This window comes from Sphingomonas sp. LR55 (assembly GCF_036856015.1).
Taxonomy (GTDB): Bacteria; Pseudomonadota; Alphaproteobacteria; order Sphingomonadales; family Sphingomonadaceae; genus Sphingomonas.
Genome location: NZ_JASPFO010000001.1, coordinates 3,816,836 through 3,874,099, shown reverse-complemented (window position 1 = coordinate 3,874,099; position 57,264 = coordinate 3,816,836). Strand labels below are relative to the sequence as shown.

Here is a 57,264-nt window from a genome sequence, read left to right as displayed (position 1 = left end):
GCAACGTCGACGGTATCGGGCGTGGCGCCCTGCACCGGCTTCAGATCGACCGAAGACACCAGGCTGGTCTGGATCAGCGCGCGGCGGAGATCGTCCAGCTTGGTCGCGTCGTACAGGTCGCCCGGCGAAAACCGCGCGATCTCCGCGACGTGGTCGGCGCCGAACACGCGGTTGCCGGGCAGCGCAACGATCTGCCCGAATTTGCGCGCGCCGCCGGGTTGCACGGACAGATCGAGCGTCGCGGTACGGGTTGCGTGATCGACGACGATCGCGGGGTCGCCGACCTTGGCGAACGGAAAGCCCTCGCGGCCGATCTGCGTCGTCAGCTTGGCCTGCCCCGCGACGATCGCGTCGGAATTGACCGGATCCTCGGGCTTCACGCCGAACGCGGTCACGAGCCCCGGCGCCTTGTCGCCCGCCGCGGCTATGCCGTCGATCGTCACGCCCTTGAACGTATAGAGCGTGCCGGGGGTGGCCGACAGCACGACCATCGGCTTCGCGCCTGGCTCGACCCGCGTGACGACGTTGGTATCGTAATAGCCTTGCGCACGGAGCAGGCTGTTGAGCAGATCGGCATCTTCGCGCGCCCGCCGATCGAGTTGCGCGGCGTTCGCGGCCTGATGATCATTGGCGTCGAGCGTCGAGAGTGCTGCGAATCGTTGGCGCAGCAGCGTGTCGTTGATGCCGTCGATACCGTCGATCCGCCACGCATAGCGACTCTCCGCATTGGCATCGACCGCGGCGATCGTCGCCGCCGGGTCCATCGGCGACGTCGCGAGGTCAGGCCAGGCGACACCGATATCGGGGAGCGCGGCGAGCGGTGAATTGGGGTCGAGCGACATCGGCGTATCGGCAGCCGGGCCGGCTGATGGCGTTGCCAAAGTCTGCGCGGGAGCAGGCGTGATCTGTGCGCCCGCGGCGGATACGGCCCCGGCGGTCGTCAGAACGAAAAAGGCGGCGGCCGGCCCGGCTCGCCCGACGCGGGACACCATGTCCGGCTCCTAGCCGGGCTTGTCGTGGCGGAACAGTATGTAACGCCGTATTTCCGCCACGTTTCATCCGGGCATAGGCGTGACATGATGCGTGAGCGCTCGCCGGCAGCGTAAGTAGCCCGGCGCGACGTGAGGCCGGCATCGCATAAACCGGATAGGGAGCATCGAGCAGCGCCGGGTAGCTGGCATACGCGCGCGGCGCGTGGCAGGACAGGCCGATGGCCGATCCGACTTCCCGCGACACCCTCCCCCCACAAGGACCCCAACGCCGCGGGCGGGTTCCTCGTCGCGCTCGGCATGCTGGGCGGCGCAGGAGTCGGCTTTGCGATCGGGCAGGCCACGCCGGGGTTTCTGGTCGGGACGGGACTGGGCGTGATTGCGGCGGTTCTGGTGTGGGTGAAGGACCGGCGATAGAGGCCGCTCCGGGCTACCCACTCCCTCCTCCGTTCGTCCTGACTAGCCGTCGAGTAGCTGCAACAGAGCGTATCGAGACGGCGTATCGAAGGACAGGTTGGCGGGGTAACCGTGCTTCGATACGCGCCCTCGATACGCCCCTGACGGAACTACTCGGCCGCTACTCAGCACAAAGGGGGCGGCACGGACAGGTGTCAGCACGGCCGGGCGGCCCCGGATGGATCGAACTCTCGATCCTCCCCCGCCAGGGGGAGGTGTCGCCGAAGGTGACGGAGGGGGAGGACACGAAACGGCGGTTAGGCCTTCCTCCCCCTCCGTCAGGCTAACGCCTGCCACCTCCCCCTGGCGGGGGAGGATCGTGCTTCACCGCCTTAACGCGGCTCGCGCATCTGCCACACGACGCGGCCGATCACGGTGATCCGCCCCTGCGGGATCGGTCCCGCCGCCGGGTTGTCACTGGTTGCCACCAGACGTCCACCTGCCAGCGCAACCCGCTTCACCATCACCGCATCGTCGATCCGGATGACATAAACCCCGCCTTTCGCGCGCGGCGTCCGGTCTGCGGTGTCGACGACGATGTGATCGCCGTCGAACAGCCCCGGCTCCATCGAACTGCCACGGACCCGAATGATCGCCGCCTGCCGGTCCTTCAGCCCAAGCTTCCGCGCCAGCGTCGGGTCTAGCGTATCGGTCCCCAGCACGATCTCGCCATCGACCTGCGCACCCGGCCCCGCGGACGCGGCGACATCGAGCTTGGGGATCCGGAAACCCGTTACGCGATCGGGTGGCGCGCCGAGCACGGCTTCGCTCACGCCGAGATATGCCGACAATAACCGCCGATCGCGTTCGCCCAGGATTCGCGGCGATCCGCGGCGGACATATTGCTGGAGATACGCCGCGTTGCGGCCGAGCATCGCCGACAGCGCCGCCAAGCTGTCACCGCGCGCCGCCGCCAGCGTAGCGAGCGCGGTCCTCGGGTCGGGATCGGATGCGGTTTTCGACACCGCCCGACCCTAGCGTAGGAAATTTCCTAGACAAGTAGGATTTGCCGGAACAGATCAAGAACGAGACAAGGGACTCGGGAGGAACGACGGTGACGATTCTCATGAAGATCGATCGATATTTGCGGCAGACCGGCATGCCGATGACCAAGTTCGGGCGGCTGGCGGTCGGCGATCCGCGGCTCGTGCATGACCTGCGACGCGGTCGTCAGGCGCGCGAACCGATGGTGGCGCGGATCGAGGCATTTATTGCGAGCAACGGATCATGAGAATGGACGCGATCCGCGGCCCCGATGTGGGTACGCTGCTGATCCGCGCGCTTCGGGGTCACGCGAGTGCGGCGGGCCTGACGATGCACGTCGAGTCGATCGCGTGCACCCCGTGGGCGAGCGCGACGTTTGTCGGGACGCTCCACCGGCTGACGATCGCGGCGGTCCCCGTACCCGGTCTTCGAGACTGGATCGATGGCCTGCCCGACGCGGAGTTCGCGCTGCGCGGGCATATCGTCGCCGATCTATCGGTCGACTGCGTTGAGACGATCGGCGACCGGGAGCACGTGACGATCGCGGTACTGACGCTGATCGATGCTTAAACGGCTCGTCAGGGCTGGACTTTCGCCTGCCGAACCACGAAGTCGGCGGTCAACGAAGGAGATGCAGATGGCCGGAATGGGCAAGTTCGATTGGGCGGATCCGTTCCTGCTCGACGATCAGTTGAGCGAGGACGAGCGGATGATCCGCGACAGCGCGAAGGCGTATGCCGACGACAAGCTGGCGCCCAGGATCATCGACGCGTTCCAGCACGAGCATACCGATCCCGCGATTTTCCGCGAGATGGGCGAACTGGGCCTGCTCGGGCCGACGATCCCCGAGGAATATGGCGGCGTCGGCGCGTCGTACGTCGCGTACGGGCTGGTCGCGCGCGAGGTGGAGCGGATCGACTCAGGCTATCGATCGATGATGTCGGTGCAGTCGAGCCTGGTGATGTACCCGATCAACGCGTTCGGCTCCGAGGAGCAGAAGCGCAAATACCTGCCCAAGCTCGCGACCGGCGAATGGATCGGCTGCTTCGGGCTGACCGAGCCGGATGCGGGCTCGGATCCCGGCGGGATGACGACGCGCGCGAAGAAGACGGCGAACGGCTATGTGATCTCGGGCGCGAAGACGTGGATCTCGAACTCGCCGATCGCCGACGTGTTCGTGATCTGGGCGAAGTCCGACGAGCATGGCGGCGGCATCCGCGGTTTCATCCTCGAGCGCGGGATGAAGGGGCTGGAGACGCCCAAGATCGAGGGCAAGTTGTCGTTGCGCGCGTCGATCACGGGCATGGTGATGATGGACGAGGTCGAGGTTGGCGAGGACGCGCTGCTGCCCGACGTACAGGGGTTGAAGGGCCCGTTCGGCTGCCTCAATCGCGCGCGGTACGGGATTTCCTGGGGTGTGCTGGGCGCGGCGGAGTTTTGTTTCCATGCGGCGCGGCAGTACGGGCTAGACCGGAACCAGTTCGGGACGCCGCTGGCGGGGCGGCAGCTGTTCCAGAAGAAGCTGGCGGATATGGAGACCGAGATCGCGCTCGGGTTGCAGGCGTCGTTGCGCGTCGGGCGGCTGATGGACGAAGGCCGGTTCGCGCCGGAAATGGTCTCGATCGTGAAGCGCAACAATGTCGGCAAGGCGCTCGATATCGCGCGGATGAGCCGGGACATGCATGGCGGCAACGGGATTTCGGGGGAGTATCAGGTGATGCGTCACCTGATGAACCTGGAAACGGTGAACACGTATGAGGGTGCGCATGACGTGCATGCGCTGATCCTTGGGCGGGCGATCACCGGTATCGCTGCGTTTTGACATCCCCGTCACCCCAGCGAAAGCTGGGGTCTCCCTCCGCAAGGGCACGCTCCATTACCGGGAGATCCCAGCTTTCGCTGGGATGACGAACTTAGGTGACGCGTCGATGATGATGGGTGATGGGATGAGACCGTGGTGAAAGACACCCCCCTCACCGGCCTCAAAGTCGTCGAACTCGCGCGGATCCTTGCGGGGCCTTGGGCGGGGCAAGTCCTCGCCGATCTCGGTGCCGACGTGGTCAAGATCGAGAGCCCCGCCGGGGACGACACGCGAACCTGGGGTCCGCCGTTCATCGACAATCCCGACGGCACGCGCGACGCCGCGTATTTCCACGCCGCCAACCGCGGCAAGCGGTCGGTCGTCGCCGACTTTACCACCTCCGAAGGACAAGCTGTCGTCCGCGACCTGATCGCCGACGCCGATGTCGTGATCGAGAACTTCAAGGTCGGTGGGCTCGTCAAGTACGGGCTCGACTACGCTGCGCTGGCTGCGATCAATCCGCGGTTGGTGTATTGCTCGATCACCGGGTTCGGACAGGACGGCCCTTACGCCCCCCGCGCCGGCTACGACTTCATCGTCCAGGGGATGAGCGGGATCATGGACCTGACCGGCGAGCCTGATGGCGCGCCGCAGAAGATCGGCGTGGCGTTCGCCGACATCATGACCGGGCTGTATTCCGTGATCGCGATCCAGGCGGCGCTGGCTATGCGCGAGCGGACCGGCAGGGGTCAGCAGATCGACATGGCACTGCTCGATACGATGACCGGGGTGCTGGCGAACCAGGCGATGAACTGGTTCGCGAGCGGCGTCTCCCCGACGCGGGTCGGCAACGCGCATATGAACGTCTGCCCGTATGCCGTCTTCCCGACCAGCGATGGCTGGTTCATCCTCGCGGTCGGCAATGATGGCCAGTTCCGGCGGTTCTGCGACGCGATGGTCTTGCCCGAGATGCGCGACGATCCACGGTTCGCGACCAATGCCGGCCGGTTGGCGTTCAAGGATTTGCTGTTCGCGGGGATCGAGGCAGCGACGTCTCGGGTGCCCAAGCTCGAGTTGCTGGCGCGGCTCGAGGCGGTCGGGGTGCCGGCCGGGCCGATTAACACCGTCGCGCAGGCTTTCGACGATCCGCAGATTGTCGCGCGGGGGATGGCGATCGAAGTCGCGCGGTCGGATGGATCTCTGGTCCCCGGGCTTCGCACACCAATCCGGTTTTCGGATGCCGATCTCGCGACCGGGCGGGCGGCGCCGATGTTGGGGTCGTCGGAGTAGGCGGACGCCCCAGGGCATCGTCCCTTACACCGCCACCCGAAAACGTCGTCACCCCAGCGCACGCTGGGGTCTCTCACGGCAGAAGCGCGCGGCTAAAACCGGGAGACCCCAGCTTTCGCTGGGGTGACGGCTGGATCGTTCAGGCTACCACCGGCTTCCGAGCGTAAAGCCCGTACGCCAAGATCAGCGCGTAGCAGATCGCCGGGAGCAGCAGCGCGAAGTGCAGGCTGCCCGACTTGTCCGCCAGCATACCCGTCAGATACGGCACGATCGCGCCGCCGACGATCGCGGTGGCGATCACGCCCGAGCCCTCCGCCGCACGCTTGCCGAGACCTTCGGAGGCGAGGCTGAAGATCGTCGGGAACATCACCGCGTTCATCAGGCCGATCGCCAGCAGCGCCCAGCCCGACAAAGCGCCCTCGGTGTTCGCCGAGATCAGGATCAGCGCCAGCGTGCCCGTCGCGACGCCCGCGAGGACCTTGCCCGGCGACACCTTGTTCAGCACGTACGCGCCGATGAACCGGCCGACCAGCGCGCCGCCCCAGTAGAACGGCACGTGCTTGCCCGCGGCGACGTCGCTCAGGCCCATCACGCTCGGCTGCATCAGGTAATTGACGATCAGCGAACCTACCGCGACTTCGGCGCCGACGTACAGGAAGATGCACGCCGTCCCCATCGCGAAGCGCGGACGCTTCAGCAGCGTGAATGCGTGGAAAATGCTGCCGGTCTGGTCCTGCTCTTCGTTGAGCCGGTTGCGGCGAGTCCACACGACCGCAGCGACGATCAGCAGCGCGATCGCGAGGCCGATATAGGTGTGCACGACGGTCCGCGACGATTCCGTGCGGTACGCGTCGAGCGCGGCGCCGGTGAGCGTCGAGGAGTCGACCGTCGCCAGCCCGCCGAGGATCAGCGCGGAGCCGACATACGGGAAGATCGTGGTGCCGAGCGAGTTGAACGCCTGCGCGAACGTCAGCCGGCTCGACGCCGACTTGGGGTGGCCGAGCGCGGAGATCAGCGGGTTGGCGACGACCTGCACCACGGTGATGCCCGCGCCGAGCACGAACAGCGCGAACAGGAACATGCCGAAGCTCGCCTGCCCTGCGGCGGGGATGAACAACAGGCAGCCCGCGGTCATCGTCACAAGGCCGATCGACGCGGTCCGCATATAGCCAGCCTTGCGCACGATCGCGGCGGCGGGGATCGAGAATAGCGCATAGGCGAGGAAGAACGCCGACTGGACCAGCATCGCGGTCGCATGGTCGAGCGTGAAGAGCTCCTTCATCTTCGGGATGATGATGTCGTTCAGCGAAGTAATGCCGCCGAAAATAAAGAATAGCGCGAACACGAACACGCGCAGGTCGGGCGCATCGTAGCCGTGGCTGGCATCGCCCCCGGCTGCGGCGGTGGATTTGGTATCGACGTGCATCTGTATTGCGCCCTCTCGCGGTATTATTCGTGCGACATAAGCCGGGGGCCGCCGCGTGGCAATGCCGGTTGGTGCGATCCCGTGCGGCGCGCTAGGACGGCGGGCATGAGCCGCTTCACCGTCAACAACGAGCCGATCGAATACCGGCTCGATAACGATACGCCGCTGCTGTGGGCGCTGCGCGATGCGTCGAACCTGACGGGGACGAAATATGGCTGCGGCACCGGCCATTGCGGTGCATGCACGGTCGATATCGATGGGCGCGCGATGCGGAGTTGTCGCGTACCGATTGGCTCGATCGAGGGCGCGTACGTGACGACGATCGAGGGCCTGTCGCGTGAACGCAATCATCCGGTGCAATTGGCGTTTATCGCGGAGGCGGTGCCGCAATGCGGGTTCTGCATTCCGGGGATGATCATGGCGGCGGCGGCGTTGCTGAAGCGCAATGCAGATCCGAGCGAGGATCTGATCCGCGAGCAGATCACCAATGTGTGTCGGTGCGGGGTGTATCCTCGGGTGGTCGAGGCGGTGCAGCGTGCCGGGCGGGCGATGCGCGGGGAAGAGGTGATCCCCGCGGGACCGAGGCCGGGAATCGATCCGGCGGACTCCGCTCGGCTGGTGCCTGCGCTGGTGCCCCCGCCGGCGCGGTAGTGGGCGCGCTCAGAATTAAGCCTGTTCTCCCGCGAAGGCGGGAGTCCAGTCTGGGCTCCCGCCTTCGCGGGAGAACAAGGAGGAGCGACACCCGCACGGTAGTTCGGCACCCCACCCAATCGCAGCCGGTGTAACGGTCGTCGCCCCACAATACCACCCCGGCGAAGGCCGGGGCCCAATTGGAACGTCCGAGGTAATGAACCGCGCGCTTCGTTACTCGCCATCCCCAATTGGGCCCCGGCCTTCGCCGGGGTGGATACTTTTAGACGAGGTGACAACTATTCCCCCCAACCTGTCTAATCGCTGACGAACCCATTCAGCCTCCCCACACACCGATACCTCTAGACCGTACCCATCATAGGAGCCGGCTCGTGCGCCGGCAGTCGAGGACCACCGCGATGACGGGCAAGTTACTCAAACTCTTGATGGCAGCGTCGGCGCTGGTGCCGGCCACCACGATCGCGACCGCCGCCACCGCGCAGCAGGTGGACCAGGACCGCGGCGACCGCGGTAACGATGGTCCGCGCCAGGATCGTGGCCAGCGCCCCGATCGCGGTGCCCGCCCCGACCGCGGATCGCGCCCGGATGGCCAGGCCTTCCAGCAGCAGCGTCCCGACCGTCCCGCCGCGCCGGACCAGGGCCAGCGCCCGCAGCGCGCCGACCTCGGCGTACAGGCTCAGGTCCGCGGCGAGGGCCCGGATGGTCGCGGCCGGCCCGACTGGAACGGTCAGCGTGGCAACAGCCAGGGGTGGAACGGCCAAAACCGTCCCGGCCCGCAAGCCGGTCAGGATCGCGGCGGCTGGAACCGCGACCGAGGTCGCCCCGGGTTCGATCGCGGCAACCAGCAGGCGGATCGCGGCCAGTTCGACCGCAACGGACGTTATGACGGGCGCGCCGACAACCGCGGCGACTGGCGCAACCGCGGCCGCGACGGCTACCAGAACCGCCAGCCCAACCGCGCGTACGGCAACGTCCAGGGCTATGGCCGCGGCGGCTACAACCAAGGCTACAACCAGGGCGGCGCTTGGAACCGCGGCTGGCGCAACGACAACCGCTACGCCTGGAGCAACTACCGCGCGTCGAACCGCGGCGCCTATCGCCTCCCGCGTTACTATGCGCCGAGCGGCTGGGGTTCGGGCTATCGTCGCTTCGGCGTTGGCTTCTCGCTGAACAGCATTCTGTACAACCAGAATTACTGGATCCAAGACCCGTACACCTACCGCCTGCCAGAGGCGTACGGCCCGTATCGCTGGGTGCGCTATTACAACGACGCGTTGCTGGTCGATCTCGACAGCGGCCGCGTGGTCGACACGGTGTACGACATCTTCTGGTAGGCGCCCCCTGTAAGAATTGCGCCTACCCGTCACGCAGTAACAGGGGAGAGCCCCGTGGTGACAGACGTCGCCGCGGGGCTCTTGCGTTTCCCCTCTTGCCTTTCGGGGCGAGTTCGCCAAATCCTGCGGCGTGGGTATCTTTTCAAAAGCCAAGAAGGTCGATCCGGCCATGGCCCTCCGCCAGGCCGCCGGATCGCAGGTCGCCGCCCGACTGAACGCCAATCCCGCGGTGCAGCGCATCGCGATGGACACGGTGCAATTCTATTACCAGTCCGACTTCCTCGATCTCGAAGACCTGCAAGCAGCTGATCGCGATGATCGATTCCAAACGGCGACCATCGACCTTGCTGTCCGATCGCCCGAACAGCAGCTTCCGCACCTCGGAAAGCTGCGACATGGATCGCTGGTCGCCCGACGTGCAGCCGACCGACGAGGCGATCGCGACGCTGCTCGGGATCGACCTGCTCCACGGCGAGACGATGCAGGGCCAGCGCTACGCCCCCGGCCAGCAATTCCGCGCGCACCACGATTATTTCCACGAGTCCGAAAGCTATTGGGCGAAGATGCAGGAGCAGGGCGGCCAGCGCACCTGGACCGCGATGGTATTCCTCAACGACGTCCCCGAGGGCGGCGCGACGTGGTTTCCGCAGGCCGGCATCAAGATCGCCCCAAAACGCGGCATGCTGCTCGCGTGGAACAACATGAACCCGGACGGGACACCGAACGGGCTGACGCTGCACGAGGGCATGCCGGTGATGGAGGGCGTGAAGTATATCGTGACCAAGTGGTTCCGCGAGCGGCCCTGGATCAAGTGACGAGCCTTGGGGTGGCGCTATTCTATTCCCCTTCCGTTCGTCCTGAGTAGCCGTCGAGTAGCTGCGTAAGCAGCGTATCGAGACGGCGTATCGAAGGACAGGTGGGCGCGCAAAACACCTGCTTCGATACGCACCCTCGATACGCTTCTGCGAAGCTACTCGGTCGCTACTCAGCACGAACGGGTGGGATTAAAGGTCGTAACCCATAAACTTGTTTCCCCGCGAAGGCGGGGACCCAGACTGGACTCCCGCCTTCGCGGGAGAACAAGATGCGGGCGAGTCAGGCCGTGGAGCGAAGATCGCAACCACGTATCCCTCCCCGCTCGACAATCCCCCCGCAGCCACTACGTCCGAGGCATGACAGTTCTCGGCGTAACCTCTTCGATCCTCGGCCAACCCTGGCGCTGGCGCGCGCTCGCCGCCGATGCCCGTAATGACTCTGGCGGAGACGGCTTTGGCGTCGGCGGTTCGGGCGACGACCTCGTTACCCAGCTCCTGCTCGCCCGAGGCTGCCCCCGCAACGCGCTCGACGCGCACCGCACCCCCTCGATCCGCGCGTTCATGCCCGATCCGTCGATCTTCCGCGACATGGACCGCGCCGCCGAGCGCCTCGCCGACGCGGTCCAGACCGGCGAACAGGTCGCAATCTTCGGCGATTACGATGTCGACGGCGCCACCTCCGCCGCGCTGATGGTGCTGGTCCTGCGCGATCTCGGCATCGAGGCCCGCCCGTACATCCCCGACCGTCTACTTGAAGGCTATGGCCCCTCGGGCGAGGCGCTGGTCCGCCTCGCCGGCGAAGGCGCCACGCTGATCGTCACGGTCGACTGCGGCGCACAAGCCTTCGACGCGCTCGACGCCGCGCGCGACGCGAAGGTCGACGTGATCGTCATCGACCACCACAAATGCTCGACCGCGCTCCCGCACGCGCTGGCGCTGGTCAACCCCAACCGTCTCGACGAGACCGAGGGTGCGGCGCACGGCCACCTCGCCGCGGTCGGCATGTGCTTCCTCGCCGCCGCCGCGCTCGTCCGCACGCTCCGCGCCCGTGGCTTCTTCAAGGACCGCGCGGAGCCCAAACTGATCGACCTGCTCGACATCGTCGCACTCGGCACCGTCGCCGACGTCGCGCAACTACGCGGCCTCAACCGCGCGTTCGTCTCGCAGGGCCTGAAAGTCATGGGCGCGCGCAAGAACATCGGCGTCGCCGCGCTGATCGAAGCCTCGCGCCTGACGCGCAACCCGACCTGCACCGACCTCGGCTTTGCACTCGCCCCCCGCATCAACGCCGGCGGCCGCGTCGGTCGCGCCGATCTCGGTGTCCGTCTGCTCACCACACAGGACCCCGACGAAGCGCGCGCGATCGCCACCGAACTCGACCGTCTCAACGAAGAGCGCCGCGCAATCGAAACGGCCGTCCAAGAGGCTGCCGACCTCCTTTCCTGCCGGGACCGCGCCGTCGCCGTCGTCGCGGGTCACGGCTGGCACCCCGGCGTGATCGGCATCGTCGCCGGTCGCCTGAAAGAAAAACTCGGACGCCCGTCGATCGTCATCGCGATCGACGAGAACGGCATCGGCAAGGGCTCCGGCCGCTCGATCCCCGGCGTCGACCTCGGCGCAGCGGTCATGGCCGCACGCGAACACGGCCTGCTCGTCGCTGGCGGAGGCCATGCGATGGCCGCCGGCCTGACGATCAGCGAGGCCGCGATCCCCGCCTTCACCGACTTCCTCGAAGAGCGCCTCGCCGCCGCGGTCGAGCGCTGGAACGGCGACCGCGCGCTGCTGCTCGACGCGGTCTTGGCGGCGGGCGGCGTCAACCCCGGCCTCGTCGAATCGATGGAAGCCGGCGGCCCCTACGGCATGGGCTGGCCAGCCCCCGCGTCGCGATGGGCCCGGTCCGTGTCATCAAGGCGGATATCGTCGGCAACGGCCACGTCCGCACGATCGTCGCGGGCGACGACGGCCGCAGCATCAAGGCGATGGCCTTCCGCTCAGCCGAATCCGCACTCGGCCAGGCCCTGCTCGGTGCCGCCCCCCACCGCAAACTCTGGCTGGCGGGCCGCGCGAAGATCGACGACTGGTCCTCGCGCCCCTCGGCCGAGCTTCATGTCGAGGACGCAGCGTGGGCAGACTAAATTCTTGTATCGAAACGCTTGACGCCTCGCCCCCTTCCCCTTAGTCGGCCTCCACCACGCAGGCCCCTTCGTCTAGCGGTTAGGACGCGGCCCTTTCACGGCTGAAGCACGGGTTCGATTCCCGTAGGGGTCACCATCGGCTGAAAACAGGCGGTTTTGGTGAGTGAATTTAGAGCGGTTGCCCTCGACATCGGAATGATTTTGCTCCCGGTCTTCTGGCGGGCGGTTTCCGCGAATTACTGTCAAGGACATGCTGCGACCACACGGGAATCGTGCCGTCTACGTTGCGCGGTCGAGTATCCGCCGTGCCTGCTTTAGATGTGGTGCGTCCACCATCCGACCATCGATCTGCAATGCGCCCGCCTCCGGCTGTGCAGCGAACGCAGCGACGATCTCTCGCGCGTGTGCGATCTGCGCCGCATCGGGCGTGAAGGCAGCGTTGATCGTCGCCACCTGCGCCGGGTGGATCGCCATCATGCCCGTAAAACCATCGCGCGCCGCGCGCTTCGCATATGCCGCCAGCCCCTCGACATCGCGAAACGCGGGGTAGACCGTCTCGATCGCCGATACCTCAGCCGCATGCGCGCCGAACAGCGCGAGCGACCGCACCATCTCATACGGCGCGGTATAGCGGCCGTCGTCCTCGCGCGAGGTCGCCGCACCGATCGCGGCGGGCAGGTCCTCCGCCCCCCAGGTCAACCCGGCGAGCGCCACGCCACACCCAGCATAGCTGCCGAGTTGGAAGATCGCGGCCGGGGTCTCGGTCGCGATCGGCAGGATCGGCGTGTCGATCCCTGCCTCGGTTAGCCGCTCTGCCAGCAAGCGAACGCTGGCCGCCCCTTCCGCCTTGGGCAGCACGATTGCGTCCGGCGACAGGCCGCGCAGCGCCACAAGGTCTTCGCTGCTCAGATCGGTATCGAGCGGGTTGATCCGAACGAATACCGCGACCCCGCCACGCTCCGCGCGCAACCGCGCCGCGACCGCCGCCCGCGCGACGTCCTTGGCCGATGCCGCCACCGAATCCTCGAGATCGAGGATCAGCGCGTCGGCACCACTGGCCGCGGCCTTGTCGAACCGTTCGGGCCGATCGCCCGGCACGAACAGCAGCGATCGCAGCCTCATGCCGGCGACCGCTTGATCAGCGCGCTGCGCAGGCACTGGCACACGATCTCGTCGCGCTGGTTGAGCAGGCGGTGCGCGAAGGTGACGATCCCCGCATCGGGTCGCGACCGGCTTTCCTTGAGCGCATGCACCTCGGTCTCGGCGCGCAGCGTGTCGCCGATGAACACCGGCTTCGGCATCACGAGTTTGTCGTAGCCAAGGTTGGCGACCAGCGTGCCGAGCGTGGTGTCGCCGACCGACAGCCCGACCATCAGTGCGAAGGTGAAGGTACCGTTGACCAGGATTTGGCCGAACTCGCTAGCGCGCGCGGCCTCCGCGTCGAGGTGCAAGGGCTGCGGGTTGTGAGTCATCACCGTGAACAGCAGATTGTCGGTCTCGGTCACGGTGCGGCGGATCTCGTGGACGATCGTGTCGCCGACCGTCCAGTCGTCGTAAAAACGCCCGGCCATCATTCGCTCCCCTTATCGATGCGCGCGAGCATCGTGCCTTCGGATACCTGCGCGCCTTCGGTTACCTTCAGTTCGGCGACGACGCCATCGAACGGCGCGAGCAACGCCTGCTCCATTTTCATCGCCTCCAGCACCAGCATCCGCTGGCCCTTGGTCACCGCCTGCCCGTCCTCGACCAGTACAGCGATGACGCGGCCCGGCATGGGCGCCAGGATCGCACCATCGCCCTCGCCCGCCCCGGCGATATGGTCGGCACGGCGCGGACCGAACGGCCATGCCTCGCCGTCGAGGAACAGCACGCCGTCCGCAACGACCGCCGCCGACGCCTGGTCGCCGGTGACGAGATACGGCTTTCCCGCAACCTCGACCGTAATCTGCGAGGACGGCGCCGCATTGGTGCGGAACCCACGCAGGCTGGTCCAGGGATCGCCGTTCACGGCAGGCAGGATAGCCGCCGCTGCCGCCGCCAGTACGGCCGGCGAAGGCTCTGTCGCCGAGATCAGCGCATCGGCATGACGCTCGATGAACCCGGTATCAACCCGCCCCGCGACGAAATCGGGATGCGCCGCCGCACGCGCCAGGAACGCGGCGTTGGTCCTGACCGGCCAGACCTGCGTACCGCGCGCCGCCGCCGCCAGCTTGCCAGCCGCTTCGCGCCGCGTCGCCCCGTGGACGATCAGCTTGGCGATCATCGGATCGTAATAGGGCGTAACCTCACCGCCTTCCTCGACACCGCTATCGATGCGGACGTCGGCGGGAAAGCGCAGCCGGTCGAGCGGCCCGGTCGACGGCAGGAACCCGGTGCTCGGGTTCTCGGCATAGAGCCGTGCTTCCATCGCCCAGCCGGTGATCGACAGCTCGTCCTGCCGCTTCGGCAGAGGTTCGCCGCTCGCGACGCGCAACTGCCACTCGACCAGGTCCTGCCCGGTGATCGCCTCGGTCACCGGATGCTCGACCTGGAGCCGCGTGTTCATCTCCATGAACCAGATGCGGTCGGCGCGCAGGCCGTCCGATCCGTCGGCGATGAACTCGATCGTTCCCGCGCCGACATAGTCGACCGCACGCGCCGCCTTCACCGCCGCCTCGCAGACCGCGGCGCGCGTCGCGTCATCCATGCTGGGTGCGGGGGCTTCCTCGATCACCTTCTGGTGGCGGCGTTGCAGCGAACAGTCGCGCTCGAACAGATGGACCGCCTGCCCGTGCGTGTCGCCGAACACCTGCACCTCGATATGCCGCGGCGAGAGGATGTATTTCTCGATCAGCACCTGCGTGTTGCCGAACGACGCCGCGGCCTCGCGCTTGCAGCTCTCCAACATCTCGGCGAAGTCGCCCGCGGCATCGACCTTGCGCATGCCCTTGCCACCGCCGCCCGCCACCGCCTTGATGAGCACCGGATAGCCGATCGCGTCGGCCTCCGCTTGCAAGCGCTCAGGTGACTGGTCCGCCCCGAGATAACCCGGCGTGACCGGCACACCCGCGGCGATCATCCGTTCCTTGGCGGCGTCCTTCAGCCCCATCGCGCGGATCGCCGCGGGCGGCGCACCGACCCAGACGAGACCGGCGGCGATCACGCTCTCGGCGAACTCGGCATTCTCCGACAGGAAGCCGTAGCCGGGGTGGATCGCCTCCGCACCGGTGGTGCGCGCCGCCTCCAGCAGGCGGTCCTGCCGCAGATAGCTGTCGGTCGCCGCCGCGGTGCCGATGCACACCGCCTCGTCGGCCTCGCGCACGAACGGCATGCCTGCATCGACGTCGGAATGCACCGCGATCGTGCGGATGCCGAGCCGTCGTGCGGTGCGGATGATGCGGCGGGCGATCTCGCCGCGATTGGCGATAAGGAGACTCTGGATCATGCTTAACTCTCCAGTCGCAGGGCGACGGCGTCGGTGCCACGTTCGGCGACCGCGTCCAGGATGACGGTGACGATACGGTCGAACCGCGCGCCGATCGTCGCGCGCGCCGCTGCGGCGTTGACGATGTGCAGGCGGATCGGCGGCGCGACGACTGCTACGAGCAGATCGAACAACGCGTCGAGACTGCCGCCATACCACTCCACGCCCGACGCCTCGCGGATCAGCGTATGGAAGGCCGCTTCGTCGGCGACCGTCGCGCCGTCGATGGTCAGGTCCATGCCCATCACATCCGGAACAGGCCGAACTGCGCGCGCTCGGGGATCGGCGCGTTCAGCGTGGCGGAAAGGGCGAGACCGAGCACATCGCGGGTCTGCGCGGGGTCGATGATACCGTCGTCCCACAGCCGCGCGGTGGCGTAATAGGGATTGCCCTCGTCCTCGTATTTCTGGCGGACCGGCGCCTTGAAGGCCTCGGCCTGCTCAGGCGTCCAGCTGTCCGCGTCGCGGTGGACGGTCGCCAGCACGCTCGCCGCCTGCTCGCCGCCCATTACCGAGATCCGCGCATTGGGCCAGGTGAACAGGAAACGCGGGGCAAACGCACGCCCGCACATCCCGTAATTGCCCGCGCCGAAGCTGCCGCCGATCAGCACGGTGATCTTTGGCACCGACGCGGTCGCCACCGCCGTCACCAGCTTGGCGCCGTTCTTGGCGATCCCCTCCGCCTCGTATTTGCCGCCGACCATGAAGCCGGAGATGTTCTGGAGGAACAGCAACGGCACGCGGCGCTGGCAGGCGAGCTCGATGAAATGCGCCCCCTTCAGAGCGGATTCGGAAAACAGCACGCCGTTATTGGCAAGGATCGCGACCGGCATCCCCCAGATCTTTGCGAACCCGCACACCAACGTGGTGCCGTACAACGCCTTGAACTCGTGGAACTCGGAGCCGTCGACGATCCGCGCGATCACTTCGCGCACGTCATACGGCGCGCGAACGTCCTGCGGCACGATCCCGTACAGCTCCGCCGGATCGTATTTGGGTGCGCGCGGGGTGGCGATCTCGACATCGACAGACTTCGGACGGTTCAGCGTCGCGACGATATCGCGGACGATCAGCAGCGCGTGTTCGTCATTCTCCGCGACATGATCGACCACGCCCGACTTGCGGCCATGCGTTTCCGCGCCGCCCAGTTCCTCGGCGGAGATCACCTCGCCCGTCGCCGCCTTCACCAGCGGCGGGCCGGCGAGGAAGATCGTCCCCTGGTTGCGGACGATCACGCTCTCGTCCGACATCGCCGGCACATAGGCGCCGCCCGCGGTGCAGCTTCCCATCACGCAGGCGATCTGCGCGATCCCCTCCGCGGACATCTGCGCCTGGTTGAAGAAGATCCGGCCGAAGTGATCGCGGTCGGGAAACACCTCCGCCTGATGCGGCAGATTGGCGCCGCCGCTATCGACCAGATAGATGCACGGCAGGCGGTTTTCGCGCGCGATCTCCTGCGCGCGCAGATGCTTCTTCACGGTCATCGGGTAATAGGCGCCGCCCTTCACGGTGGCGTCGTTCGCGACGATCATGCACTCGCGCCCCGACACGCGACCGATCCCGGCGATCATCCCCGCACCGGGCGCGCCGTCGTCGTACATGCCGTTCGACGCCAGCGCGCCGACCTCCAGGAACGGCGAACCCGGATCGAGCAACCGCTCGACGCGGTCGCGCGGCAACAGCTTCCCGCGTGACACATGCCGCGCACGATGCTGTTCCGACCCACCCAAGGCGGTCTTCGCGATGGTCGCGCGCAGCGTCTCCGCCAGCGCCCGGTTATGCGCGGCGTTCGCCTGGAACGCCTCGGACGTCGCATCGACCTGTGTCGTGAGCGTCGGCATTACTGGGCCTTAGGCGCGTCGTGGCCGATCAGCTCGCGCCCGACCAGCATCCGGCGGACCTCGTTCGTCCCCGCACCGATATCGAGCAGCTTCGCGTCCCGCCAATAGCGCTCGACCGGCCAGTCCTTGGTATAGCCCGCCCCGCCCAGCGCCTGGATCGCCTCGTTCGCGACCTTCACGGCGTTCTCGGACGCCAGCAGGATACAGCCCGCGGCATCGAACCGCGTCGTCTGACCCGCGTCGCACGCCTTGGCGACCGCATAGACGTACGCGCGAGACGAATTGAGCGCGACGTACATGTCCGCGATCTTCGCTTGCATCAGCTGGAACTCGCCGATCGGCCGTCCGAACTGCTTCCGCTCGCGAACGTAAGGAAGCACCACGTCGAGACAGGCCTGCATGATCCCGAGCTGGATGCCCGACAACACGACGCGCTCGTAATCCAGCCCCGACATCAGCACGCCGACGCCGCCGTTGAGCGGGCCCATCACTTGGCTCTCCGCCACGAAGCAATCGTCGAACACGAGTTCGGCGGTCGGCGACCCACGCATCCCGACCTTGTCGATTTTCTGCCCGATCGAAAAACCCACGAAATCCTTCTCGATCAGGAACGCGGTGATGCCCTTCGATCCCGCATCGGGGATCGTCTTGGCGTACACGACCAAAGTGTCGGCATACGTCGCGTTGGTGATCCAGAACTTGGTGCCGTTCAGCCGCCAGCCGCCCTCGACCTTGTCCGCGCGCAGCTTCATCGACACGACGTCCGAGCCTGCGCCCGCTTCCGACATGGCAAGGCTGCCGACATGCTCGCCGGAGATCAGCTTGGGCAGGTATTTCGCCTTCTGCTCGGGCGACCCCCAGCGGCGGATCTGGTTGACGCACAGGTTCGAATGCGCGCCATAGCTGAGCCCGACCGATGCGGACGACCGGCTGATCTCCTCGCACGCGATCAGATGCTCGAGATAGCCAAGCCCGAGCCCGCCATCCTTTTCCTCGACGGTGATGCCATGCAGCCCGAGCGCGCCCATTTCGGGCCATAGCTCGCGGGGAAAACGGTCCTCGGCATCGATGCGCGCCGCGATCGGCTCGATCCGGTCGAGCGCGAACCGCCGCGTGGTGTCGCGGATCGTGTCGGCCATCTCGCCGAGCCCGAAATTCAGGTCTGCCATCATCATCTCCTGTCGATCTTTTGACGACTATCTACGGGATTGCCCGATCGCTGGAAAATTGAAAGATCGCGATCAACGCTATAGATAATGCCTATGATCGATCGTTATCATCTGCGGTATTTCCTATCCGTCATCGATACCGGCAACTTCTCGCGCGCGGCGGCGGCCTGCAACGTGTCGCAGCCTACTTTGTCGGTCGGGATCGCCAAGCTCGAAACCGCGCTGGGCCACCCGCTGTTCAACCGCACCAACCGACGCGTCGCGCTGACCGATGCCGGCGCGCGGCTAGTCTCCCATGCCCGCACGATCGAGGCGACCTTCGCCGCTGCCGAGCGCGAGGTGGTCGGCACGCCAACCCAGCAGACGCTGCGGCTCGGCGTGCTGGCGACGACGCCACGTCGCTGGATCGAGGATTTCCTCCGCGAGCATCGGTCGCGTGGCGCGGGCAGCCAGATCGAGATCGTCGAGGGCAAGGAGCGCGACCTGCGCGAGCGGCTCGCGCGCGGCCGGATCGACGTCGCCTTGATGCTCCTGCGCGATGGCGACGATTACGCCAGCCAACGGCTCTTTACCGAGGGCTACAGCCTCGCTCTCGGCACCGCGCACCCGCTCGCGGGTCGCGACGTGATCCGTGCGGAGGAGCTCGGCAACGACCCGATGATCGTACGTCGCCACTGCGAACTGCTGCCCGAGACCAGCCGCTTCTTTACGACGCGGGGCGTGCGCCCGGTGTTCGCGTCGCGCACGACCAGCGACGACAAGGCGCTGAGCTATGTCCGCGCGGGCCTCGGCATCACGGTGATGCCCGATTGTTTCGGCGAGCCCGGCATCGTCCGAGCACATCTTGAGGGCTTCGACTTCACCCGCGACATCGGCCTCGTCTTCGCCCCGCACGCCGACCCGAACGAGCTCGCGCAATCTCCCACGATCACGGCGCTGGTCGCAGCGGTTCATCCCGACGAAACGCGCTGACTATCGGCAGGTCGAGCACCCTGCCCCGATCCGTGCGACCATGCATTGGCGTTCAGGGCTGCAAGCCGGCGGTGTGACCAAATCGCTTTCGATAGTCCCGCGGGCTCAACCCCATCAGTTTGGAAAATGTCAGGCGGAACGACCCCGGATCGCCATACCCGACATCATACGCGACCTGGTTGATCGGCGTCGTCGTCGTCTCCAGCATCTCCCGGGCCTTTTCGATCCGCAGGCGCTGGTGATATTCGTTCGGCCGCAACCCCGTGGCCCCGTGGAACCGCCGCGCGAACGTACGCAATTCGAGCCCCGACCAACCAGCCATGTCGGTGACGCTCGCCTTGAGCGGGCCGCGCGCATGCAAATGCCGCTGCGTCTTCAGGATCGCGGCATCGCCGTGTCCCATCTCGGGCGAGAAGGTGCTGTAGAAGCGCTGCTCCCGCCCCGGCGGATCGATCATCATGAAGCGCGCGGTCTCCATCATCGCGACAGCACCCAGCAAGCGCCGGACGACGACGAGCCCGAGGTCGGTCCATGCCATCACCCCGCCGACCGTGATCAGGTCGTCCTCCTCGGTCAGCAACGCGTCGAAATCGACCTGCACGGTGGGGAACATCGTCGCCAGATCGGGTGCGCAGATCAGGTGCGTGGTGGCGCGACGTCCGTCGAGCAGCCCCGTCTGCGCCAACAGGAACGTCCCGCCACAGATCGATCCTAGCACCGCCCCCGCCGCATGACGCGCCGTGAGCCAGTCCGACCATTTGCGGTCGGTCTCGATACCCAGCGCAGCGGTCTCGCACGGAGGAATGATGATGACGCTAGGCATGTCCGGTTGGATAGCTGCGCCTGTAACTGTGATCGCGTCGGGGACCGTATCGAAGGTCCGCATGATCCCGCCGGCGCCGGTATCGGCGAAGTGGCTGAGCCGAACGACCGGCGCATCCACGCCCAGACGCACCCGGCTCAGATCGTCGGTGATCCGGAACAGGTCGGTCAGCCCGTGGACGATGCCGAGCATGACCTTGTCCCGCACGACGATGGCGATCTCCACGGGTCGGGGCGCGCGGATGGTTCGGGTCGTCATTTGTCAGTTTTCCCCCGCGTTTTGTCAGTTCGGCCCGTCACGCCCGTAATAGACGCAAGTTAATACACCCATGGCGGCAACACGCCGACACTATTCGGGGATCACACCATGCCGACGCCCAAGCATTCAGGAATACAGCCGCTTCTCAGTGGGTCGCGTCGCGATATTCTTTTGGGAACCGCGATCATATCCGCGCTCGCGCTTGGTAGCGAAAGCATGGCCGGTCCGCTGAAACACGGTCAACACGCTGCAGGAGACAAGACCATGAGCACGATCACCGTCAAGGATGGCACCGAAATCTTCTACAAGGAATGGGGCGCGGGGCAGCCGATCGTGTTTCATCATGGCTGGCCGCTCAGTGGCGACGACTGGGACACGCAGATGATGTTCTTCTCGCAGCAGGGCTATCGCGTGATCGCGCATGATCGTCGCGGACATGGCCGGTCGAGCCCGGCATCCAGCGGCAACGATATGGATACCTATGCCGCCGACGTCGCTGCGGTCACCGCGCATCTGGGTTTGCGCAATGCCATCCACATCGGTCACTCGACAGGCGGTGGCGAGGCGATCCGCTATGTCGCGAAATACGGCAGCAACGGCCGCGTCGCCAAGGCGGTGCTGATCGGCGCGATCCCGCCGCGGCTCACGCGGTCGCCGACCAACCCCAATGGCGTGCCTCCCGAGGCGATCGACGGCATCCGCGCCGGCACCACCGCCAATCGCGCGGACTTCTACAACGGGTTCGCGACCGGCCCGTTCTACGGTTTCAACCGCGCCGGCGCGAAAATCCTTCCCGCCGTCTCCGCCAACTGGATGCGGCAGGCGATGGTCGGCGACATCAAGGCGCAATATGACTGCATCACCGCGTTCGCCGACACCGACTTCACCGCCGATCTGCAATCGATCGACCAGCCCGTGCTGATCCTGCACGGCGAGGACGACCAGGTCTGCCCGATCGACACGACCGGGCGGATGGCGGTCAAGCTGCTCAAGAACGGCTCGATCAAGACCTATCCCGGCTATCCGCACGGCATGGCAACGATCCACGCCGATGTGCTGAACCCGGATATCCTGGCGTTCATCCGTAGCTGAGCGGGACGGCGGACGGGTTATTCCCCCGTCCGCCAACCGACAGATCCTGTTCGTCCATCACGCCGCCGCGTTGCGCGGGCGCGCGGGAGACTCGCCATGTCCTCGACCCTGCCAGACGCCGCGATCCTCGCGGTCGTATCCGACCCGCTATCGCACGGCCAGCTACGCGCCCGGTTCGCCGATCTCACCGAGACACCGGCAATCCTGAAGGCGTTCGACTTCGCACGTGATCGCATGTCACCGGTGCTGTTCAACCACGTCACCCGATCCTGGATATTCGCGGCCAAGATCGGCGCGCGGCGCAACGAACCGTTCGACGCCGAGATCGTCGCAGTGACCACCCTGCTCCACGACCTGGGCTTTACTGCGCACGGTAAGGGCCCACACCAGTTCGAGGTCAACGGCGCCAACCTCGCGCGCGTTCGTGCGCGACCTGGGATTCGATGATCGCCGCGCGCAGCTCGTATGGGATGGGATCGCGCTGCACGTCACCCACTCGATCAGCCTGTTCAAGGAGACCGAAGTCGCCTTGTCGTCGCGCGGCATCGGCGTGGATTTTGGAACCGCCGACTACGCCACGCTGGATCCGGCCGAGATCGCCGCGGTGATCGATGCGGTCCCTCGGCTCGACTTCAAGACCGAGTTCGCCAGTTGCGCAATCGCCATGGCAACAACCCAGCCGGAGTCGACCTACGACACCTTTATCCGCGACTTCGGCGACCGCTATCTCCCCGATCACCACGCCCCGTCATGGGTGGACGCGATCGCCGCCGGCCCTTTTGCGGAATAACTGCCCCTGCCCCGGGGCTCTCATCACGCTCGGACACGCGGGCCGAGCCGCTAAAGCGCGAAGCCAACCACGATCCACGTTTAGGACGTGAGCTTGTCCTTGGTCTCGGGCATCGCCAGCACGTACAGCCCCAGCCCCAGCGCGGCGATCGTCGCCAGCGTCAGGAAGCTGGCGGTATAGCCCGCCCAGACGATGATTGCGCCCGCCAGAGTCGCCGACAGCGCCGCGCCCAAACCCTGCGCACTCGCCACTGCGCCCTGGCTGACGTTGAAGCGGCCGGTGCCCTTGGTCAGGTCGGCGATCACAACCGGGAACAACGCGCCGAAGATCCCTGCGCCGACGCCGTCCATCGCCTGCACGCCGACCAGCCACCATGGATTGTCCGACACGGTGTAGAGCGCACCGCGCGCGGCGAGAAATGCGAAGGCGACCAGGAACAGCGGCTTGGTCCCCCAGCGATCGGTATTGCGCCCGACCACGATCGCGACCGGCACCATCACCAGCTGTGCCGCGACGATGCATGCGGCGGTGAGCGAGGTCGCCTGATCCTTGCCGACGGTCCGCGCGAGCAGCTGGCTGACCGAGGTCAGCATCGCCGCGTTGGCGAGGTGGAACAGGAACGCGGTAAGCGCGAAGATCATCAGCGGCTTGTTCTCGAGCAAGGCCTTCCACCCGCTCGGCTGCTCGCAATCGTCGTCGCCCTCGTCGGGTTCGCAATCGAGCCCGCGCGCGACCGCATTGTCGATATCCTCGTTCTTCAGGCGCGACGCACTGATGATGCTGGCCACGGTCAACCCGCCCATCAGCCAGAACACGACGACCGGGCCGAACTTCCAAGCTAGAACGCCTGCCAGCGCCGCCGAGACCGCGTTGCCGGCGTGGTTGAACGCCTCGTTGCGGCCGACGCGCTTGGCGAACAGCTTGGGTCCGACCAGCCCGAGCGTGATCGCCGAGATCGCGGGGGCGAACACCGCGCCGGCGATCGCCGCGATCGACTGCGTCACGGCGACCGCGGTAAAGCCGCTGACGACCGGCAGCGAGATGCTGCTGAGCGTGACGAGCAACGCAGCGATCATCACGATCCGGGGTTTGTTCTTGGCGCGGTCGATCAGGCTGCCGGCCGGCGTCTGCGAGATCAGCCCGACGATCCCGGCGATCGTCAGGATCGCACCGACGGTCGCCTCGTTCCAGCCATGCGCGGGCCCACGCACCGCGATAAGGTAGATCGCCAGATACGGCCCGAGACCATCGCGGACGTCGGCCAGGAAGAAGTTCAGCGCGTCGAGGGTCCGCGTGGGGACCTTGCCGGACTGCCCGCTTCCACTTGTGATTTCGGGCGCCTTGTCCGCGGTTATGGCCATCAAGAGTCCTTCGAAGTCGCTTTTCGTCGAGCGCTAAAGATCTGGCCGGCGGCAAAGTTTCCGACGCCGAAGAATATATACGATCTGCTTTTCTCAAATGATCTCTTAGGTTAAACCGAAACTGAACGAGTAGGTTCAGGTTCAAATCATGAAGAAAATGTCACGGAACGATGCCTTCATCGTTGCGCTTGGCTGCGAACGGCAGAAATGACTTGAAAGCAACTATAATGGCAGGATGCCTGACCTGGATTCACTTTGGCGACCTGCATGTCGACGACGCCGATGGGTATGAAGGACTGTCGCGATTTCGCGCACTTGTGGCGACGGCGCAGGCGCATATGGGTCGGGGGCCTGAGGGCAGCGCCGTCGATTTCGCATTCCTGCCGGGCGACAATGCCAATCACGGGACGGACGACCAATATGCGCGGATCGCCGACGCGATGACCGGGCTGTCGCTTCCCTGGCATGTGCTGGCAGGCGATCATGATTTCGAACCCGGCGGCCTGACCGCGATGCATGCGATCACGACCAACTTGGCGCCCTATGCCGTCACGATGAACGGCTATCGTTGCTTGTTCCTCGATATCGTATCCGCCGGTGACGGTGGCCCCGACTTCCGGATCGACCCCGACCAGCGGCGGTGGATCGAACGCGAACTGAGCGCCGCGACCGCCGCCGGTTTGCGCAGCGCCGTGTTCATGCATGCGTATCCAGGTGATCTGCGCGACGACCCGGACGGGATTGCCGGGCTGTTCGCCGCACACCGCGTCGCGTTCGTCGATACCGGGCACACGCATTACAACGAGCTGCTCAACGATGGCCGCGTCGTCTATGGCGCGACGCGCTCGACCGGCCAGATCGAAGAGGGCGCACCGGGGTTCTCGGTCGTAACGCTCGACGACGGCGTGCCGAGCTGGCGGTTCCAGGCGATCGACGATCCGTGGCCTTTAGTGCAGATCACCGCGCCCGCCGATCGTCGGCTGATCACCGATCCGGATCACTTAGGCCATGTCCCGAACGGGTCCTTCGTCGTCCGTGCCAAGATCTTCGGCCACCCTGCCCCGACCCAAGCCTTCGCCCGGCTCGACGATGGCGTCGCGGTCGCGATGACGCGCAACGAAGCGGGGCTGTGGGAGGCGACGATCGACGGTGCCGCCGATGGTCTCCACCGGCTGACAGTCCGCAGCGATGGCGGTGAGGACGTGATCGAGATTCTCGTCCGCGCGCCTCGGCCCGTCGACCGCCTCGGACCACCGCGTCTCAAGCGCAATCCGCCAACTGCCCTGGGCCGCGACGTCCACGCCATTGGCGCATGGCCTGAGCGTGGGATCGACGGTGCGCAGCGTGGCCCGAACAAGAACGGCCTGGACTGGTGATCCGCATGACGAGCGACCATGCTCTAGCCGCACGACCGATGGTTTCTAACGGGGTACCCCATACGTGACACACCCCGACATGGTGGCCCGGTACGCGATCTGGGCGATCTGCTTCATCGCGACGTTCGGCGTCATTACCCGGCCGTTCAAGCTTCCCGAAGCGGTGTGGGCCGTGACCGGCGCGGTCGTGCTCATCGTGTTCGGCCTGCTGCCGATCGGCGATGCGTGGACCGCAGTGCTGAAAGGCGGCGACGTCTATCTGTTCCTGATCGGCATGATGCTGCTGTCCGAGGTGGCGCGCGCGGAAGGGCTGTTCGACTGGGTCGCGGTGCACGCCGTCCGGATGGCGAAGGGTTCGACCAGCCGGCTTTTCGCGCTGGTGTTCGGCGTCGGCATCGTCGTCACGACGTTCCTGTCGAACGATGCGACCGCGGTCGTGCTCACCCCGGCGGTCTATGCTGCGGCGAAGAAGGCGAAGGCGGATCCGCTGCCGATGCTGTTCGCGTGCGCGCTGATCGCCAATGCGGCGAGCTTCGTGCTGCCGATCTCGAACCCCGCCAATCTCGTTCTGTACGGTGGCAAGATGCCGACGCTCGGCGCGTGGATGGCGTCGTTCGCATTGCCATCGGTGATGGCGATCGGCGTGACGTTCGCGATGTTGCGCTGGGTCGAGCGCGAGCGGCTGGGCGGAACGTGCGAGACCGACGTAGAAACCACCACGCTACCACGTGGCGGGCTGGTCGCGCTCGGCGGGATCGTCGCGACCGCGGTGCTGCTGATCGTCGCGTCGGCGCGCGGCTATGATCTCGGGCTGCCGACGTGCCTGGCGGGCATCGCGACCACCGCGGCGATCTGCATTGGTGGCCGCAAATCGCCGGTGACGACGTTGCGATCGGTGTCGTGGGCGGTGCTGCCGCTCGTCGCGGGGCTGTTCGTACTGGTCGAGGCGCTGGCGAGCACCGGCGTGATCGCGATGCTTGCGCGCTGGCTGGCGGAAGGTGCCGCTAATTCGCCTGCCGCAACGGCCGGGGTTGCCGGGACGATCCTGGCGTTCGCATCGAACCTGATGAACAACCTGCCCGCCGGACTGATTGCGAGCACCACGCTAGGCCAGGCACATGTCCCGCAGATCGTCACCGACGGGTTGCTGATCGGCGTCGACATCGGACCTAACCTGTCGATCACCGGCTCGCTGGCAACAATCCTGTGGCTCACCGCGATCCGTCGCGAAGGCGAGGATGTCGGCTTCTGGCGCTTCCTGAAGGTGGGCGCGGTTGTCATGCCACCCGCCCTGTTCGCCGCGCTGGGCGCGCGCCTGCTGATCGGCTGATCGCAAGCGCGAAACGACGCGGGCGTTGTCGCCCGCGTCGCGTCTCGGTTCAGGCGCTCAGCTTGGCCGCGGTCTCGGCGATCCGCTTGCCCTGGTAGCGGGCGCCATCGAGCTCTTCCTTGCTCGGCATGCGGCTGCCGTCGCCGTCCGAGATCGTCGTCGCACCGTAGGGCGAGCCGCCCTTGACCGTGTCGACGCCCATCTGCGCCTGGAAGCCATAATCGAGCCCGACGATCGTCATGCCGTGATGGATCAGGTTGGTGATGATCGAGAACAACGTCGTTTCCTGGCCGCCATGCTGGCTCGCGGTCGAGGTAAACGCACCGCCGACCTTGCCGATCAGCGCGCCCGAGAACCACTGGCCACCGGTCGTGTCCCAGAACTGCGCCATCTGCGCGGGCATCCGGCCGAAGCGGGTCGGCGCACCGACGATGATCGCGTCATACTGCTCGAGCGCGGCGGGGCCTTCGATCTCGGCGTGCGCGGTATCGGTCTTGAAATGCGCGGCCTCGACTACCGATTGCGGTGCGGTTTCGGCGACGCGGCGGATATCGACCTCGGCACCACCGGCGCGCGCGCCCTCGGCGACGGCATCCGCCATCTGCTCGATATGGCCGTAGGACGAGTAATACAGCACGAGAACCTTGGTCATTGTCAGTCTCCTAGAAAGTCCGTCACCCCAGCGGACGCTGGGGTCTTCATGAGGCGAGTGCGGCGGCCCGAACCGGGATACCCCAGCGTTCGCTGGGGTGACGGTTAGGTCGCCGCGCGAGTTTATTCCGAGTCGACCAGAACGATCTCGGCATCATCCTGTGCCGTGATCGTGACAGTCTGACCGCCCAGCAACGCCGCGCCGTCGCGTGCGCCGAACGCTTCGTCGCCGATCGTGATCGCGCCGGTCGCGGGCACCAGATACACGTGCCGCCCCTCGCCGATCGCATAGTCGACGCTGTCGCCGGCCTTCAGCGTCGCCGCCAGGACACGGGCATTCGCGCGGATCGGCAACGCATCGCCGTCCCCCTCGAACCCACTCGCGAGCGTCACGAACTGGCCCGAGCGCTCGCCCTTCGGGAACGGCTTGGCACCCCAGCTCGGCGAGCCACCTTTACGCGACGGCTCGATCCAGATCTGGAAGATCGTCGTCGTCTCAGGCTCGAGGTTATACTCGGCATGGCGGACGCCGGTGCCCGCGCTCATCACCTGGACGTCACCCGCCTCGGTGCGGCCCTTGTTGCCGAGCGAGATCCTGATGCGTGATCGCGCCGCTGCGGACATAGGTGATGATCTCCATGTCCTGGTGCGGATGGGGCGGGAAGCCCGAGTTCGCAGCGATCTGGTCGTCGTTCCACACCCGGATCGCGCCCCAGCCCATCCGCGCGGGGTCATAGTAGCTGGCGAACGAGAAATGGTGGCGCGCATTAAGCCAGCCGTGATCGGCATGGCCGAGGCTTTCGAAGGGGCGGCGGTCGATCTTGGTCATCGTCGTGGTCGTCATGAAATGTCTCCACTGGTTGCAGCCAAGATAAGCGCGGCGATAGGAACGTAAATAGAAACGCTGGAAACCGATCGTTTCGGTGCTAGCGTGGCGTCGGTCAGATCAACCACCCCGGCGAAGGCCGGGGCCCAATTGGAAAGGTCGAGATAACGGAGGACTGCGCTTCGTTATCGCCGTCTCTCAATTGGGCCCCGGCCTCCACCGGGGTGGTACATCTATGATGTTTGCGGAGCCCTCCTGATGCGCCTGCCCGATCTCGAAGCCTGGGCGATCTTCGCCAGCGTCGTCGAGCATCGCTCGTTCAGCGCCGCCGCCGATGCGATCGGGCTGAGCAAGGCGACCGTGTCGAAGGCGATCACCCGGCTGGAGGCGCATCTCGGTCAGTCGCTGTTCCACCGTACCTCGCGCAGGCTCGCGCTGACCGAAGCCGGCAAGCCGCTCGCCGAGCACGCCGCGCGCATCCTGGCCGAAGCGCGGCTTGCGGAGGAATCCGCCAACGACGCGGCCAGCGCGCCAACCGGCCGCGTCCGCCTCGCCGCGCCGATGAGCTTCGGCATCACCAACGTCGCGCCACTGCTCGCCGAATTCCTCGCCGCGCATCCCGGGATCGAGGTCGACCTGCATTTGTCGGACGCGCGCGTCGACATCGTCGCCGAGGGGTTCGACGTCGCACTGCGTATCGCCGAACTCCCCGACAGTTCGCTCCGCGCGCGCAGGCTCTGCACGATCCAGGCGCATCTCGTCGCAGCGCCACGCTATCTCGAAGCCCATGGTACGCCGACACATCCCGCGCAACTCGGCGAACACAAGCTGTTCGGCTATTCCAACGTCGTCGGACCCTGGCGCTTTCAAGGCCCAGGCGGCGCGGAGGTTTCGGTGCGCGCGCACGGGCCGTTGACCGCCAACAGCGGTGAGGCGATCATACCGGCGTTGGTCGCAGGGCTCGGTATCGCGCGACTCCCCGATTTCATCATCGACGCGTATCTCGCCACGGGCGCGCTCACGACGATCCTGTGCGACTGGGCGCCTGCCCCGATCGGGTTACATCTTCTGACCCCACCCAGTCCGCTCCGCCCCGCACGTGTCGAAGCACTGATAGAGTTCCTGACGCGGCGACTGCGCGACCCGCTCTGAACGCACCGCATGCGCGGCTGCGGTTCAGCGGCGCGCCTCGTCCCGGCCCCGGCTCGCCCTGACGCGGCCCAGGGCTCACTCAGATTCAGATCGGCATCCTTATGCGGCGACGTGCCGTTCCTGGTGCCGCTTCAAATCGACGTCGGCGCCGAGCGTCGATATGCGCGCAACCGCCAGCGATCGAGATTTTCCTTGTCCACCATCGTTACCGCCGCCGACTATGAGCGGCTGGCCGACGCGGAGCTCAATGCCGCCGCGACTGCCGATACCCTCTCCCAACGTCGGGCGCATCTTGATCAGGCATCGGTCTACGCGACGCTCAGCGAAACGACTCGCCATGACGTCGACCGACAGGTCGACCGACAGACAGCACGCGGTTGATGAAATAATTGCCGATGCCGCGGCACGTTTCGCGTCACGGTGCGGGCTCGCCTGGAATTGTTCGGCAACCTCGCCGCAGTGCCGATCCGCCGGGCGGCTACATTTCCCCTGCACCAAAGCGCGCTTCGATTTCGCCCACCACCGTACAGGGCCTTGAGCCTTAGTTCGAAATTAACCTTTTGCCTTCAGATGTTGTGTGGTTAATAAATCGAAGTCGAGCTGCTGACATGGGGTGTCGGGCGGTCTCGCGAAAAGGGGACGACGCATGCGGGTGCTGCTGATCGAGGACGAGCCGACCACGGCGAAGGCTATCGAGCTGATGCTGACGACCGAAGGGTTCAACGTCTACATCACCGATCTCGGGGAAGAAGGCCTCGATCTGGGCAAGCTGTATGATTACGACATCATCCTGCTCGACCTCAACCTGCCTGACATGCACGGCTATGACGTGCTCAAGCGCCTGCGAGTCGCGCGCGTGTCGACGCCGGTATTGATCCTGTCGGGCGTGAACGAGATGGACTCGAAGGTGCGCAGCTTCGGCTTCGGCGCCGACGATTACGTCACCAAGCCGTTCCACCGCGAGGAGCTGGTCGCGCGCATCCACGCCGTCGTCCGCCGCTCCAAGGGGCACAGCCAGTCGGTCATCCGCACCGGCAAGCTGGCGGTCAACCTCGACGCGAAGACGGTCGAAGTCGATGGCAGCCGCGTTCATCTGACCGGCAAGGAATATGCGATGCTGGAGCTGCTCTCGCTCCGCAAGGGCACGACCTTGACCAAGGAAATGTTCCTCAACCATCTCTATGGCGGGATGGACGAGCCGGAATTGAAGATCATCGACGTGTTCATCTGCAAGCTGCGCAAGAAGCTCAGCCTGGCATGCGATGGCGAGAATTACATCGAGACCGTCTGGGGTCGCGGCTATGTGCTGCGCGAACCCGACGAGGTGCTCGAAGCACAGGTCGCGTAACTCCCCAGTTTTCGGGAGCGCTAGAGGCTGCGGTACCGGGGGTGCCGCGGCCTTTTGTGGGTTTCGGGGACTTCGCTTTATCCTCCCCCGCCAGGGGGAGGTGGCTGGCGCTTGCCAGTCGGAGGGGGAGGACATGGAACAGAGGTTGCGCAGGCCTCCCCCTCCGTCACCTTCGGTGCCACCTCCCCCTTGCGGGGGAGGATTAGGCGTTGCCCTTACTTCTTCCGCCGCAACCGCCGGAACAGGCCGCGCTTGCTGAGCGACTCGAACATCTCCTCCGGCCCTTCGGGATCGAGCACCTCGTTGTCGGCCAGCCACTCCTCGACCGACGTCAGATCGGGCACCTCATAGGGCCGTACCGTCTTGCCTTCGCCGCGCAGCCGCTCGATCGTTTCGATCAGTGAGCCCGTCTCGGCGATCAGATCGGTCACCACCGATACCTCCACACCGAGATGTTCCGCGATCAGCCCATCGCGAATCGCCGCAATGCCCTGCGACGTCGCTTCGTCGCTGGCGCGGATTGCGAGGTCGCATTCGGTATCGAGCCGCAGCGAGCGGTTGTTCATGTTCGAAGAGCCGAGCCGGAACACGTCCTCGTCGGCGATCAGGATCTTGGCATGGCAATAGATCGCCTCGCCCCCCGCGGTGTACGGATGATACATCCGCAGCCGGTTATACGTGTCGCGCCGGTGCAGCGCCTCCATCAGTCGCGCGTGCGGTATCCATCGCGATCGGTTCGAGCCAGCCTTGCGCGGTGGTCGGATTGATGATGACGATCTCGGGGCCGTTGGCTTCGCCGAGCCGCTTGGCGACTGCCTCGGCGATCTTCCGCGACGCGAAATACTGGCTCTCGATGTACAGATGCCGCTTTACGCGGGCGATCTGGCCCAGGAACAGCGCCTCACTCTCGTAGACCGGCTCCTGGTCCGACATTTCGGGTTCGCTGCGCGCGATCGCGACGTCGACGTCGTGGAAATCGACCTCCAGCCCCTCGGGCCAGCTCTTCCCGCCCGGCTTGCCTACCGCCATCTTCATCCCGCCGGCCAGATGCCAACGGCGACGGAACAGCTCGCCCAGCGCATGCGCGATCGGGCCTTGCACCGCGCTGATCGCGTCGTGCCACGGCTTGTACGGCTTGCCGGAGGGCTGGACGCGGTGCGGCTCGTCGTCGCGGTGATCGCGCGTGTCCCAGCGATCGCCGGTCATGTCGATCCCGCCGCAGAACGCCAGCGCATCGTCGATGATGACGATCTTCTGGTGATGCGACGCCGCGGTCGGATGATGCCCATCGAGCTTGGTGTGGATGCGCGGATGTTTCATCCACTTCATCATCGTGAAAATCGTCGAGCCGCGGAACAGCGACTTGATCGCGCCGGTATCCCAGCGCAGCACAAACACTTCGAGCTCGGGCTCGCGCTCGACCAACCACAGCATGAATTCGCCGAGCTTCTTCGGTTCGCCGGGCCGCGCGACGCCAGGTTCGAGCTCGATGCGGGCGTCGAAATCCCAGCCGATCAACAGGATACGGCGCTTTGCCCCCATCATGGCGACACGTGCGGTCCGGAAATACTTCTCCGCATCGACGATCACCGCCATCTGTTCGGCGCGTTCGACCCGCCAGCATTCCGTCCCGACCTGCATTCGCGTCCCTTCGTTGCCCGTCGGCAGTACCCGCGGCCGCGCGATTGGTTGCGGATGCACCCTGTATCGCCGCCCCTCACGCGCCTATCTAACGCGCTGATGCTTCCTCCTACCCAGCCTCCCGCGCAGCGCAAGGTGATCCATGTCGACATGGATGCCTTCTACGCATCGGTCGAGCAGCGCGACGATCCCTCGCTGAAGGGCAGGCCGGTGGCGGTCGGTGGATCGCGCGCGCGGCGTGGTCGCAGCGGCAAGCTACGAAGCCCGCGCGTTCGGCGTACGCAGCGCGATGCCCTCCGTAACCGCGATCCGGCGCTGTCCCGACCTGGTATTCGTGCCGCCGCGGTTCGACGTGTACCGCGGCGTGTCCGACCAGATCCGCGCGATCTTCGCCGACTACACCGCGCTGGTCGAACCGCTGTCGCTCGACGAGGCGTATCTCGACGTGACCGAGGATATCCGCGGCCTTGGAACCGCGGCGGCGATCGCGGAGGAAATCCGCGCCAGGATCAAGGCGGATACCGGACTGACCGCGTCCGCCGGGGTGAGCTACAACAAGTTCATCGCCAAGCTCGCCTCGGATCAGAACAAGCCCGACGGGATGTGCATCATCACGCCAAAACGCGGCGCTGCGTTCGTCCAGTCGTTGCCGGTCAAGCGGTTCCACGGCGTCGGACCGGTCACCGCGCAGAAGATGGAGCGGCTGGGGATCCTCACGGGCGCCGACCTGTTCGCGCAGACGCTGACGTTCCTTCAGGCACATTTCGGGAGCTATGCGGACTATCTCTACGGCGCGGCGCGCGGCATCGACCATCGCCCGGTGCGGGTCGATCGCGCGGCGAAATCGGTCGGTGCCGAACGCACCTTCGAGACCAATCTTACCACCGCGGAAGACCTCCGCGCGGCGCTTCACCGCGTGGCGGATGCGGCATGGGTGCGGATCGAACGGCACGGGACGCGCGGGCGCACGATCACGCTGAAACTCCGCCACGCCGATTTTCGTACGATCACCCGCGCCAGATCGTCGCAGGCTGCAGTGACCAACAAGGCGGCGTTCCTTGCAGCGGGACTCGAACTGCTGATGGCGCAACTGCCGGTACCCGACGGCGTGCGGCTGCTCGGCCTGACGCTATCCGGAATCATGGGCGACGACGACGAGGTGCAACCAAGCCTGTTGTGACCTGTTCGAGCCGGTCCGCGCTACGCCGCGTTGGAGATCGCTGCATCGGCCGCATCCAGCGTCAGTAGCGCGACGGCGCCAAGCCCTGGCCCGTCGCTTTCCAACCGCAGCGTTCCCTTCATCGCAGCCATCGAATTGGCGCACCAGTGGAGCCCGAGCCCGCCCGACTTGTGCGCCCGCGTCGAAAACCCGCGTTGAAACAGCATCGCCCCAGCCTCAGGGGAAAAGCCTTCGCCGTCGTCGCGGATTGCCACGGTGACTCGGCCCTTCGTTTCGGTGATGGTCGCCACGATCGATCCGCTGCCCGTGCCGCGCGCGACGATGGATTCGACCGCGTTGCCGAAGATGTTGCCGATCACCTGACTGAGGATGACCCGGCTCGCCATCACCGGGCTCGGGCCGGCGGGAAAACTGAACGCGATCGAGGTGTCCAGCGAATAGCGCGCGATCGTCGCATTTCGGGCGATGATGTCGCTGACGTCGCACACCTCCAGCGCGGGGCGTTCATGCGCGGCGCGTTGTTGCTGGCCGATGATTTCCAGAACATCCGCCATCGCCTCGCGGCCGATCGCCAGTTCGCGGCGCATGGTCTCGCGGTCGGTGGTTTCGGCGTCGATCGCGGCCGCGACGAACATACTGAGTTTGCGGCGACGTGCATCGGGTATGTCGCCGCGCGCGAGTTCGGCAATCGCACGATCGATCGTCGTCCGGTCGACCGCGGCGGACTGCATAATTCCCTGGCTGAGGATCGTGCTGATCGGATTCAGCGCGTTGCGGACGTTGTGCATGACCGCGACCGCGCTTTCGGTTCGTCCCAAATCGAACGACTGGACTTCGATCTGTTCGCGCAGGTCCTTTAACTGACGCAGCATCGCATTGAAGCTCCTGCCGAGCGAGCCAACCTCGTCGCGCCGGCCGTCCTCTTCCAGCAGCGCTAGCGAGCCCGATGCCCGCACCCGCTGCATGTGGCTTTCGACACGGTGCAGCGGACGCAGCACGAGCCGCTCGATCATCCGCCGGAGCATCACCAGTACCAGCAAGAGCAACATGGTCGAGCCGACAACCGCGAGCAGCAGCATGCGCCGCCCCAACAGCGAGACATCGCGGGGGACGCTGAACCGCGCGCTGGCGACGGCATGACCATCGGCCCCGATCAATGGCACCGCAATCGTCAGCTTCGTGGGGCCGGCGGCAATGGCGACGGCATTGCCGGGCGCTGTGGTGTCGATCTGCGCGCGGGCCCGCAGTACCCTGGACGCTTGCTCGGTCGTCATCACGCGCGCCATCAGGACATAGCCGCGCGGAGTGCCGCTACCGTCCGAACGACGGACGCGGGCAACGCCGATCGCTGCCACCGAGTCGCCGATACGGGCATAGAACCGTCCCGAGCTGCGCCGGCCAAGCACCGTGGCAAGATCGGTTCGCGCGATCATCGTCGTCAGTTGCTGACGCCGGATGTTCGCCTGCTTGCTACCAGCCGCATCGCGCCAGCGGGCGATCACGACGCGGTTGGCGGGGCTGACATAGGCCATGCCGTCGACCCCGATTTCGTACATCGCCTGCGGTAAAAGGCTTTCGCGATCGAAACCGGCGCGTGGGTCGGCCATGTAGGCATAGCTGCCGTTCCAGTCGCCATAGTCACGCACCGCATTTTCGACGTTGGCGGCATAGTCCGATACAGCAGCGCGCGCCCGCGCGACCTGCCCGGCGGTCGCCTTGTCTTCGAGCTGGGTAAAGCTGGGCGTGATGATGCTGGCGAGCAGCAGCGTGATCGCAATCGTCGCGACCAGCCCGACCGCGGTCATGATCATCACCAGCTTGGCACCGAGCGACGAGCGTGTCCGCGTGCGTCCGAACTGCCGGCCCAGAACAGGCGGCAGCCGGCCCATCGCGGCAGACGGCATTAGCCGCGTATCCCGAACGTCTGGCGGATCTTGTGGTCGTCGTTGGACACGTCGTCGCTACCGTCGACCGTGCCGGTCAGCGCCATCTCGAGCGCGCGATCGGCGGTGACCGGGCGCGAGAAGAAATACCCCTGCATATGGCTCGCACCGGCGAGGCGCAGCGCCTGGACCTGCGCCTCGGTCTCGACGCCTTCCGCGATCACGCCGAGGCCGAGGGCGCGGCCGAGATGGATGATCGAATGGACGATCGCGGCGCTTTCACGTTCGCGGCCCATGCCATCGATGAACGACTTGTCGATCTTGAGGCAGTCCAGCGCGAACTTGCGGATGTTGTAGAGGCTCGAATAGCCCGTGCCGAAGTCGTCGAGCGCTATGCGGAAGCCCATTTGCCGCAGTTTGTAGAGCGTTTCGGCGGCACGCTCCGCATCGTCGAAGATCGCGGTTTCGGTAATCTCGATCTGCAGCCGCGCCGGCGCGATGCCAGCGCGCTGAACGCTCTTCATGATGTGCCCGACGAAATTGTGGCGGCGAAACTGGCGCGGGGAAAAGTTCACCGAGACATATTGGCCAGGCCATTGCTTCAGCACGTCGAGCGCCTCGCCCAACACCCAGTCGCCAAGTTCGTGGATGAGGTTCGATTCCTCCGCGATCGGAATGAAGATCGCCGGGCTCATCAGCCCATATTCCTGTGTACTCCACCGGACCAGCGCCTCGAACCCGACCACCTCGATCGCATCGCGGGAGACGATCGGCTGATAGACCAGGCTGAGTTCGCCCCTTTCGATGGCCTGGCCGAGACCGGATTCGACGCGACGGCGAAAACGGATGCCTTCGTCCATGCTCTCGTCGAACAGCCGGACGATGCCGCGCCCGCCGCGCTTCGCGTCGTTGAGGGCAAGGTCGGAACGGCGGATCACGTCGACCGGATCGCCGCCCTGCCCGCCCGCGGTCACGACCAGTCCGGCGGAGGCCCCACCCTGCACCGAATTGCCGAACACCTGCAGACTGACCGAGCACGCGCTGACGATCAGTTCGCAGGCCATCACCGCCGCCGCCTCGCCCGGCGTCTCGAACAGGATCCCGAACTCGTCGCCGCCGAGCCGCGCGACGATCGCTCCCTCGGGCGCAGCCTGATTGAGAATCGCACAGATTTCGCGGATCAGCGCATCGCCGGCGAGATGCCCGAGCGTATCATTGACCAGCTTGAAGCGATCGAGATCGATCATCACGGTGGCGAACAGCCCTTCGTCGCGCGTCCGTGCCGCCAGCGCCCGCAAAAAGGCGAGCCGGTTGGGTGCGTCGGTCAGCGAATCGTGCGTCGCCATGTGCAGCGCGCGACTCTCGTTCGCCGCCAGTTCGGCACCCTGTTCCTCGAGTTGCACGACCTGTGCCGCGAGCAGGTCGCGCGCCGTCGCCAGATCACGATCGTTCCGCCAGCGCTGCGCGAGTGCGGTCGCGGTCTGCAAAATCTCGGCAACCTCGAATGGCTTGGCGATGTAGAAGATCTTGTCGGCGGGGCCGGCGACCTTGCTGATCTCGATCGGCGAGAAATCCGAATAGCCGGTGACGATGACGATGTTGATGTCCGGATCGAGCGCGCGGATGCGTTTCGCGGTTTCGCGGCCATCGATTCCCGGCGGCATCCGCACGTCGATGAACGCAACCGCGAACGGCTCATCGTCGACCACCGCCCGCTCGATCGCGGCGACCGCGTCGAGCCCCTGGTCGCAATAGGTCAGTACGAACGCGGGCGCATCGTCGGTCGCATCGACGCCGTCTTCGCCGAACAGCTCGACCGCCATCGCGTCCAAGGCGGACCCGGTACGCGATCGTGGCCCGGCGAAACTACGCCGGTAGCTGTCGTGCATCGGCGGCTCGTCGTCCACGATCAGAATGCGCATCGGAAACCGCTCCTCGTGAGACACGACCGTCGCCGTCCAGCGATGGCATACGTGCCTCCAGTTCTTGCTACGAAGCGGTAACGAGGTACGGTTAAGACGCCGTAAACGACGTTTCCAGCTGATGGCCAAGAGCCTGTCCGCCGAGCACGATCGCCCCGAGCGGCCCGGCATTGTTGCCCAGCGCAGGCGGCACGATGAACGTGTCGGTCAACGCGACCTCGGGCAGCGTGATATAGCCCCCCAGGCTGCGCGTCATCGCTGCGCGGACGCGGGGGAACAGGTGCGACGCGCCCATCACACCGCCGCCCATCACGATGCGTCGCGGGATCCCGGTCAGCACCAGCGTGTGACACAGCTGCCCCAGCGCATCGGCGACCCCGTCCCAGACCGGATGCTCGGCCGGTGCCTCGTCCGCAGGATGACCAATCCGTGCGGCGATCGCCGGACCGGCGACGAGCCCCTCGATGCAGGCGCCGTGGAACGGGCAATTGCCGATCCAGTCGTCGCCGTGGAACCGCGCAGGCCGGATATGGCCGAGCTCGGAATGCGTCAGCCCGTCGACCGGGCGGTTGTTGGCGATCAACCCCGCGCCGACGCCGGTACCGACGGTCACGTACGCGATATCGGGCAGCCCCTTCGCCGCGCCCCAGAACGCCTCGGCGAGCGCCGCGCCGACGACGTCGCTGTGGAAGCCGGTCGGCACGCCGTACCGGCGCTGCAACCGCCCTGCGACATCGGTGCCCGCCCAGCCCGGCTTGGGAGTCGAGGTGATGTGGCCGTAATCATGCGAATGCCGATCGATCGAGACCGGACCGAAGCTGGCGATGCCGATCGCGACGAACCCGCTCCACCGGTCGAGCACAGCTTCGATCGCCGCCATCGTCTCGTCGGGCCGGGTAGTCGGGATACGCACGGTTTCCTCGATCTGGTCGGGCCCGCGCGCAAGAATACAGATGCATTTGGTCCCGCCAAGTTCGATACCTGCGACCAGAGGTGCTTCCGTCATCCCAAACTCCCAACACGTTGCGGCGGCCCGCTTCCTTTGTGGACGCCACACAGTCAAGGGGGCGCCGACGGGTAATGATGCTAAGCCCACCGAACGCGATCACTGTGAGCGGACAATTCGTTCGCAGTCGATCCGCGCAGTCGTGCGTTCAACGAGTTCGGTTTACGTCAACAGACAGGAATTTCCCGATGGCGAAGAAGCCCGCAAAATTGCCCAAGCTCGATACCTCGGTCGAGGCGCAGCCGCAGTACAAGGTCGAATACCGCGAGATCCAGCCTTACGGCACGCTCAAGCGCCTGCCGATCGCGCTGGAGGACAACGCCCGCGCGCAGAGCGTCGCGACGCTGAACCAGGTGCTCGCGGATACGATGACGATCCGCGACATGTACAAAAAGCATCATTGGCAGATGTCGGGCGCCACCTTCTACCAACTGCACCTGCTGCTCGACAAACATTACGAGGAGCAGGCTGCGCTGGTCGATCTCATTGCGGAACGGATCATGGCGCTTGGCGGCATCTCGATCGCGATGGCGCACGACGTCGCCGAGATGACGACGATCCCCCGCCCGCCCAAGGGCCGCGAGGATGTCCCGACGCAGCTCGCCCGCCTGCTCGAAGCGCACGAGATCATCTTGCGCCAGGCGCATGAGGGCGCGGAAGCCGCCGACGAGTCCGGCGACGATGGCACCAACGACCTGCTGGTGAGCAACATCATCCGCACGCACGAGCCGCAAGTGTGGTTCCTGGCCGAACATCTCGCCGAGACCGAACTCGTCCGCAGTGACAAGTAAGGCGATGTTGCAATCCTCCCCCGCAAGGGGGAGGTGGCAGGCGCCAGCCTGACGGAGGGGGAGGAAAGGAATTACCGCTGTTGCGCGTTCCTCCTCCTCCGTCACCTCCGGCGACACCTCCCCCATGCGGGGGGATTTAAACGCTCGCGTACGCTACTCGACCGTGACGCTCTTCGCGAGGTTGCGTGGCTGGTCGACATCCGTGCCCTTGAGCACCGCTACGTGATACGCCAGTAGCTGCACCGGCACCGCATAAACCAGCGGCGCGATCAGCGGGTGGACCTTGGGCATGGTGATCGTCGCCATGCAGCCTTCGCCGGCCGCCTGGATCCCGTCATAGTCCGAGATCAGCACGACCTTGCCGCCACGTGCCATGACTTCCTGCATGTTGCTGATGGTCTTGTCGAACAGCGGCCCCGACGGCGCGATGACGATGACCGGGACATGCTCGTCGATCAGCGCGATCGGTCCGTGCTTCATCTCGCCAGCGGCATAGCCCTCGGCATGGATGTAGCTGATTTCCTTCAGCTTCAGTGCGCCTTCGAGCGCCAGCGGGTAATCCGTGCCGCGGCCAAGATACAGCACGTCGCGCGCGCTCGCGATCTTGTGCGCCATCGCCTCGATAGCCTCGTCATACGCAAGCGCGCCGTTGAGTGCGGCAGGGGCCTCGGCGAGGTGGCGGACGATCTCGCGCTCCTGATCCCGCGTCAGCAGCCCCTTCGCACGCGCCAGGTTTGCGGCAAGCGCAGCGAGCACGGCAAGTTGGCAGGTGAACGCCTTGGTCGAGGCCACGCCGATTTCCGGCCCGGCATGCGTCGGCAGCAGCAGATCCGCTTCGCGCGCCATCGAGCTGGTCGGCACGTTGACGACGACCGCGATCTTCTGGCCCTCGGCCTTGGCGTGGCGTAGCGCGGCCAGCGTGTCCGCGGTCTCGCCCGACTGCGAGATGAACAGCGCCAAGCCGCCGTCTTCCATCACCGGCGCGCGGTACCGGAACTCCGACGCGACATCGAGATCGACGGGAACGCGCGCGAACTGCTCGAACCAGTATTTGGCGACCATGCCGGCATAGAAGCTCGTCCCGCACGCCACGATCGTCACGCGCTTGATGCTCGACAGGTCGAACTCGGGGATCGGCAGCGTGATCTCGCCTTCCATCCGCTTGAGATACGAGCGGAGCGTCTGCGCGACGACGATCGGCTGCTCGTAGATCTCCTTCAGCATGTAATGCTTGTGGTTGCCCTTCGAGATCACCTCGCCGGTGATCCCGGACAGCGTGATCGCGCGCTCGACGGGCGCGTTGTCGCGGTCATAGACCTGCGCACCGTCGCGGGTCAGCACGACCCAGTCGCCCTCGTCGAGATACGCGATCCGCTGCGTGAGCGGCGCAAGCGCCAGCGCGTCCGAGCCGAGGTACATCTCTCCGTCGCCGTGGCCGACGACCAAGGGCGAGCCAAGACGCGCACCGATCAGCAGGTCGGGATGCTGGCGGAACAGGATCGCGAGCGCGAACGCACCGTGCAGCCGCGGCAGGATCTCGCGGACGGCGGAGACTGGGTCCATCCCCGCCTCGACCTTCTCGCTGACCAGATGCGCGACGACTTCGGTATCGGTCTCGCTGGTGAACACGCGACCGCGCGCGATCAACTCTTCGCGCAGCGGCTTGAAGTTCTCGATGATCCCGTTGTGGACCACCGCGACTTCGCCGGTCGCATGCGGATGCGCATTGTTGGTGGTCGGGCCGCCATGCGTTGCCCAACGCGTGTGCGCGATACCGGTCTTACCGGGCAGCGGATGCGCGGCGAGTTCGTTGGCCAGGTTGACGAGTTTCCCCGACGCACGCCGACGCTCGATCGCGCCGTCATTATCGGTGGCGATACCCGCCGAGTCATAGCCGCGATATTCGAGCCGCTTCAGACCGTCGAGCAACCGACCCGCGACGTCTTCGCCGCTCAGAATTCCAACGATGCCACACATACGATCTTACTCCAGAAACACGCTTATCGGGCAGCCTTACGGGCTATCATCCGCTCGCGGAAGCGCTTGGCCCAAGCGGGTTTGGCGATCTGCTCCGGGCGGACCAACGCGAGTGCGTCGGCCTCGACATCGCTGGTCACGACCGAGCCTGCCGCAACGATCGCGCCCGCGCCGATCGTGACCGGCGCGACCAAGGCCGAGTTGGAACCGATGAACGCCCCCTCGCCGATGACGGTGCGGTATTTAAAATAACCGTCGTAATTGCAGGTGATCGTCCCCGCGCCGATGTTCGCGCCTGCACCGATGTCCGCGTCGCCGATATAGGTGAGGTGGCTGACCTTCGCGCCCTCGCCGATAACGGCTTTCTTGACCTCGACGAAATTGCCGACCTTGGCATCCGCGTGCAGTTCCGCGCCGGGGCGGAGGCGCGCGAACGGGCCGACATTGGCACCCTTGCCGACGGTGGCGCCTTCGACGTGGCTGAACGCGTGAATCGTCGCGCCGTCCTCGATCCGCGCGCCGGGGCCGAACACGACGTTGGGCTCGATCACCACGTCACGACCGAGCTGCGTGTCGTGCGCGAACCAGACGGTGTCGGGCGCGATCAGCGTCACGCCGTCCGCCATCGCCTGTGCGCGACGCGTCGTCTGCCAGGCAGCCTCGACGCCGGCGAGCTCGCCACGGCTGTTGACGCCGGCCACTTCGTCCGCGCCGGTTTCGATGACGGCGGACGAACGGCCGGCGGCGGCGGCAAGCTCGACGATATCGGTCAGGTAATATTCGCCCGCCGCATTGTCGTTGCCGAGCCGGTCGAGCAACGCGAAGAGGTCTGTCGAACGCACCGCCATCAGTCCGGAATTGCAGAGCGTCACAGCACGTTCCGCCTCCGACGCGTCCTTATACTCCACGATCCGGTCCATCCGGCCCGCAGCGTCGGCGATGACGCGACCATAGGCACCGGGATCGGCGGGGCGGAAGCCGAGCACGACCACCGCAGGAATATCGTCGCCGTGCAACCGATCGATCATCCGCTGCATCGTCGCCGCGGTGACCAGTGGCACGTCGCCGTAGAGAATGAGCACGTCGCCTTCGAACCCGGTAAGGGCCGCGCGGGCCTGCGCCACCGCATGCCCGGTACCGAGCTGTTCGGCCTGGAGCGCGGTGGCAATGCCGTGCGGCGCGACCGCCGCCTCGACCTGCTCGCGCCCCGCCCCGGTGACGACGACCGTCTTCGCGGGGTGCAATGCCGCCGCGCTTGCGACCAGATGCAGCAGCATCGGCCGCCCGGCGATCGGGTGAAGCACCTTGTGCAGGTCCGATTTCATCCGGGTGCCCTTGCCGGCCGCGAGGATCACCACCGCGATCGGATGCGCCGGAAACGGTTGGTCGTTGGAATGCGTCGTCATGGAAGGATCGCTGCCACGAAAGCCTTGCCAATTCCATAGCGTCGCTGGCAGGCCCCTGTGCAATGACGCATTTTTATTCGATATCGTCGGGTTCGACCTCGACGGCACGCTACTCGACACCAGTGGAGACCTTGCCGCCGCGGTCAATCATGCGCTCGCCTCGGTCGATCGCCCACAGCTGACCGTCGAGCAGGTCAAGCCGATGATCGGCGGCGGCGCGCGGCACATGCTCAAGCAGGGCCTGACTGCGACCGGCGGCTATGACGAGGCGATGCTCGACTCGCTGCATGCGAAGCTTCTCGCTTACTACGAGGCGAATATCTGCGTGCATACCAGACCGTATCCGGGCGTGATCGAGGCGCTCGACGCACTGGCGGCGAAGGGCGTGACGCTCGGCATCGTCACCAACAAGATCGAGCGGTTCGCGCGGACCGTGCTCGCCGAACTCGGGCTGACCGATCGGTTCGCGTGCATCCTCGGCGGGGACACGCTGACCGAGTCGAAGCCCTCGCCGATGCCGATCCATGCGATGGTGAAGCTGTGTGGCGGCGGCCGCGCCGCGTTCGTCGGCGATTCGGTCTTCGACATCCAGGCCGGACAGGCGGCGGGGCTGCCGGCGATCGCATGCAGCTTCGGCTTCCTGATGCAGCCGGTCGCCGAGCTTGGCGCCGACGCGGTGATCGACGGCTACGACGAACTGATGCCGACGCTGGAAAGGCTCGGCGCATGAACCGGACGACGCTCACGCGCGTCGCGCTGGTCCTTGCGGTGGTGTTCGCGGTGACGATGGCGCTGCTGCCGAAGCCGCCGCACATGCCGACCGACCAGTTCGGCGACAAGTTCGAGCATATGCTCGCATTCGCCACGATGGCGTTGCTGGCGGCGCTCTCGTTCCCGACCGCCCGGCTGTTCCGGATCGGCGAGCGGCTGTCGTTCCTCGGCGCGCTGATCGAGGTGCTGCAGTCGATCCCGTCGCTGCACCGCGATTGCGACATCCACGACTGGATCGCCGATACGCTGGCGATCACGTTGGTGTTGCTGATCGTCTGGGCGGCCCGGCGCGGGCGCGGCGCGCGGTTGCCGTAACGCCGGGCGAGCTGAAGCCCAGCGTCCTCCTCCCGGTCTCCGCCGCCTCCCAATTCCCGTCACCCAATTCCCGTCACCCAATTCCCGTCACCCCAGCGAAAGCTGGGGTATCATCGTGCAGGCCACCGTCGCTCGCCAAACAGGGAGACCCCAGCTTTCGCTGGGGTGACGGCAGGAGGGGACGAGGTGCCGAGTGAGGAAGCGGTCGTGGCGTCTGCGAAGACGGATAGCAGCCAAGCTCACCCCTTCCTGAACTTTGTCCAGAGATGTCGCACCAGCATTGCCGGCGGCATCCGCAACCAGTGCGAGCGGACATAGAAGGCGAACCGGGTCAGCGGGCGCGTCGGCCTGCCCCAACCGTCCCGCGCGGTCAGGCGGCGGATGTAGAGGCGATCGATACAGCGCGTGCGGCCCTCGCCGAACAGCGCATCGGCCAGCCGCAGCGATCGCGCCACCTCCCGGTGCAAACCATGATGAAGCGCGTCCGCGCCAAGCCCATCGGTCCCGAACTCGTCGACCAGACAGCGGATGTCCCACAGGTTGCGCAACCCGCCCGCCAGATCGCCGTCCGCGAACAGGTGCGCCGCGGCGTGGACGATCATACCGTTGGAGGAGAGCGTGCGCAGGCCGTTCTCCAGCGCCACGCTCCCCTCGATCAGCGCCCCCGCATCGGGCGTGATCCGCGCCGTCAACGGCAGGATCGTATGGTGGACGTCGATCATCCGATCGCGCTCGCGGTGGATCAGCGGCGGGAGCTCGTGCATCCAGCGGCGGTAATAGACCTCGTCATACGGGTCGGGCTTCACCCATTCCCACCCCGCCGCAAGCAGCGCCGCCTCGACCGCATCGAGCGAGGCGCGCGGCACCAAAATGTCGAGATCGCCGATCGACCGCCCCTGCCCCGCCGACAACCTCGCCGCGACGAACGCGGTGCCCTTCAGCAGCACGACCGGGCAGTCGACCGCGGCGAGCGCGCGCCGTGCCATCTCCGCCTCCCACAATGCCGCGCGCCTGCCGTGCTCCGCGGCGGCCCGCGCGTCGGCGAGGATCGCCTTCACCGCGTTCGGCATCGCCAGACCGTCGAGCCGCAGCGCCAGTGTCCCGATCAACTGTTCCGCGCGCGCCATCGCCAGCAACGCGGTCCACCCTTCCGCATCGAGCCCGACAACGCTTGACGGATCGGCCAGCGCCCGCGCGAGCATGCGGGCGTCGGTCACAGGTCCGCCCATAAGGCCTCGACCTGTTCGATCGCGCTCGGCCCATCGGGATAGTCCACCGCGATCGCGGGCACGTCGGCGATCAGGCCGGTCAGCGCGCGAAACCCCGCCTCGCCGAGCGCGACATAGTTGGTCGAGGCCTGCGTCATCCGCACGAATGCCTCGCCGGGCTGGACCGACCGCGTCTCGGGCGCGAAGCCGTAGCGCGGGAATACCAGCAACGCCGGCCGCGCAGGCACGTTCATCGCTGCGATCGCCCGCGCATCGGGGACCATGTGGCGGATGTCGCCCTTCGGCGTCGCGCGCAGCAGCGGCCCCATCCGCGCCTCGGGCCATGCCGCCTCGGCCGCGACAATCCCCTCGTTCTTCAGGCTGATCAGCCGCGGGAACGCGTGGACGAGCCCGGTCGCCGGTTCGAGCAGCACGAACTCGTCCCCCATGAACCGCCAGCCCTTCGCCGCCAGCAGCGTCGCGAGCGTCGACTTGCCCGCCCCCGAGATGCCGGTCATCAACAGCGCACGCCCGTCGCGCTCGACTGCCGACGCATGCAGCAACAGATACCGCCGCGCACCCAGCGCCATCTGCAGGTTCATCGCCATCTCGGCGGCAAGCAGCCCCTGGCGCAACGGCAGCGGGGCAGCCTCGGGCAGCATGTAATCACCGCCGATCTCGACCGACGGGCGGAGGAAACGGCGCCAAGGCCGACGCGCGAACAGCCGGACCGTGAAGTCGGGAACGCCGTCCAGCGGCTTGGGATAATCGCGGTACAGCGTCTCGAGGTGCGCGATCGGCGCGCGCCAGTCCGAACCGATGCGGAAGCCGACCGGGCCGATCCGCACGGAGAAGGCGTGCCTCATGCGCGCTCGACCAGCCCGGCCTCCACCAGTTCATCGAGCCGCGCCGCCAAAGCCTCGCGGGTGCCGTCAGTCAGATCATAGTCGCGCCCGAGATGCACGAGCAGCGCATCGAGCGACCGCGCCCCTCCTGCACAGCAGCGAGGATCTGTGGCGCGGGGTCGGTCAGCAGATGCGTGATCCCCGACGCCCGGTGATAGACCGCGGTAAACTCGTCGAGCGGTGCAATCAGCAGGCCATCGCTCGGCGGTGCGCGATAGACCGCATTATCCACGGCCTCAGCCGCGCGGCATCTGCAGCGATGCGAAACAGGTGAAGCCGCCCTGGCCACGCTGCAACCGGCGGATATATTTGACATAGGCGCGGCTGCGCTCCAGAATCGGTCCCGGGCAGCGTGCTGCCATTGGCCATCGCGCGCTTGACCTCTTCGCCCTTGAACGGACGTGGCGACGAGGGAAACGCCCCCTGGTACGCGCGGGAACGACCTTGCCATCGGCATCGATGTAGCTGCCTGCGCGGCTCGCATCGGGGACGGGTATTTCGCAGTTCAGTACCGACCCCGCGGTCTGCGCGAGCGCGGGCCGGATCGACATCACCGCACCGGCCGTCACCGCACCAAGCGCTAGCACGCGCCGCCGCGACGGCACGTCGGCGCTTGCGGCGGCATCCGGGTTAGGCGGGTCCTGAGTGAATCGCGTATCGTCCATGATGCCCCTGCTATAGTGCAGCCCTTTCACAATCCTGAAGCGCTGACAATATAGCCGCGCCGACCGTACCGAACTAGGACGGGCGAGCGCCCAGTCTGTGCGCCCTGGAGATTACAATGCTGTCGGGATTTGGCCTGCGTACCTTCTGGGCGATCGTCGTCGTCGTCGTCGCATCGATCGGCGTGTTCGCGATTACGCGCGACGTGCAGGGTGCGATCGTCGCGGTGGTCGGCGGGATCGCCGCCGCGCTGGTCGCGGCAGGGACTGGCGACGAGGCGCCTGCCCCCGACGATGCGGCGCATACCGCGCCGTCGGTGCTCGACGACGTGCTCGATGCGATCGTCGCGCCGGTGCTGCTGGTACAGGACGGGCGCGTGACGCTCGCCAACCGCGCCGCCCGGACGTTGCTCGGCGCGCATATCCTCGGCGAGGATGCGCGCGTCGCGATCCGACATCCGGCGGCGGCCGAGCGACTGGGGACTCCGGGACCGATCGATGGCGAGCGGCCGATCGAACTGGTCGGGCTCGGCACGCGCGACCAACGCTGGGAGATGCGGCTGAGCGAGGCATCGGACGGACAGCGGATCGTCCACCTCGTCGACCAGACCGGCAACTATGCCGCCGAACGGATGCGGATCGATTTCGTCGCCAATGCGAGCCATGAGCTACGCACGCCACTCGCGTCGATCCTCGGCTTCATCGAGACGCTGCGCGACGAGGCGGGCGAGGATGCGGACGTTCGCGCGCGCTTCCTCAAGGTGATGGACGACGAGGCGCGGCGGATGCAACGGCTGGTCGAGGATCTGATCTCGTTGAGCCGAATCGAGGCGGAGAAGTTCCGCCTGCCCGACAGCGCGGTCGATCTCGCGCAGTTGGTGGAGGATACGCGCGAGGAACTGGCCGACGCAGCGGGTGATCGCGGGCAGGATCTGGTCGCGACGATCGCTTCGGACCTGCCGGCGGTATCAGGCGACCGCGTCCAGCTGTCGCAGATGCTCCACAATCTGATCGGCAATGCGATGAAATACGGTCGCGCGGGGACGCCGGTGACGATCGCGCTGAAACGCGACGATGCCGGCATGATCCGCCTGTCGATCCGCGACGAGGGCGACGGCATCGCGGCGGTCCATATCCCGCGGCTGACCGAGCGCTTCTATCGCGCCGATGCAGGCCGCAGCCGGTCGCTAGGCGGCACCGGGCTCGGCCTCGCGATCGTCAAGCACATCGTCGAGCGGCATCGCGGACGGCTCGATATCGCCAGCCAGGTCGGCGTCGGCACCACCGTGTCGGTCATTCTGCCGCCAAGCGGCGTGGTGGCAAAAGGCGGTGTCATAAAAGGGTAACGCAACTGTCACACAGGATCGCCTTAAGTACCGCTAAGGCCGGTGCATGACGGGAATTCTGGTGCAGCGGTTCGTTCTTCTAGGAGTGTTGGGGGCGGTGACGGGCGCTCTGGCGGCGTGCGTCGATCAGGCGAACGGCGGCGGTGCAGGCTCGCGCGACCAGATCACCGCGGTCGGGTCCTCGACCGTCTATCCGTTCACGACGATGATCGCCGAGCAGCTCGTCGCCAACGATCCCGATGCGAAGGCGCCGGTGATCGAATCGACCGGCACCGGCGCCGGGATGAAGCTGTTCTGCGCGGGAATCGGCGCGGCGCACCCCGATATCGAGGATGCATCGCGGCGGATGAAGGCGAGCGAATATAAGAGCTGCGCCGAGAATGGCGTGCGCGACGTGATGGAAATCCAGGTCGGGATCGACGGCATCGCCTTTGCCGAGGCGAAGAACGGCCCGAAGATGCAGCTGACGCCGACCGACCTCTACAAGGCGCTCGCCGCTAATCCGGGTGGCAAGGTGAACACGGCACGGGTGTGGCGTGACGTGAACCCGGCCCTGCCCGCGGTGCCAATTCAGGTCTACGGGCCGCCCGCAACGAGCGGGACGCGCGATGCGCTCGCCGAGCTAATTCTCACCAAGGGGTGCGAGGCGAGCGATCCCTCGGCCAAGGCGCTCGCGAAGTCCGATGCCGATGCCCACAAGGCGCTTTGCACGCGGGTGCGCGAGGACGGGGTGTATGTGGACGCGGGCGAGAACGACAATCTGATCGTCCAGAAATTGCAGTCGAACCCGAATGCGATCGGCGTGTTCGGGTACAGCTATCTCGAAGAAAACAAGGACGCGGTGAACGGCGTGTCGATCTCGGGTGTCGCGCCGACCTATGCGACGATCGCGGACAATGCGTATCCGGGGTCTCGGCCGCTGTATATCTATGTGAAGAAGGCGCATCTGACCGCGATTCCGGGGCTGCGAAACTTGTTGAAGCTGTATGCGGCGAATTGGGGTGTGAGCGGGCCGCTGGTGAAGCGCGGGCTGATCGCGGCGCCCGCTGCGATCCAGGCGCGATCGGCGGCGATCATCGCGAACGAGACGGTGCTGGATCCGGCGGTGTTATCGTGATCGGTTTCCTGTTCACTACGCCCGCCTTCTTTTCGGTTCCCTCGCGAAAGCGGGGGTCCAGGGGCCAAGCTCGATATCGGAACTTAGCTGGGCCCCCGCGTCCGCGGGGGAACGGGGGTTTGGTGACGTTTGGTTCACACAACAGGGCAACCACCCCAGCGACCGCCGCCACCCCGGCGAAGGCCGGGGCCCAGTTGGGCACCGTTGATTTGGCTGAAGCGGCGCGCCGTTACCTCGACCTTTCCACCTGGGCCCCGGCCTTCGCCGGGGTGGCGGCTGGTGAGGTGGTGCGCATGCGCGCAACGAATCTTGGCGGGCGAGAAGCATAATGTCCGCCATCGCTCTCCTCTTCCTCGTCGCAGGCCTCGGTCTCATCGGCTGGCTCACCGCGCGCGTCCGCGCCACCCGCTTCCGCGCCGGCAGCACCGCCAGGTTCAGTTCGCTCCCCTCGCATCACGGCTGGTACGTCGCGTTGTGGACCGCGATCCCGCCGCTCGTCTTCCTCGTGGTGTGGTCGGTAACGTCGCCCGCGCTAGTCACCGACGCGGTCCTCGCGACCCCGGCGGCCATCCAGCTCCCCCGCCCGGCTTCGACCGCGCCTCAATCCTGTCCGAAGCGCGCAGCCTCGCCGAGGGCCGCAGCTTCGGCGCCTTCCACGGTCTCGCGCAGACGCTCGCCCTCTCCTACGCCGCGGCGCAATCGCGCTACGACTGGATCGCCACCGCCGCCGCGCTGCTGCTCGCCTTTGCCGGCGGCGCGTTCGCGTTCACTCGCGTCAGACCCGGGTTCGGCGCGCGGACTCAGATCGAGCGGGTCGTCATGCTCGCGCTGCTCGGCGCGTCGCTGATCGCGATCCTCACCACCGTCGGGATCGTCGCGTCGCTGCTGTACGAATCGGTGCGGTTCTTCTCGGTCGTGCCGATCACCGACTTCCTGTTCGGGACGCATTGGAGCCCGCAGGTGATCGACGCGCGCGATCCGGGCGCGTCGCTCGGCGCGGTGCCGTTGTTCTGGGGGACGTTCTTCATCGGCGCGGTGATCGCCATGATCGTCGCGATCCCGTTCGGGCTGATGAGCGCGATCTACCTCACGCAATATGCCAAGCCGACCACGCGCAAATGGATGAAGCCGATCCTCGAGATGCTCGCGGGCGTGCCGACCGTCGTCTACGGTTATTTCGCCGCGCTGACCGTCGCGCCGGCGGTGCGCGATCTCGCGGTGTCGATCGGGATCAGCTGGGCGTCGTCCGAAAGCGCGCTCGCCGCGGGGCTCGTGATGGGCATCATGATCATCCCGTTCGTCTCGTCGATGGCGGATGACTCGATCGCAGCGGTCCCGTCGTCGATGCGCGACGGCAGCCTCGCAATGGGCGCGACCTCGTCCGAGACGATCCGCCGCGTGCTGCTCCCGGCCGCCCTCCCCGGCGTCGTCGGCGGCGTGCTACTGGCCGTGTCGCGCGCAATTGGCGAAACCATGATCGTCGTCATGGCCGCGAGCGGAGTCGCGACGCTGACGCTCAACCCGTTCGCCAGCACCACCACCGTCACCAAGCAGATCGTCGACCTGCTGACCGGCGAGGCGGAGTTCGACAGCCCCAAGACGCTCGCCGCGTTCGCGCTGGGCCTGACGCTGTTCGTCGTCACCCTCCTTCTCAACATCGTCGCGCTCCGCGTCGTCAAACGGTACCGCGAAGCCTATGACTGACACGCTTGTCACCCCCCTGCCGACCAGCACGGCCGAGCCGGTGCGCCGCGTCCCGACCGACTGGACGACGCAGGCGATGCAATCGCGGATCAAGCGTCGCTACGCGTCCGAGCGCCGCTTCCGTTTCGCCGGGCTCGCCGCGGTTTGGATGTCGGCCGCGTTCCTCGCCTTCCTGTTGTTCTCGATGCTGAGCCAAGGCGCGAGCGGGTTCGTCGAGACGCGCGTCGCGCTCCCGGTCGATCTCGCGGCGGCGAAACTGCCGATCGAGCCTTCGCGGCTGGTCGGACGCGGCGCCGATCTCGCGCTCGCCGGCGCCGGCCTCGAAGGCACAGTGCTGGCCGCCGCGAGCACCGCCTACGGCAAGGACGGCGCGAACCTGTTGTCCGACGGCGCGTGGGCGGTGGTCCGCGATGCGATCAAGGCCGACCCGTCGCTGCTCCAGCGCAGGACGGTGTTCGAAGTCCCCGTCTCCAGCCCGATCGACGTCGCCGCCAAGGGCGTCGGCACGCCCGAGGCGGAGGCGACCTATGCACGCCTCAACGCCCGCGGCGCGGTGTCGCGCGGGTTCAATGCCGGGTTCCTGACCTACGCCGACTCGACCGACGCCACCCGCGTCGGGATCTGGGGCGCGTTCAAGGGATCGCTGTTGACGATGGCGGTTACGCTGTTGCTCGCCTTCCCGATCGGCGTGCTGTCGGCGCTGTATCTCGAGGAATACGCGCCGAAGAACCGCTGGACCGACCTGATCGAGGTGTCGATCAACAACCTCGCGGCGGTCCCGTCGATCATCTTCGGCCTGCTCGGGCTGGCCGTTTTCCTCGGTACGTTCGGGATGCCCCGTTCGGCACCGATCGTCGGCGGCCTGACGCTCGCGCTGATGACGATGCCGGTGATCGTCATCGCCGGGCGCAACGCGATCAAGGCGGTCCCGCCGTCGATCCGCGACGCGGCGCTCGGGATCGGCGCGTCGCCAGTCCAGGTCGTGTTCCACCACGTCCTGCCGCTCGCTTTGCCCGGTATCCTCACCGGCACGATCATCGGCATGGCACGCGCGCTCGGCGAGACCGCGCCGCTGCTGATGATCGGCATGCGCGCGTTCATTGCAGCCCCGCCGTCCGGGCTAAGCGATCCCGCGACCGTGCTGCCCGTCCAGATCTTCCTCTGGTCCGATCAGGTCAGCCGCGGCTTCGTCGAGAAGACCTCCGCCGCGATCATCGTCCTGCTCGTGTTCCTGCTCGCGATGAACGGCGTCGCGATCTACCTCCGCAACCGATTCGAGACCCGCTGGTGATGCCAAAACCTTTCAAGCCTCCCGTCCTCAAGATGACGGCGCGCAACGTCTCCGTCGCCTATGGCAGCAAGATCGCGATCAACGATGTCTCGATCGACGTCGACCAAGACGAAGTCGTTGCGTTCATCGGCCCGTCGGGCTGCGGCAAGTCGACCTTCCTGCGCACGCTCAATCGGATGAACGACACCGTCGCGAGTGCGCGCGTCACAGGCGAGATCAAGCTCGACGGCCAGGATATCTACTCGCCCGACATGGACGTGGTGCAGCTCCGCGCCCGCGTCGGCATGGTGTTCCAGAAGCCCAACCCGTTCCCGAAATCGATCTACGAGAACGTCGCCTACGGCCCGCGCATCCACGGTCTCGCGGGCGCAAAGGCGGATCTCGACCGGATCGTCGAGAAGTCGCTGCGCCGGGCGGGCCTGTGGGACGAGGTCAAGGATCGCCTCTCGGACAGCGGCACCGCGCTGTCGGGCGGCCAGCAGCAGCGTCTCTGTATCGCGCGCGATCGCGGTCGATCCCGAGGTCATCCTGATGGACGAACCATGTTCGGCGCTCGATCCGATCGCGACCGCGAAGATCGAGGAGCTGATCCACGAACTGCGCGGCCGCTACGCCATGGTGATCGTCACGCACAACATGCAGCAGGCGGCGCGCGTCAGTCAGAAGACCGCGTTCTTCCACCTCGGCACGCTGGTCGAATACGGCAACACCTCGGACATCTTCACCAATCCCCGCGAAGAGCGGACCAAGGATTACATCACCGGCCGTTACGGCTGAGTCGGGAAACGACCATGAACACGCATACGGTCAAGGCCTTCGACAACGACATCGGCGAGCTCCGCGGGTTGATCTCGCAGATGGGCGGGCTCGCCGAGGACGCGATCGACAAGGCGATGCAGGCGCTGCAACGCAACGATCTCGCGCTCGCGGAGCAGGTCCGCGTCGCCGACAAGCAGATCGACGTCATCGAAGCCGAGGTCGAGCGGCTGGCCGTGCGGATCATCGCCCTGCGCGCGCCGATGGCAGTCGACCTTCGCGAAGTCGTCGCCGCGCTGAAGATCGCGGGCGTCGTCGAGCGGATCGGCGATTACGCGAAGAACATCGCCAAGCGAGTGCCGATGATCGAGAGCGAGCATAGGATCGAGCCGATCTCGATCCTGCCCGCGATGGGTCGGATGGCGAGCGAGATGGTCCACGACGTGCTCGACGCGTTCGCCGCGCGCGACCCCGAGGAAGCCGTCCGCGTCGTCGAGTGCGACAATGCGCTGGACGATTTCTACGACAGCATCTTCCGCACGCTCGTCACCTACATGGTCGAGAACCCCAGGACGATCGGCCAGGTCGCGCACCTGCTGTTCGTCGCCAAGAACCTCGAGCGGATCGGCGATCACGCCACCAACGTCGCCGAGATGGTCTATTTCGCCGCGACCGGCACGCAGATGGTCGATCGCGAACGCGGCATAAAGAAGGAGCAGGCATAATGGCACGCGCGAAGATGCTGCTGGTTGAGGACGATGCCGCCCTCGCCGAATTGCTGGTTTGGCATTTCAAGCGCGAGGATTTCGAGATCGCGCATACCCCCGATGGCGAGGAAGCTTTGCTGCTCGCCAAGGAGAAGGTGCCCGACATCGTCCTGCTCGACTGGATGGTCGAGGGGCTATCGGGGATCGAGGTGTGCCGTCGCCTGCGCCGCGCACCCGAGACGCAGAACGTGCCGATCATCATGCTGACCGCGCGTGGTGAGGAAGAGGATCGCGTCCGCGGGCTTGAGACCGGTGCGGACGATTACGTCACAAAGCCCTTCTCCCCGCGCGAACTCGTCGCCCGCGTCGGCGCGGTCCTGCGCCGCGTCCGCCCTGCGCTGGCCGGCGAAGCGCTCAGCTATGCCGACATCGAGATGGACACGGTCGGCCACAAGGTCCGTCGTTCGGGCGAAGTCGTCTCACTCGGACCGACCGAGTTCCGATTGCTCAAGCATTTCCTCGAGCATCCCGGCTGGGTGTTCTCGCGCGAACGCCTGCTTGATGCGGTGTGGGGCCACGACTCGGATATCGAGAGCCGCACGGTCGACGTCCACATCCGGCGACTGCGCAAGGCGATCAACGTCGGCGAGCGCCCGGACATCATACGCACCGTCCGTTCGGCAGGCTATTCACTCGATACGGGGGGCTGAGGACTCTGTCCCGCTATGGGTCTAGCGGCGGGACGAATGGAATCGGATGCGAAACGAAGGACCCAAGCGCGAGTTAGTGCGTTCAGACGTCGCGCTACCAAAATGGTGCACCCATTTAGGAGATTCATATGAAGTCCATCCTTCTCGCCGCCGCCGCTCTTCTTGCGTCGCCCGTGATTGCCCAGACGACGCCGCCGGCGAGACCCCGCCGCGCAGACCGCACCGGCCGATCCCGCGATGCAGGCACCCCCGGCCGATCAGGCTGCACCCGCCGATCCCGCAGCGCCTGCTGACCCCGCAATGGCGGCCCCTGCCGATCAGGCTGCGGCACCGATGGAAGCCGCACCGATGGCACCGGGCGCAGGCCGCGTGACGTTCGGTCAGCCGACTGTGACGCCGCCGACGCCAGCACCCGCCGAGTATCCGGTGTGCTCGAAGACGGTGAAAGACGGCTGCCGCAACCGGGGCGGCAAGTAAGTCCGGCAGCAAGCGGCGGGTGATCCTGCCGCTTGCCTAGCCAGCTTTACGTTCTAGGAAAGGCGCTCCAACTATAAGAGAGGAGCGCCTTTTCCATGTCTATAGGTTTTGAGGGCCGCGTCGCGATCGTCACCGGCGCTGGCGGCGGTCTGGGCCGCGAATACGCGCTCGAGCTCGCCCGCCGTGGCGCGAAGGTCGTCGTCAACGATCTCGGCGGCGCCCGCGACGGCACCGGCCATTCCGACGCCGCGCTGAAGGTCGTCGAGGAAATCGAAGCGGCCGGCGGCGAGGCGATGTCGAACGGCGGCAGCGTCACCGACTACGACCAGATGGTCGAAATGGTTGCCCGCGCCTCCGAAAAATGGGGCGACGTCCATGTCCTGATCAACAACGCCGGCGTCCTGCGCGACAAGAGCTTCGCCAAGATGGAGCCCGCCGACTTCAAATTCGTCGTCGACGTCCACCTCAACGGCTCGGCCAACGCCACCAAGGCGGTATGGGACACGATGCGTGGCCAAAATTACGGCCGCATCCTGATGACCGCGTCGTCGACCGGCCTCTACGGCAATTTCGGGCAGGCGAACTACGGCGCCGCCAAGCTGGGTCTTGCCGGCTTGACCAAGACGCTCGCGATCGAGGGCGCGAAGAACAACATCAAGGTCAACACGATCGCGCCGACCGCCGGCACGCGGATGACGCAGGACATCTTCCCCGAGGAGGCGTTCAAGGCGTTCTCGCCCGACAAGGTCGCGCCCGCCGCAGTGTTCCTGGTGTCGGAGGATGCGCCGACCAACATGATCGTCGGTGCCGGTGCCGGCGTGTTCCAGGCGGCGTACGTCACGCTGACGCAGGGCAAGCTGCTCACCGGCGACGATTTGTCGGTCGAAGGCGTCGCGGCGCACTGGGATGCAATCATCGACCGCGCGGGCGAGATCGTCCCGCAATCGGGCTCCGAACAGTCGATGAGCATCCTGGGGAAGCTCCAGGGGCTGTAACGGGCGCGGGGGCGGTAGGGCCGCACGGCCTGTCTGCTCCCCCGGGGCCTTCCAAATCGTCAACTGACCCACAACTCGTCAATCGACCCAAAGCCCGTCAATCGACCCTCAACTCGTCATCCCAGCGAAAGCTGGGATATTTGTGTGACAGCACGCACCCGTAATCACGGGGATATCCCAGCTTTCGCTGGGATGACGAGTTGTGGGTGAGCTCGCACCGGCCCTGGGAACGCACGAGGTACTGACCCAAAAATCGACGAGGCGAACGTATCGGCTACCGCTCGTAGGGGTTGTTCAACTCCGCAAGCCAGCCCGCGGCGGGAGGCGTGACCTTTTCGTCAGCACCCCGCCGCGATCGCGCGCGGGCGACGTCGATCGGCGTATGGAACTTCAATCCCGCCAGTCCGCCTCGAACCCAGACGACGTCCGCGGGCGCTGACTGGACCTGGCCGATCGCGACGACCACTACGCTACCCACCGCGAGGCCATCCGGCTGCACGATGCAGATCCCGGTCTCCGAGATATTGGTCACGCGATGACTTTCGGCGGCGCTGTGATTGAGCCGAAACACATCGGCCTTGAGCATCACACTGGTACGCGTAGCTCGCGATAAGGGAACGGCCCGATCCATCTTCCACTCGATAATTACGCATCGTCGCAATCGCGCGTTGCCGTGGCGGGTGCAACACCGGCGGAGAAAAACTTCAAGGCTGGCGGTCCACTACTCCGTCTTCGTATCGGAGCGGCGGCGTTCTTGCTCGTCCGTACGCCGCTCCACCCCGACAAGACGCTGGCCGCCGCCCGTCAGATCATCGGCGCCTAGTGCCAGATCCGCGATCCGTCACTTCGGGCCGTCGCCGCGCAAGGGTGCGACCGCGTCCTTGCCGAACTTCATGATCATCTCGCCGATCTCCCGCGCCTGGCTCATGCTGCGCTGGCTCTGCTCGCGGAGGTAATCGCCCTGGATCTTCATGACCTGCGTCAGGTCCTTCGCACTGGCCGCCTCGCGCATCGCCGCGAACGCCTCACGCGCATTCTGCTCGGCCTGGTCGATCATTGTCTTGCCGATCGTCGCACCGCCCTCGGCGATCTTCCCGCCAGACTCCTTCATCGCCTCACCGGCGCGCTTGGCTGGATCGAGGACCTTCTCGGAGAACGCGTTGCGAGCCTGCTCTGCGCCAGCCTGCATCGTGTCGGTTGCATCCTTGGCGGCGCGGGCGGCGCGGTCCGTCGCCGCCTTGTTCTGTGCAACGCCCTCATCGATTGCGCTCTTGATGTCCTCGGCCATGCTATCGCTCCTTTTGCGGTGAAGGATAATGATGTGAGATCAACCGGCGCCGCGGCGTTTGGTTGCGCGATCACGACTGGTCTCCAAAGGCGCGTTTCATCCGCACGGCCTTTGCTCCCGGCCCTGGCATCGGCACCGATGGCCCCACCGGCAAATCCGTCGCCGCCCTCCTGCCCCGGTCCTTACAAGTCACCCGCAGGTCGCTTGCATGCCCACTCGTTTATCCCAATAGGGAGGTCGGGTCTCGAGGAACGTGAATATGCGCATCACAATGATCGGTTCAGGGTATGTCGGTCTCGTTTCCGGCGCGTGCTTCTCGGATTTCGGGCATGACGTCTGCTGCGTCGACATGGATCAGGCCAAGATCGACGCGCTTCATGCCGGCCGCATGCCGATCTTCGAACCCGGGCTCGACCTGCTCGTCGCCTCCAACGTCGCCGCTGGCCGCCTCACCTTCACGACCGATCTGGCCAGTGCGGTAGCGGGCGCGGATGCGATCTTCATTGCCGTCGGAACGCCGTCGCGACGCGGCGACGGTCATGCCGATCTCCGCTATGTCTTTGCCGCGACCGAGGAAATCGCGGTGGCGATCACGGGTCCGACCGTGGTCGTGACCAAGTCGACCGTGCCCGTCGGCACCGGCGACCGGGTCGAGGCGATCCTGCGCGAGAAGCGGCCCGACATCGACGTCGCGGTCGTTTCGAACCCCGAATTCCTGCGCGAAGGCGCCGCGATCGGCGATTTCAAGCGCCCCGACCGGATCGTCATCGGCACCGAGGACGAACGGGCGAAGCAGGTGATGCGCGATGTGTACCGCCCGCTGTACCTCAACGAATCGCCGATCCTGTTCGTCGGCCGGCGAACGTCCGAGTTG

General features: G+C 66.2%; 47 protein-coding genes, 1 tRNA gene and 10 pseudogenes (2 of these 58 only partly in view). 33 read left to right on the top strand and 25 right to left on the bottom strand.

All coding sequences use genetic code 11. The annotated features are described in order from the left end of the window. A pseudogene (locus tag QP181_RS18755) lies at positions 1-992 on the bottom strand (autotransporter assembly complex protein TamA); it reaches 998 nt to the left of the window's first position. A 785-nt stretch (positions 993-1,777) separates the two neighbouring features. Then, on the bottom strand, positions 1,778-2,410 hold the full coding sequence (locus QP181_RS18750) for a S24 family peptidase (RefSeq protein ID WP_333929462.1): 633 nt from the start codon (positions 2,408-2,410) through the stop codon (positions 1,778-1,780). Positions 2,411-2,499: 89 nt separating this feature from the next. On the opposite strand from QP181_RS18750, the gene QP181_RS18745 reads away from it, so the two are divergent. The 4 genes from QP181_RS18745 (at position 2,500) to QP181_RS18730 (ending at position 5,520) form a co-directional block, all read left to right on the top strand. Beyond that, positions 2,500-2,676 (top strand): hypothetical protein, encoded by a 177-nt coding sequence (locus QP181_RS18745; protein WP_165911374.1) that lies wholly within the window; start codon positions 2,500-2,502, stop codon positions 2,674-2,676. A gap of 2 nt (positions 2,677-2,678) precedes the next feature. Continuing rightward, on the top strand, positions 2,679-2,999 hold the full coding sequence (locus tag QP181_RS18740; RefSeq protein ID WP_277983631.1) for a hypothetical protein: 321 nt from the start codon (positions 2,679-2,681) through the stop codon (positions 2,997-2,999). Between the two features lie 67 nt (positions 3,000-3,066). After that, the gene (locus QP181_RS18735) at positions 3,067-4,251 is read left to right on the top strand and encodes an acyl-CoA dehydrogenase (RefSeq protein WP_333929461.1); all 1,185 of its coding nucleotides are present in this window, start codon (positions 3,067-3,069) and stop codon (positions 4,249-4,251) included. Between the two features lie 135 nt (positions 4,252-4,386). Next, positions 4,387-5,520: a CaiB/BaiF CoA transferase family protein gene (locus tag QP181_RS18730; RefSeq protein WP_333929460.1), complete on the top strand. Its 1,134-nt coding sequence runs from the start codon at positions 4,387-4,389 to the stop codon at positions 5,518-5,520. A 139-nt stretch (positions 5,521-5,659) separates the two neighbouring features. Here the strand turns inward: QP181_RS18730 and QP181_RS18725 are convergent, their stop codons facing one another. After that, a complete protein-coding gene (locus QP181_RS18725; RefSeq protein ID WP_333929459.1) occupies positions 5,660-6,946 on the bottom strand; it encodes a sugar MFS transporter in 1,287 nt (428 codons plus the stop codon). A 105-nt stretch (positions 6,947-7,051) separates the two neighbouring features. Here QP181_RS18725 and QP181_RS18720 point away from each other — a divergent pair, with 105 nt between their 5' ends. From QP181_RS18720 to QP181_RS18700, 5 genes and pseudogenes are all read left to right on the top strand, one after another. Beyond that, positions 7,052-7,597 carry a (2Fe-2S)-binding protein gene (locus QP181_RS18720; RefSeq protein ID WP_333929458.1) on the top strand — a complete coding sequence of 182 codons (546 nt, stop codon included), beginning with the start codon at positions 7,052-7,054 and terminating at the stop codon, positions 7,595-7,597. A 398-nt stretch (positions 7,598-7,995) separates the two neighbouring features. Next, entirely contained in the window at positions 7,996-8,931 is a 936-nt protein-coding gene (locus QP181_RS18715; RefSeq protein ID WP_333929457.1) for an RcnB family protein, read from the top strand. Between the two features lie 169 nt (positions 8,932-9,100). After that, positions 9,101-9,746: pseudogene (locus QP181_RS18710) on the top strand (prolyl hydroxylase family protein). A gap of 357 nt (positions 9,747-10,103) precedes the next feature. Beyond that, positions 10,104-11,881, top strand: a pseudogene (recJ, locus tag QP181_RS18705) (single-stranded-DNA-specific exonuclease RecJ). A gap of 61 nt (positions 11,882-11,942) precedes the next feature. Next, a tRNA-Glu gene (locus QP181_RS18700) sits at positions 11,943-12,017 on the top strand. Positions 12,018-12,160: 143 nt separating this feature from the next. On the opposite strand, the gene QP181_RS18695 is transcribed toward QP181_RS18700, so the two are convergent. The 6 genes from QP181_RS18695 to QP181_RS18670 are packed head-to-tail and all read right to left on the bottom strand — an operon-like array spanning position 12,161 to position 18,353. Next, complete coding sequence (locus tag QP181_RS18695) at positions 12,161-13,003, bottom strand: HpcH/HpaI aldolase/citrate lyase family protein (protein ID WP_333929456.1); 843 nt, start codon at positions 13,001-13,003, stop codon at positions 12,161-12,163. Further along, positions 13,000-13,452 (bottom strand): MaoC family dehydratase, encoded by a 453-nt coding sequence (locus QP181_RS18690; protein WP_333929455.1) that lies wholly within the window; start codon positions 13,450-13,452, stop codon positions 13,000-13,002. Before QP181_RS18690 ends, QP181_RS18695 begins: the two co-directional genes overlap by 4 nt. Then, positions 13,452-15,305 (bottom strand): acetyl/propionyl/methylcrotonyl-CoA carboxylase subunit alpha, encoded by a 1,854-nt coding sequence (locus tag QP181_RS18685; protein WP_333929454.1) that lies wholly within the window; start codon positions 15,303-15,305, stop codon positions 13,452-13,454. Before QP181_RS18685 ends, QP181_RS18690 begins: the two co-directional genes overlap by 1 nt. Before the next feature lie 2 nt (positions 15,306-15,307). Continuing rightward, the gene (locus QP181_RS18680) at positions 15,308-15,583 is read right to left on the bottom strand and encodes a barstar family protein (protein WP_165886499.1); all 276 of its coding nucleotides are present in this window, start codon (positions 15,581-15,583) and stop codon (positions 15,308-15,310) included. A 5-nt stretch (positions 15,584-15,588) separates the two neighbouring features. Then, on the bottom strand, positions 15,589-17,184 hold the full coding sequence (locus QP181_RS18675; protein ID WP_333929453.1) for a carboxyl transferase domain-containing protein: 1,596 nt from the start codon (positions 17,182-17,184) through the stop codon (positions 15,589-15,591). Next, positions 17,184-18,353 carry an isovaleryl-CoA dehydrogenase gene (locus tag QP181_RS18670; RefSeq protein ID WP_333929452.1) on the bottom strand — a complete coding sequence of 390 codons (1,170 nt, stop codon included), beginning with the start codon at positions 18,351-18,353 and terminating at the stop codon, positions 17,184-17,186. Before QP181_RS18670 ends, QP181_RS18675 begins: the two co-directional genes overlap by 1 nt. Positions 18,354-18,446: 93 nt before the next feature. Between QP181_RS18670 and QP181_RS18665 the strand changes: the two genes are divergently transcribed. After that, the gene (locus QP181_RS18665) at positions 18,447-19,325 is read left to right on the top strand and encodes a LysR family transcriptional regulator (RefSeq protein WP_333929451.1); all 879 of its coding nucleotides are present in this window, start codon (positions 18,447-18,449) and stop codon (positions 19,323-19,325) included. Between the two features lie 52 nt (positions 19,326-19,377). On the opposite strand, the gene QP181_RS18660 is transcribed toward QP181_RS18665, so the two are convergent. Continuing rightward, positions 19,378-20,406, bottom strand: coding sequence for a GlxA family transcriptional regulator (locus QP181_RS18660; protein ID WP_333929450.1), 1,029 nt, complete (start codon positions 20,404-20,406; stop codon positions 19,378-19,380). Between the two features lie 264 nt (positions 20,407-20,670). On the opposite strand from QP181_RS18660, the gene QP181_RS18655 reads away from it, so the two are divergent. The 3 genes from QP181_RS18655 (at position 20,671) to QP181_RS18645 (ending at position 22,288) form a co-directional block, all read left to right on the top strand. Next, positions 20,671-21,498 carry an alpha/beta fold hydrolase gene (locus QP181_RS18655; protein ID WP_333929449.1) on the top strand — a complete coding sequence of 276 codons (828 nt, stop codon included), beginning with the start codon at positions 20,671-20,673 and terminating at the stop codon, positions 21,496-21,498. Between the two features lie 96 nt (positions 21,499-21,594). Further along, the gene (locus QP181_RS18650) at positions 21,595-21,945 is read left to right on the top strand and encodes an HD domain-containing protein (protein WP_333929448.1); all 351 of its coding nucleotides are present in this window, start codon (positions 21,595-21,597) and stop codon (positions 21,943-21,945) included. Continuing rightward, positions 21,923-22,288: a hypothetical protein gene (locus QP181_RS18645; RefSeq protein WP_333929447.1), complete on the top strand. Its 366-nt coding sequence runs from the start codon at positions 21,923-21,925 to the stop codon at positions 22,286-22,288. Before QP181_RS18650 ends, QP181_RS18645 begins: the two co-directional genes overlap by 23 nt. A gap of 80 nt (positions 22,289-22,368) precedes the next feature. On the opposite strand, the gene QP181_RS18640 is transcribed toward QP181_RS18645, so the two are convergent. After that, positions 22,369-23,649: an MFS transporter gene (locus QP181_RS18640; protein ID WP_333929446.1), complete on the bottom strand. Its 1,281-nt coding sequence runs from the start codon at positions 23,647-23,649 to the stop codon at positions 22,369-22,371. A 212-nt stretch (positions 23,650-23,861) separates the two neighbouring features. On the opposite strand from QP181_RS18640, the gene QP181_RS18635 reads away from it, so the two are divergent. Both QP181_RS18635 and QP181_RS18630 read left to right on the top strand, forming a co-directional pair. Beyond that, complete coding sequence (locus tag QP181_RS18635; RefSeq protein ID WP_333929445.1) at positions 23,862-25,025, top strand: metallophosphoesterase family protein; 1,164 nt, start codon at positions 23,862-23,864, stop codon at positions 25,023-25,025. A 79-nt stretch (positions 25,026-25,104) separates the two neighbouring features. Continuing rightward, positions 25,105-26,355 carry an arsenic transporter gene (locus QP181_RS18630; protein ID WP_333929444.1) on the top strand — a complete coding sequence of 417 codons (1,251 nt, stop codon included), beginning with the start codon at positions 25,105-25,107 and terminating at the stop codon, positions 26,353-26,355. A gap of 49 nt (positions 26,356-26,404) precedes the next feature. Here the strand turns inward: QP181_RS18630 and wrbA are convergent, their stop codons facing one another. Both wrbA and QP181_RS18620 read right to left on the bottom strand, forming a co-directional pair. Continuing rightward, the gene (wrbA, locus tag QP181_RS18625; RefSeq protein ID WP_132737817.1) at positions 26,405-27,007 is read right to left on the bottom strand and encodes an NAD(P)H:quinone oxidoreductase; all 603 of its coding nucleotides are present in this window, start codon (positions 27,005-27,007) and stop codon (positions 26,405-26,407) included. A 122-nt stretch (positions 27,008-27,129) separates the two neighbouring features. Further along, positions 27,130-27,850, bottom strand: a pseudogene (locus QP181_RS18620) (pirin family protein). Between the two features lie 240 nt (positions 27,851-28,090). Here QP181_RS18620 and QP181_RS18615 point away from each other — a divergent pair. From QP181_RS18615 to ctrA, 3 genes are all read left to right on the top strand, one after another. Then, positions 28,091-28,984, top strand: a complete 894-nt coding sequence (locus QP181_RS18615; protein WP_132896179.1) for a LysR family transcriptional regulator — start codon at positions 28,091-28,093, stop codon at positions 28,982-28,984. Between the two features lie 111 nt (positions 28,985-29,095). After that, on the top strand, positions 29,096-29,365 hold the full coding sequence (locus tag QP181_RS18610; RefSeq protein WP_333929442.1) for a hypothetical protein: 270 nt from the start codon (positions 29,096-29,098) through the stop codon (positions 29,363-29,365). A gap of 265 nt (positions 29,366-29,630) precedes the next feature. Continuing rightward, positions 29,631-30,332 carry a response regulator transcription factor CtrA gene (gene ctrA / locus QP181_RS18605; protein WP_055872989.1) on the top strand — a complete coding sequence of 234 codons (702 nt, stop codon included), beginning with the start codon at positions 29,631-29,633 and terminating at the stop codon, positions 30,330-30,332. A 215-nt stretch (positions 30,333-30,547) separates the two neighbouring features. On the opposite strand, the pseudogene QP181_RS18600 reads toward ctrA, so the two are convergent. Further along, positions 30,548-31,973 (bottom strand): annotated as a pseudogene (locus QP181_RS18600) (phospholipase D-like domain-containing protein). Between the two features lie 99 nt (positions 31,974-32,072). Between QP181_RS18600 and dinB the strand changes: the two are divergent. Next, a pseudogene (gene dinB / locus QP181_RS18595) lies at positions 32,073-33,153 on the top strand (DNA polymerase IV). Positions 33,154-33,173: 20 nt separating this feature from the next. Here the strand turns inward: dinB and QP181_RS18590 are convergent. The 3 genes from QP181_RS18590 to QP181_RS18580 all read right to left on the bottom strand — a co-directional run bounded on the left by QP181_RS18590 (position 33,174) and on the right by QP181_RS18580 (position 37,964). Beyond that, complete coding sequence (locus QP181_RS18590; protein ID WP_333929441.1) at positions 33,174-35,057, bottom strand: CHASE4 domain-containing protein; 1,884 nt, start codon at positions 35,055-35,057, stop codon at positions 33,174-33,176. After that, a complete protein-coding gene (locus tag QP181_RS18585; RefSeq protein ID WP_333929440.1) occupies positions 35,057-36,958 on the bottom strand; it encodes a putative bifunctional diguanylate cyclase/phosphodiesterase in 1,902 nt (633 codons plus the stop codon). Before QP181_RS18585 ends, QP181_RS18590 begins: the two co-directional genes overlap by 1 nt. A gap of 91 nt (positions 36,959-37,049) precedes the next feature. Beyond that, a complete protein-coding gene (locus QP181_RS18580; protein ID WP_132737796.1) occupies positions 37,050-37,964 on the bottom strand; it encodes an ROK family protein in 915 nt (304 codons plus the stop codon). A gap of 188 nt (positions 37,965-38,152) precedes the next feature. On the opposite strand from QP181_RS18580, the gene QP181_RS18575 reads away from it, so the two are divergent. Then, positions 38,153-38,755 carry a Dps family protein gene (locus QP181_RS18575; RefSeq protein ID WP_132737793.1) on the top strand — a complete coding sequence of 201 codons (603 nt, stop codon included), beginning with the start codon at positions 38,153-38,155 and terminating at the stop codon, positions 38,753-38,755. A 153-nt stretch (positions 38,756-38,908) separates the two neighbouring features. On the opposite strand, the gene glmS is transcribed toward QP181_RS18575, so the two are convergent. Further along, complete coding sequence (glmS, locus tag QP181_RS18570) at positions 38,909-40,732, bottom strand: glutamine--fructose-6-phosphate transaminase (isomerizing) (protein WP_333929439.1); 1,824 nt, start codon at positions 40,730-40,732, stop codon at positions 38,909-38,911. Between the two features lie 23 nt (positions 40,733-40,755). Next, positions 40,756-42,138 (bottom strand): bifunctional UDP-N-acetylglucosamine diphosphorylase/glucosamine-1-phosphate N-acetyltransferase GlmU, encoded by a 1,383-nt coding sequence (gene glmU, locus QP181_RS18565; RefSeq protein ID WP_333929438.1) that lies wholly within the window; start codon positions 42,136-42,138, stop codon positions 40,756-40,758. On the opposite strand from glmU, the gene QP181_RS18560 reads away from it, so the two are divergent. Together QP181_RS18560 and QP181_RS18555 are read left to right on the top strand one after the other, a co-directional pair. Further along, on the top strand, positions 42,137-42,868 hold the full coding sequence (locus QP181_RS18560; protein WP_333929437.1) for an HAD-IA family hydrolase: 732 nt from the start codon (positions 42,137-42,139) through the stop codon (positions 42,866-42,868). The two genes, glmU and QP181_RS18560, sit on opposite strands and share 2 nt — an antisense overlap. Next, positions 42,865-43,224, top strand: a complete 360-nt coding sequence (locus QP181_RS18555; RefSeq protein ID WP_132896170.1) for a VanZ family protein — start codon at positions 42,865-42,867, stop codon at positions 43,222-43,224. Before QP181_RS18560 ends, QP181_RS18555 begins: the two co-directional genes overlap by 4 nt. A 239-nt stretch (positions 43,225-43,463) precedes the next feature. Here the strand turns inward: QP181_RS18555 and QP181_RS18550 are convergent, their stop codons facing one another. From QP181_RS18550 to QP181_RS18535, 4 genes and pseudogenes are all read right to left on the bottom strand, one after another. Further along, complete coding sequence (locus tag QP181_RS18550; RefSeq protein WP_333929436.1) at positions 43,464-44,453, bottom strand: nucleotidyltransferase domain-containing protein; 990 nt, start codon at positions 44,451-44,453, stop codon at positions 43,464-43,466. Next, a complete protein-coding gene (locus QP181_RS18545) occupies positions 44,438-45,298 on the bottom strand; it encodes an HprK-related kinase A (protein WP_333929435.1) in 861 nt (286 codons plus the stop codon). The genes QP181_RS18550 and QP181_RS18545 overlap by 16 nt, the downstream gene beginning before the upstream one ends. Positions 45,299-45,368: 70 nt before the next feature. After that, positions 45,369-45,569 carry a hypothetical protein gene (locus tag QP181_RS18540; RefSeq protein WP_333929434.1) on the bottom strand — a complete coding sequence of 67 codons (201 nt, stop codon included), beginning with the start codon at positions 45,567-45,569 and terminating at the stop codon, positions 45,369-45,371. Positions 45,570-45,573: 4 nt separating this feature from the next. Next, positions 45,574-46,002 (bottom strand): annotated as a pseudogene (locus QP181_RS18535) (hypothetical protein). Positions 46,003-46,118: 116 nt separating this feature from the next. Here QP181_RS18535 and QP181_RS18530 point away from each other — a divergent pair. From QP181_RS18530 to QP181_RS18490, 9 genes and pseudogenes are all read left to right on the top strand, one after another. Next, positions 46,119-47,345, top strand: coding sequence for an ATP-binding protein (locus QP181_RS18530; protein ID WP_132737769.1), 1,227 nt, complete (start codon positions 46,119-46,121; stop codon positions 47,343-47,345). Between the two features lie 46 nt (positions 47,346-47,391). Beyond that, complete coding sequence (locus tag QP181_RS18525) at positions 47,392-48,462, top strand: substrate-binding domain-containing protein (protein WP_333929433.1); 1,071 nt, start codon at positions 47,392-47,394, stop codon at positions 48,460-48,462. Between the two features lie 328 nt (positions 48,463-48,790). Then, a pseudogene (pstC, locus tag QP181_RS18520) lies at positions 48,791-50,166 on the top strand (phosphate ABC transporter permease subunit PstC). 76 nt (positions 50,167-50,242) lie between these two features. Then, positions 50,243-51,457: a phosphate ABC transporter permease PstA gene (gene pstA / locus QP181_RS18515; protein ID WP_443027604.1), complete on the top strand. Its 1,215-nt coding sequence runs from the start codon at positions 50,243-50,245 to the stop codon at positions 51,455-51,457. Continuing rightward, a pseudogene (pstB, locus tag QP181_RS18510) lies at positions 51,457-52,234 on the top strand (phosphate ABC transporter ATP-binding protein PstB). The gene pstA and the pseudogene pstB overlap by 1 nt, the downstream one beginning before the upstream one ends. 14 nt (positions 52,235-52,248) lie before the next feature. Next, positions 52,249-52,938 (top strand): phosphate signaling complex protein PhoU, encoded by a 690-nt coding sequence (gene phoU / locus QP181_RS18505; RefSeq protein WP_056057297.1) that lies wholly within the window; start codon positions 52,249-52,251, stop codon positions 52,936-52,938. Continuing rightward, entirely contained in the window at positions 52,938-53,630 is a 693-nt protein-coding gene (gene phoB / locus QP181_RS18500; protein WP_055873047.1) for a phosphate regulon transcriptional regulator PhoB, read from the top strand. The genes phoU and phoB overlap by 1 nt, the downstream gene beginning before the upstream one ends. A gap of 237 nt (positions 53,631-53,867) precedes the next feature. Further along, the gene (locus QP181_RS18495; RefSeq protein ID WP_333929431.1) at positions 53,868-54,107 is read left to right on the top strand and encodes a hypothetical protein; all 240 of its coding nucleotides are present in this window, start codon (positions 53,868-53,870) and stop codon (positions 54,105-54,107) included. A 95-nt stretch (positions 54,108-54,202) separates the two neighbouring features. Further along, complete coding sequence (locus QP181_RS18490; protein ID WP_333929430.1) at positions 54,203-55,102, top strand: SDR family NAD(P)-dependent oxidoreductase; 900 nt, start codon at positions 54,203-54,205, stop codon at positions 55,100-55,102. Positions 55,103-55,376: 274 nt separating this feature from the next. On the opposite strand, the gene QP181_RS18485 is transcribed toward QP181_RS18490, so the two are convergent. After that, a complete protein-coding gene (locus tag QP181_RS18485) occupies positions 55,377-55,688 on the bottom strand; it encodes a PilZ domain-containing protein (RefSeq protein WP_333929429.1) in 312 nt (103 codons plus the stop codon). A gap of 87 nt (positions 55,689-55,775) precedes the next feature. Here QP181_RS18485 and QP181_RS18480 point away from each other — a divergent pair, with 87 nt between their 5' ends. Next, positions 55,776-55,925: a hypothetical protein gene (locus QP181_RS18480; RefSeq protein WP_333929428.1), complete on the top strand. Its 150-nt coding sequence runs from the start codon at positions 55,776-55,778 to the stop codon at positions 55,923-55,925. 18 nt (positions 55,926-55,943) lie between these two features. On the opposite strand, the gene QP181_RS18475 is transcribed toward QP181_RS18480, so the two are convergent. Beyond that, positions 55,944-56,390 (bottom strand): phasin family protein, encoded by a 447-nt coding sequence (locus tag QP181_RS18475; RefSeq protein WP_243643293.1) that lies wholly within the window; start codon positions 56,388-56,390, stop codon positions 55,944-55,946. Between the two features lie 259 nt (positions 56,391-56,649). On the opposite strand from QP181_RS18475, the pseudogene QP181_RS18470 reads away from it, so the two are divergent. Further along, a pseudogene (locus QP181_RS18470) lies at positions 56,650-57,264 on the top strand (UDP-glucose dehydrogenase family protein) (it continues 686 nt past the right edge of the window).

Excerpts from the sequence above, each read along its gene's own strand:
- QP181_RS18495 (WP_333929431.1), top strand. The coding sequence starts at position 53,868 with ATGCAGGCACCCCCGGCCGATCAGGCTGCACCCGCCGATCCCGCAGCG.
- QP181_RS18650 (WP_333929448.1), top strand. The coding sequence starts at position 21,595 with ATGTCCTCGACCCTGCCAGACGCCGCGATCCTCGCGGTCGTATCCGAC.
- QP181_RS18665 (WP_333929451.1), top strand. The coding sequence starts at position 18,447 with ATGATCGATCGTTATCATCTGCGGTATTTCCTATCCGTCATCGATACC.
- QP181_RS18720 (WP_333929458.1), top strand. The coding sequence starts at position 7,052 with ATGAGCCGCTTCACCGTCAACAACGAGCCGATCGAATACCGGCTCGAT.
- QP181_RS18740 (WP_277983631.1), top strand. The coding sequence starts at position 2,679 with ATGGACGCGATCCGCGGCCCCGATGTGGGTACGCTGCTGATCCGCGCG.
- glmU (WP_333929438.1), bottom strand. The coding sequence starts at position 42,138 with ATGACGACGCATTCCAACGACCAACCGTTTCCGGCGCATCCGATCGCG.
- glmS (WP_333929439.1), bottom strand. The coding sequence starts at position 40,732 with ATGTGTGGCATCGTTGGAATTCTGAGCGGCGAAGACGTCGCGGGTCGG.
- QP181_RS18580 (WP_132737796.1), bottom strand. The coding sequence starts at position 37,964 with ATGACGGAAGCACCTCTGGTCGCAGGTATCGAACTTGGCGGGACCAAA.
- QP181_RS18490 (WP_333929430.1), top strand. The coding sequence starts at position 54,203 with ATGTCTATAGGTTTTGAGGGCCGCGTCGCGATCGTCACCGGCGCTGGC.
- QP181_RS18695 (WP_333929456.1), bottom strand. The coding sequence starts at position 13,003 with ATGAGGCTGCGATCGCTGCTGTTCGTGCCGGGCGATCGGCCCGAACGG.
- QP181_RS18555 (WP_132896170.1), top strand. The coding sequence starts at position 42,865 with ATGAACCGGACGACGCTCACGCGCGTCGCGCTGGTCCTTGCGGTGGTG.
- ctrA (WP_055872989.1), top strand. The coding sequence starts at position 29,631 with ATGCGGGTGCTGCTGATCGAGGACGAGCCGACCACGGCGAAGGCTATC.
- QP181_RS18670 (WP_333929452.1), bottom strand. The coding sequence starts at position 18,353 with ATGGCAGACCTGAATTTCGGGCTCGGCGAGATGGCCGACACGATCCGC.
- QP181_RS18690 (WP_333929455.1), bottom strand. The coding sequence starts at position 13,452 with ATGGCCGGGCGTTTTTACGACGACTGGACGGTCGGCGACACGATCGTC.
- QP181_RS18680 (WP_165886499.1), bottom strand. The coding sequence starts at position 15,583 with ATGGACCTGACCATCGACGGCGCGACGGTCGCCGACGAAGCGGCCTTC.
- QP181_RS18530 (WP_132737769.1), top strand. The coding sequence starts at position 46,119 with ATGCTGTCGGGATTTGGCCTGCGTACCTTCTGGGCGATCGTCGTCGTC.
- pstA (WP_443027604.1), top strand. The coding sequence starts at position 50,243 with ATGCAATCGCGGATCAAGCGTCGCTACGCGTCCGAGCGCCGCTTCCGT.
- QP181_RS18660 (WP_333929450.1), bottom strand. The coding sequence starts at position 20,406 with ATGACGACCCGAACCATCCGCGCGCCCCGACCCGTGGAGATCGCCATC.
- QP181_RS18560 (WP_333929437.1), top strand. The coding sequence starts at position 42,137 with ATGGAAGGATCGCTGCCACGAAAGCCTTGCCAATTCCATAGCGTCGCT.
- QP181_RS18655 (WP_333929449.1), top strand. The coding sequence starts at position 20,671 with ATGAGCACGATCACCGTCAAGGATGGCACCGAAATCTTCTACAAGGAA.
- QP181_RS18735 (WP_333929461.1), top strand. The coding sequence starts at position 3,067 with ATGGCCGGAATGGGCAAGTTCGATTGGGCGGATCCGTTCCTGCTCGAC.
- phoB (WP_055873047.1), top strand. The coding sequence starts at position 52,938 with ATGGCACGCGCGAAGATGCTGCTGGTTGAGGACGATGCCGCCCTCGCC.
- QP181_RS18640 (WP_333929446.1), bottom strand. The coding sequence starts at position 23,649 with ATGGCCATAACCGCGGACAAGGCGCCCGAAATCACAAGTGGAAGCGGG.
- QP181_RS18475 (WP_243643293.1), bottom strand. The coding sequence starts at position 56,390 with ATGGCCGAGGACATCAAGAGCGCAATCGATGAGGGCGTTGCACAGAAC.
- QP181_RS18525 (WP_333929433.1), top strand. The coding sequence starts at position 47,392 with ATGACGGGAATTCTGGTGCAGCGGTTCGTTCTTCTAGGAGTGTTGGGG.
- QP181_RS18590 (WP_333929441.1), bottom strand. The coding sequence starts at position 35,057 with ATGCCGTCTGCCGCGATGGGCCGGCTGCCGCCTGTTCTGGGCCGGCAG.
- QP181_RS18715 (WP_333929457.1), top strand. The coding sequence starts at position 7,996 with ATGACGGGCAAGTTACTCAAACTCTTGATGGCAGCGTCGGCGCTGGTG.
- QP181_RS18630 (WP_333929444.1), top strand. The coding sequence starts at position 25,105 with ATGGTGGCCCGGTACGCGATCTGGGCGATCTGCTTCATCGCGACGTTC.
- QP181_RS18615 (WP_132896179.1), top strand. The coding sequence starts at position 28,091 with ATGCGCCTGCCCGATCTCGAAGCCTGGGCGATCTTCGCCAGCGTCGTC.
- QP181_RS18675 (WP_333929453.1), bottom strand. The coding sequence starts at position 17,184 with ATGCCGACGCTCACGACACAGGTCGATGCGACGTCCGAGGCGTTCCAG.
- QP181_RS18545 (WP_333929435.1), bottom strand. The coding sequence starts at position 45,298 with ATGAGGCACGCCTTCTCCGTGCGGATCGGCCCGGTCGGCTTCCGCATC.
- QP181_RS18725 (WP_333929459.1), bottom strand. The coding sequence starts at position 6,946 with ATGCACGTCGATACCAAATCCACCGCCGCAGCCGGGGGCGATGCCAGC.
- QP181_RS18550 (WP_333929436.1), bottom strand. The coding sequence starts at position 44,453 with ATGGGCGGACCTGTGACCGACGCCCGCATGCTCGCGCGGGCGCTGGCC.
- QP181_RS18485 (WP_333929429.1), bottom strand. The coding sequence starts at position 55,688 with ATGCTCAAGGCCGATGTGTTTCGGCTCAATCACAGCGCCGCCGAAAGT.
- QP181_RS18585 (WP_333929440.1), bottom strand. The coding sequence starts at position 36,958 with ATGCGCATTCTGATCGTGGACGACGAGCCGCCGATGCACGACAGCTAC.
- QP181_RS18685 (WP_333929454.1), bottom strand. The coding sequence starts at position 15,305 with ATGATCCAGAGTCTCCTTATCGCCAATCGCGGCGAGATCGCCCGCCGC.
- wrbA (WP_132737817.1), bottom strand. The coding sequence starts at position 27,007 with ATGACCAAGGTTCTCGTGCTGTATTACTCGTCCTACGGCCATATCGAG.
- phoU (WP_056057297.1), top strand. The coding sequence starts at position 52,249 with ATGAACACGCATACGGTCAAGGCCTTCGACAACGACATCGGCGAGCTC.
- QP181_RS18575 (WP_132737793.1), top strand. The coding sequence starts at position 38,153 with ATGGCGAAGAAGCCCGCAAAATTGCCCAAGCTCGATACCTCGGTCGAG.